The following is a 42,976-nucleotide window of genomic DNA, read 5'->3' as shown; positions in this document are numbered from 1 at the left end:
ATGGTTTTTTCTTAGCCACTTAGGCCGGATCTACATCTTAGCATTTTCAACTTGCGTTGTCAACAACTAATTTGCCTGATCCAGATTGACTAGCGCGAGGTTTCAACCCCTTACTTGTTCAATCGTTGTGCGTCTTTGTGGCGCTCAGTTATAGTACCATTTTCACTATATGATGTCAACTATTATTTCATAAGATCCTGCTTTTTATTCACCTTTTCTATTCTATTTAAAAAATTTTTAAATAAATTGATTTGATTAAGCAATATATTAATACAGATACCATATTTAGCGAGATATTAAAATAATCCATCGAAACCGTACTATATCGTAAGGCAAACAACCACTTACCCTCATCGACTTCCTCCAAAGTCGCTGCCACTTTGCTCCTATTAATTGCCCACAAAAGTATGCTCCAACTAGTATGGGAAATGTCGTCCAGTTCCATCCAAGGCCTAGCCAGATACGTAGAAAAGCAATTACAGGCACAGGAAAATGAACGGCTAGAAGCCATTGCCATGAGAACTTGTTAACATTCTCTCGCCAATATCCAAATGGAATATTCAACAAAACTACGACCATAGAAACAACAATCCAAACTAAAACCATATGCACCCAACCCTCCATCACAAAGTATTCTTGGTTAAACAATTTCTTTTCTAAATTTATGTTTACTATGCACCTTCACACAATATACATAAGTGATAAACTCTCGCGAGAGGAGCGTGCTGCAGAATGTTCCAGCGGCCGATCATTCTATTTATTCGAAAAACCTGGTTTTTAGGCCCTATCATAACATTGCTTATTTTATTAATTGGAGCCGGGTCACTTAGATTAAACTCTGTATTCTCTTCCGACCTAAAGAACAAAATTATTGTCATCGATCCTGGACACGGAGGAGCTGATCCAGGAGCACAGAATTCAGGACTCAAAGAAAAAGACATAAATTTAGATATTTCTCTGCGTTTACGTAAGGTTTTGGAATCTAAAGGCTGCAAAGTCATTCTGACCCGCGAAGTGGATAAGGATTTTTTTCTTCCGGGATTTGTCCAAGGACGTATGGCAAAACGAGCAGAATTGAACCAAAGAATTAATTTAGCTTCAGAAAATAACGCCGATTTATTTATTAGTGTGCATACTAATAGTTTTCCTCGACGAAATACCTATGGGATGGAAACCTATTACCATTTAAAATCTGCGACGGGCAAAGCATTGGCAGAACTTATTCAAGAGCAGCTCACTCGCCTTCAATCTGATAACAAACGCAAAGCTAAAGCGGGTGACTATTACCTTATCAACCAAACGAAAATGCCGGCTGTGATCGTAGAAGTTGGATTCATCTCCAATCCTCGGGAAAGAAAACTATTGTTATCGAACAGTTACCGAGACTTGATAGCTGAAGCTATTGGGACAGGAATTGATCAATACTTCAAGGACTTCCCGCTAGGAGTACGAGAAATCGTACAAACAGTATCATCACAAGAAGGCCCCCCCTCTGCTGGCAACGATACCTATAAACTCTACTTCTTAAACTCTGATCTAGAAAACCTCGTTCCAGAAGATCGCCAAATTAGTCAATCAGTATGGGCTGAACTAAACCTTACCCAAAAAGCAAACCTCATTTTGGGTGAACTCATTAAAGGCCCTCAGGCGATCACAAATACGCGCACGCTTGCCCTAAAAACAAAAATCCTTTCTTTAACTATTCAAAAGGGTATAGCTACTATTAATTTAAGTAAGGATATCCAGGACGATTTCCCTGGGGGAGCTTTAGAAGAAGATATGACTATCAAGTCTATCGTCTGGTCGATGACGCAAATTCCTGGAATTAATGGCGTGCGTATACTGATCAATGGGGAATTTGGAGATACCATCGGCGGGCACATCCTCTTAGATCATACATTTAGTACTCAACCATTAAATGAGGTTAACTGAAGACCCTTAAGTATCCCCCATTTTAAGCGTTGTTTCTGTTATATTAATTTCTTAAGTTATTATAATCTTCAGAACAAATGTTGTCTTTTGACTCAACTGTAGTATAATACTACTAAGATATTATAGAGTGTAAGAAGTAGCAGCGTCTAAATATGCAACCTACTTAATTATAGGATTTCAAGTAGCTCAGTTTCATATCCCCCAACCTACTTTCAGTGCCCATATTGTGGTATTGCGCTTAATGCTTTACCTTCTAAACGCTTCCGACTCCACTTAATCCCCCTTCATTCCCTTTGTCTACGCCAGCACACCGTGGATTTGTGCTTTGGCGTAGATTTTTTAATTAAATTACTTTATAAAAATAAAAAACGAAAGCCCAGGATTATCCCGGGCTTTCGTGTTAAAAGCAAAATATTTCAAGGGGTAATACTTAGAAATCAGAGAGCACTGATCGTTATTTTGCAGTCGATACATAATCTTGTGGTTGGATATAGAATTCTATTTCATAACGTTCACTTAACCATTTCGCCTTCCATTCATCCAATAACAAAACGGCATAATTTTCATCTTTATCCATTACTACCGTACTCATGCTGGACTCTGTAAGAAGCTTAATCGTCTTTTCGTTTTTTTCAACCCAACGCACAATTTCAAAAGGAAGCTGTTGAATATTAACCTGAACACCATATTCTTCACGCAATCGGTATTCTAGCACTTCAAACTGTAATTGTCCGACAACACCAATAATCGGAGCCTCTACTCCCACATGGAGATCACGAAAAACATGGATAGCTCCCTCTTCTTGTAGTTCTTGAATCCCTTTGATAAATTGTTTGCGCTTTAAGGCATTCGAGATATTGATACGAGCAAAGTTTTCCGGACTGAAGAAAGGCATAGCTTCAAACTGAAGTCCGTCTTTTTCAGTGAGAACATCCCCAATTCGTAATAGTCCACTATCATGAACTCCTATAATATCGCCAGCATACGCCTCATCGAGAATAGTTCGCTCTTGGGCAAACAACTGCTGAGGCTGGGCGAGCCGGAGCCGACGATGGGAACGCGTATGAATCACATTCATGCCTCGTTCATAGCGACCTGAACAAATCCGGATAAACGCAATGCGATCGCGATGCTGAGCATTCATGTTAGCTTGAATTTTAAAGATATACCCAGAAAAACTTGGGGTCGCTGGATCTAACTCGCCCATATTCGTACTGCGAGGTTGTGGGGCGGGTGCGAGCTCTAGAAAACTGTGCAAAAAGTTGGGGACACCAAAGTTATTGAGTGCACTCCCAAAAAAGACCGGCGTCACCTCTCCATGATCTACCCGTTCCTGAGAGAAAGCATTTCCAGCCAAATCTAAAAGTTCTATTTCATCATTAAGCTGGTTAAGAAGGACCTCTCCAATACCCTCCTGTACATCTGGATTACTGAGGGCCCCGGATACAGGTGGTTTAGCGCTGGCTATGGACTTTTTATTTCCTTCAATAAATCGCTCGACCTGCCCTGTCCGTCGGTCATAAATCCCTTTAAAATCTGGGCCCATACCAATTGGCCAATTCATGGCATACGATTCAATCCCAAGAACCTTTTCCACTTCATCCATTAAATCCAGAGGATCTTTTGCATTACGATCAAATTTATTAATAAATGTAAAAATCGGAATCCCTCGTTTACGGCAGACGTGAAACAATTTTTTCGTCTGAGTTTCAACCCCTTTGGCGGCGTCAATCAGCATGACTGCACTATCGGCTGCCGTCAGAGTACGGTAGGTGTCTTCACTGAAATCTTGGTGACCGGGTGTATCCAAGATATTAATGACGTACCCCTGATAATTGAATTGGAGTGCGCTAGATGTAATAGAAATACCCCGCTGCCGTTCAAGCTCCATCCAATCCGACGTAGCATAACGTTCCGCTTTTCTAGCTTTGACCGAACCAGCTTCTCGAATTGCACCTCCAAAGAGAAGTAGTTTTTCCGTTAATGTCGTCTTTCCTGCATCAGGATGAGAGATGATAGCAAATGTTTTCCGGGAATTAATTTCTAAATTTAAATCCGTCTGGTTCAATTTGTTTAACTCCTTAACTTATCTTTTGCATACATCCTATTCGCAATATACACATTAGACTTCAAATATTGTAAGAATTTATTATACCATGTCTCAATGTATCTCCTCAATCGATTTCCAATTTTTCTACAAGACTATTAAGCACTTCTTAATTGAATAGTCAAAAAGACCCGAACTATCATTTTACAAACCAATCTCAAAAATAGGAAAAGCGCTCAGATAGTTGATCTGAACGCATAACAAAATATCCCTCTTTTGTTAAGCAATTTTATGGCGTCCACTGCCAAATAGCAGAAGGAATTGACCCCCTCATGTAGAATTTGTTAACTAGCTAACGCAGATAAAGGAGGATGGGGCCATGTCTTTATTTGAGGCGCTGTTTGATATTCTAAGCCAAGACGGCTGGGAATTTGATTTTGACCAAAAGAATGAAATCATAAAACTTGAGATCTCTGGCGTTAACACTAACTTCCATGTATTTCTGCTTGTTGATGAAGAACAAGAATCATTACTATGTAACACACACATCAAAAGGAAAATCCCACATGCCAAGCGTCTTGAAGTATGTGAATTTATGAACCGTGTAAATTATGAACTAGCCAATGGTAATTTTGAAATGGATATGGATAACGGAGAAATTCGGTATCGTACATTCCTGGATCTTTCTGACGCGGAGCCTTCAAAAGATCAGATTCAAAATATTGTTTGGAACGGTATACAAGGATTTGACACATATTATCCTGGAATAATAAAGCTCGTGCACTGGGATTACAGCGCAGAGGAAGCGATGACCTGTTGTACTGAGGATGACCGTTAAGAACCTATTGCATTGGTACAATATAAATAAATATCATAATGAAGTGCAATATACTGCCCGTTGCAATAAACAGATGGAATATTTCATGAAAACCAAAGCGTTTTGGGAAAAAATCAAAAATTTTGGTTGCGTATATAACAGCACCCATTGTATAAGCTACTCCACCTACGGCCATAAGAATAATTGCGCCGATCGGTAAATGTTTAATAAGTTGTAAGAACGGTACCAACGCAATCCAGCCAAGCGAGACATAAAACGCAGCTGAAACATAGCGAGGTGCATGGATAAACCAAATTTTCAAAGCCATTCCGACAAAGGCTAAAGTCCAAACTGCAGAGAGCATCGCCCAACGCCATGCCCCTTCCAAACCGTAATAAAAAACTGGTGTATAGGAGCCAGCAATTAAAAAATAAATCGCTATATGATCTAATCTCTTCAAGAGAAGCTCTCTCTGAGGTGTTGTCTGAACCCAATGATAGACCGAGCTAGCCCCATATAGTACTATCACACTTAACCCATAAATCGTCATAATGACGAGTTTCGAAATATTGTTTTTACATATTAGTATTAGAAATACCAACCCAATAATCGCTCCCACAAATGGAATGAAATGGGTCCAAGTGTTCACCGGTTCCTTCATTTTCAAACTCACGTTCCGGCCTCCTATACTGCTCTCTCATATGTTAAATCCTAGTAATAGTTTAAACCTTATAGTAAGGAAAATCAACCTACGCATGGCTCTTGCCAATTTGGTATTAAAGAATTACACCTGAATTCTGTGAACCCTTAACCTATTATTTCGAGATTTATACCTATTTGTTTAAAGGTCTTTGCTTAACAAGCAAGACCTTTAATTGTTTCCTTCTCATCCAAATAAGGTAAGCTCTCTATTTTGTAGCAATAATTACCTGACTAATTAAATCACTCTAACACATAATAAGAATGTTCCAGTACACACACAAATTTAAAGGAGGGTACCTATCATGGCAGGAGAAAGAAACACAAATACACCCGCAGCTCAAGGAGCCTCACAACAGTTGGATCAATTCAAGTATGAAGTAGCAAATGAAATGGGCCTTCAACTCGGGGGTGACCGAACAAGCCGCGAAAACGGTTCTGTTGGCGGCCAAATGACTAAGCGGATGATTCAATTTGCCGAAGAACATCTTAAAGGTGGCAGCAAAATCTAACAATAATCCGTTTTCCAAAAGGACATACGGATTAAATAAGAGGGATATCGAAAGATATCCCTCTTATTATATTTATGGATCTTACACGGACAAGTTTAATAAGTGTCCTCATCACGCCGACGAGGTGGTGCAACCAAACGGTTCACTAAATAGGCTACGCTAATTCCTAAAGCTGTATCAATGATACGATTAAACGCATAATCTAACGGTTTACCTTTGATATTAACCGAAATGGCAATAAACACTACACAAGCAATTGTCATTGCTTTTTGCCATTTTAAATATTTTAGAATTGCCATGGTTAGGATTAGCCCTAACCCTGTCCACAAAGGGCTTCGCACAGCCACCAGTGCAAACAGATAACCTGTTAGGGCACCAACGATCGTTCCTTGCATACGGTGAACTCCCGATATTAATGAACCTTCAACCGTAGCTTGCATTGCAATCACGGCTGCAATGGCACTATAAAACGGGTGCTGGAATTTAAATAATTCAGCAATCCAAATACATAAGGCAACTGCGATTCCTGTCTTAATAATTCTCCAACCAATCATTGGTGCTCCTTACTATAAAGTATTGGGTTCTTACGGAATTGTAATTTTTACTAATGTAAAATCAAAAAAAGAATAGGAGCAATGTCGCTCCTATTTAATCGTACCATCGGTTTCTTCCAGGTGTTTTTTCTTTGAGGCCAATTGAGCTTTAACATCCTTGATTTGATGTGAGCTAAGCTCTTCAGCATTTTCAGCTAAAAACTCTTCGTTTTTATGAATGTTTCGAAGGGTCAATTCGATCTTCTTTAACTCTTCATTCTTATCTTTATTGCCATCGTGTCTGGGCATGATCATCACCTCATGCATAGTTTATCCAAAGATAATGTATTCATTCTCGCTTATAAAATGATGATTTCCAGTATAGTAGTAAAGATGCAAAGTGAAAATACAAAAAAAAGAACCGCAAGCGGCTCTTTGATTAAGACAGATTATTGTGCGGTTGTATGTTATCCTACCACGGAATATCCAGCATCTTCAACAGCTTTAACAAGACTCGCCCGTTCAGCGTCACCCGTTACAACGGCTTCCTTGGCTGCAAGATCAACTTTAACGCTTTCAACACCACTTACCCCTTGCAGAGCTTTCTCAGCTCTCATTTTGCAATGGTTACAAGTCATGCCTTCAACCTTAAGAATGATTTGGCTCATTTTTTTCACCTCCTTTATCAGAAGTCAGAATTTTATATCCTTCCTCTCAAGGAGCATGTTGCAACTTCAGAGAAAAACAAACAATGGCTGTTTCTTTGCTATCATTCACTAACCCCATTGAACAGACCCTACCAATTTAATCTATCAGTTTCTCGTCATACCTTCTCAACATCAGAGAACTGGTCACAACAGACACAGAGGAGAAGGCCATGGCTAGTCCTGCCCACTCAGGCGGTAACAGCTTCCCAGTTAAGGGATACAGGATGCCAGCGGCAATTGGAATACCGATGGTATTGTAAATTAAGGCCCAAAAAAGGTTTTGCTTAATTTTGTTGAGTGTTTTTCGCCCTAAACGAATAGCCCTCTCCACATCAAGGAGATCATTACGAACTAAAACAACATCCCCTGTGTCCTTGGCAACATCGGTCCCAGAACCGATAGCAATTCCAATATCGGATTGAGCTAAAGCCGGAGCGTCATTAATCCCATCCCCTACCATTGCCACCTTAAAGCCTTGGTCTTGATATTTCTTAATAATATTGATCTTATCTTGTGGCAAGATTTCGGCAATAACTTCATCAATCCCAACCTGATCGCCGACCAGATGAGCGATTTTTTTATTGTCTCCCGTAATCATGAACGTCTTTAAACCTAACTGGTGTAGTCGATTAATGGCTTCTTTTGTGCTCTCTTTAATCACATCTGCTAGGGCAATTAGCCCAATCACGCGGTCGCCTAAAGCAATAAAACTAGTTGTTCTGCCCGATTCAGCCAGACGCTGAAAATCTTTTTCCGCTTCTTGGACATTTACGCTGTGCAAGTTCATCAGCTTAATGTTTCCAATGAGCAATGGCTGTCCTTCAAAGGTGCAAGTTACACCATAGCCTCCCTCTTCTCTATAATTCGCCACATCTTGGATTGCCAGGTGTTCTTTTTTGGCCTTTAAGACAACCGCCTGGGCCAACGGATGAATAGAGGGATTTTCAGCTGCTGTCGCAATTTTAAGCACTTCCTGTTTCGTATAGGAGCCATAGGGTACAATCTCTGTCACTTCCGGAGTTCCTTTAGTTAATGTCCCCGTTTTGTCAAACCCAACAACTTGTAAGTGAGCAATTCCTTCAAGTACCGCTGCCGATTTAAATAAGATACCTCGGTTTAATCCTACCCCGCTGCCAACCATAATCGCCGTAGGCGTAGCCAGTCCCAACGCACAGGGACAAGCGACAACTAAAACAGCGATAGCAGCCGTGAAGGCAAAAACGAACGTACTATGCAACGCGAAATACCACACTAAGAAAGTAATGAGTGATATCGAAACAACAGTTGGGACAAAGAAATTAGAAATGGTATCTGCTAGTCTTTGAATCGGTGGTTTTACTCCTTGAGCATCTTCGACCATTCTGATGATTCCTGAAAGTACCGTATCCTTACCAGTTTTGGTTGTCTTAACTTTAATACTACCAGAACGATTGATCGTAGCCCCGATCACAGGGGCCCCTACTCCTTTGTCGATGGGAATGGATTCTCCTGTCAGCATCGCCTCGTCGATACTGGCTTGTCCCTCGATAATCTCGCCGTCTACTGGTATTCTTTCCCCGGATTTAACAATAACAATATCATCTATTTTTAGATCGGATGCGGCTACTTCCTTTTCTTCACCATTCACAAGCAAGTGTGCCTTATCAGCCTGTAACTCTAACAGACGTTTTAAGGCCTGACCGGCCCGCCCTTTCGCTTTAGCCTCGAGGTATTTTCCAAAGCGCACAAAGGCAATCAATAAGGCAGACGTATCAAAGAAATTTGGACCTTCGAAGAAAATCGTCGGGAGGAACATATGCAACGTCGTCATTAAGCTATACCCATAAGAAGCTGTGATCCCCAACGCAACCAGAACATCCATATTGGCTGAACGGTTTTTCAAGGCGTGGTAAGCTCCACGATAGAATGTCCAACCAGCCGTAAACTGGACAATAGTTGCCAAAGCAAGGATCGTATACATTACAGTTCTCGTCATGGGGAGATACATAAGAGGCATAATAGGCAAAGCTAGAACTGCACTAAAAATGAGCCAATTACGCTGTTTGATGGCAATTCGATCATCTTGGTTTTCATCCTTATTCTCCATAGGGATATATCCAGCATCTCGCACTAGTTCGAAAATCTCTTTCATATTGACGACACTTGGATCAAATTCAACAGCGACAGTTTCGCTCGCGAAATTAACAGCAACGCTTTGAATACCTTGGGTGGCTTTCAGCTTTTTCTCAATTGTCAGAGCACAATTTGCACACGTCATGCCACTCACTTTGAATTGTTGCTTTCCTCCATTTTCACTTTGAGCTGCATACCCCAGATCCTTGATCTTGGCAAGGAGGGCATCTTCCTCGACCAATTCTGGATCCATTTCGACTGTTAATCTTTCCGATGCAAAATTAACGGCAACTGTTTTAACTCCGGGCATCTTTTGGAGACCCTTTTCAATGGTTAATGCGCAATTTGCACAGGTCATGCCACTTATTTTAAACTGTTGCTTTTGCGCTTCTGCGTTAGATACGGAAGATGCCATAGGAATAATGCTAGGGGCCGCAACCTCTGATTCTGCCGGCTTCACAAAGTTTTCTGAGATACCCTCAGACTTCGCCTGTTCCACTTCAGTATCGGCCAGCTTTTCCAGCGAATAACCAGCTTCCTCAATTTCTTTACGGATGTCAGACAAATTGACCATATCAGGGTCCCAATCAAAGGTCGCCTTCGAATCGTCTAAGGATACACTGACCTGCTCCACACTCGGAAATTTTTCTAAAATTTTAGTGACATGGTTGACACAGTGCTGACAGCTCATTCCATAGACTGGAATTTCTTTTTGCTCACGGATCGCTTGTTTTGTCATTTTTATTCTCTCCTAAACGAGGCTTTTATACTAAAAGACATCCCTATCGAATCATACGAAAGATAGTTTTCAGGACCTCATCGACAACCTGTTCATCTCCGGCCTGAAGTTGTTCCTTAACGCAGGATTTCATGTGTTTCTCCAGGAGTAATCGGGCAGCTCCATCTAATGCAGATTGTGCGGAGGCGATTTGATTTAAGACATCATCACAATAAACGTGACGTTCGATCATCCCCTTAATCCCCCGTATTTGTCCTTCAATGCGATTCATACGTGTCACAAGTTCTTTAATCGTTTTATCATCATGATGACTCGTCCGTTCGCCTTGATTCTCGCCATCACTCTGACAGAGAGAACATGAGTGGACTTTTTCTTCTGATTTCATTTAATTAATCACCTCGCTAATCAATATAGTATACCCCCCTATACTATAAGTCAAGTATTAGTATATTAGTTATCCTAATATGGGCATGGAAGTTCACTACGGCAAAAAGATTCATGCCATGACATGAATCTTTAATCTATAATTTTCTTATTGTATCCATTCATTCTAGCTTTACACTATGTACCATTACTAATTTACTTTATACGTGCTATGTGACCGATAAATCTCTGATCCCCTAACTTTGACAGACTTTTTACTGTTCGCCCTCTTCGGGAACAATACAAATAAATGTAAATAGTTGATTTCCTTGGTTTGAAAACTGATGTATCTTATTCCCTGGAACGTAAGCATAAGAACCTGCTTCAAGCTGATGATCTATTCCATCCAAATGAAGTATACCTTTTCCATTTAAAATGTAATTGATATGGGGCCATGCATGGCTGTGTTTGGGCGTGTACCCGTCGACCTCTAACTCGAAGACCCGCATAACATTCCCCTCCCAACCTTCCTGGGGAGAGATAAGAACTTTTTTAATGACATTTTTCAAGGAATCCCCTTCAAGTTTTACCACTTGGACATCTCTCTCATGTGCAACAATCATTATTTATTCGACCTCCTCTTGATTGACTATTGCATACATTCTGCTTCTTTCCCAGAACTCCTCCCCGAATTAAAGCATTCAAAATATTTTTAGTGTTTATAGCACTACCCATAATTTCCCAGTCACTTGTTCAAACAGTACCGCCAGTTCTTAATTACCTTGTGATCCGTCTTTTTTCAACTTAAATTCCTGGCGCAGGCATATCTGGACCACTAATATGATGACAATGTCCAGCATCAACCGAAGTATAAAAATCCCAATCATGTACATGTTGGTTATTTGGTAACGGAATCGCGGGTCCGGAAACTGCTTTATAGTAATGAGAATGTCCATGTTCGTACATTACCCAGCTTTCTGAGTGATGAACATGGCTTCCAACCATTGTCTGAACAGCTGGCCCTGTAATGTCCAGGCATTGATGTGCATGTCCATGGTCACAGGACGTATGCGTGACACTCCCATGATTATGAGCAGGCTCTGATTTAACGTGTGAATACATTAAAATTCCTCCTTCTTACCAGTTCCATCTTTAATACTAGTTTAAGTACCATCCCAGTTTATGTTAAGAGTATTTATTTCGTGCTTAGGGCTTGCCTCGCTAAAATGTCCAACTAAGGTTCTTAAAGAACTTAAAAAATTTTTAAATTGTCTTTGATTAATCGTTAAAATTTTGAGGATATAGTGTTTTAAATAATACACTTGTATATTAATTGGGTTTAAATCCCCAATATAGTAATCATATGTAGATGTAGTTAAATAAAGGAATCGATCTACAGGAGTTTAGAATGCCGAGAGATGTGGTATTCGGAACGGGTACGTTTGAGTACCTGAAACAAGTTAAGGGTTCTAAAGCTTTTATCTCAATGGGCAAAGGTTCGATGAAAACTAACGGGGTATTAGACCAAGTGCTAGCTTATCTAAAAGAAGCGGGAATTGAGTCCATATTTCTAGGCCAATTGTGAATAGAACATCAGACCAATACGAACCCATGCAGACATGGGTTCGTATTGGTCTGATGGTTAGTTTTATCGGAAGGTGGCTATCTTTTGTTTAGTAGGGTAATCTAGAAGATATAAATGCTTATTGCTATAGGAGGATCACCGTGTTCAAACGTTTACTCTGGGTTATAACGTCAAGTTTGCTCATCTTGAACTTAGGCTGCAACAAAATATGGTCATCCTTACCTTTACCCAAGGACATCGCTCCCCCTCAATCTCAATCTCAACCTAAGTCTCAAACCTCATCTGATCCAAGCACGGTCCCACAAGGGCTCATTGGTCTTCCTCTGCCGCTTTCCCCATTTTCCAAAGCTACACCCGCAGATATTACTCAGCTTGAGCAAGTCGTTGTTGACCTTATCAATGAAGACCGCCTCAAAGCAGGTCTTTCCATTGTCACCTGGGATGTGACGGCCGCCAAATCAGCCCGCCAACATGTCCTTGAAGAAGCAAATAACGGTTATATTAGCCACTGGGGAATGGATGGAGAGAAACCACAGCACCGGTACACTTTAGCAGGTGGACTCGATGCAGTTGATGAGAACGAAAGTGTTACGCTTTGGCTTGAAGGTGGCTTTCGCGGCGTTTCCAAAGAGCAACTCAAAACAATCGTCTCTGAACATCAATCCGCCATGATCAACGAACAACCTCCCAATAACGGACATCGCCAAAACATCTTGGATCCTCATCATACTGGAGTAGGGGTAGCCCTTGCGGTCGGAAAATACGGTGTGGCGATGGCCCAGGAATTCACAAATAATTATTCTGTCATAACACAGCCTCCCCTGACAGCCACTCCTGGTTCTACCATTACCCTCAAAGGAAAGATCAACCAAGGTTATAAAATTCAAGGCATTTATGGGGTTTGGGAATCTCTCCCTAAGCCCATGACCCGAGAACAACTCATGCAAACCCATTCCTATTCTGATCCTTCTTGGGATAACCTGCATTTTTTTGCCAAACCTCAGGGCAAGGGCTATTATATATCCACCCCGTCCGGGAACGTCTCTGCCCATAATATTAGTGTTGATAATCAAGGGAATTTCTCTGTCCAAGTCCCCTTAGTTAAATCCCACGCGCTGGATTATCTAACCATTGAAATCGCCCCAAATAATAAGCCGAAGGACACTTTCTATGCTGCCCAGTTCGTGATCAAGCTCTGAATATTTATCGATAACGTAGTATTCCTGTGAACTAATACAAAAGCCGCCCTTCTGGACGGCTTCAACTTTGGATTTCAATTCTTTAAATCAACGGGTTATCGATTAAGGTTGCAAATTGGAACTCATGAAAATGACCGTCATCCATTGTGGAGTTTCCCTCAACAAAGTGTACGTGTTTACCGTTGCCAACTGGTATGGGGGGCCCTGTAATGACTCCTATTTCATGGTGATGGTTTTGGAAAAAATCAGTATTTGTCAATATTGCATGTCTATGACCACCCGCGTGAGGTATCTTTTGACTGGTAACTCCAGCAAAACGATGATTATGGCGATCTTCGCCTTCTTCTGCCAGTTTAGTACTTCCTTCGAATTCGTGTACATGAGTCTGTGAACCTTCTGGACTTTCTAGAATTATTGATTCATTTTGTTGATTCATTGTTATTGTTAGTCCCCTTCTGCTCAAATTTGTTAGAAATGATAGAATTGCTTTATACCGCGACTCGCTGATCCCAATCTTCGGAACTTTCATCTTAATCCTCTTCTATACACCATACCTATTTCCTTCAGATATTAATTAATGTGCTGTTTAATAAAGTATATGTATTTGTCCTAATAATGTTCCAAGCATTCTATGAGAACTTTTTCGTAGCCTTAAAAATTACCTCATACACATCCATGGTGAAATGGCCGCTGGAGAAAACATGAAATAGTTTCCTCCAGCGGCCATCATTATACGTTTAGCGTATCTCCACCAGGGTTGCAAGCAAGCTTATGACCCTGGTCGGCTGGACGAGATAAATGCAGGACTAGAATACCGTTGGACACGGGTTGCGTTGAGAACAGCCAGTAGCGCCACACCGACATCAGCAAAAACCGCTTCCCACATATTCGCTATTCCCAAGATCCCCAACAAAATGAACCCTAATTTAATTCCTAAGGCAAAAAAGATATTTTGCCAAATGATCTTCTTTGTAAACCGAGCAATGTCAATCGCTGTTAAAAGTTTAGTTGGCTGATCTTGCATAAGAACCACATCGGCAGCTTCGATCGCTGCATCTGACCCTAAACCGCCCATCGCGATGCCAACATCCGCCCTTGTCAAGACAGGGGCATCATTAATCCCATCCCCAACAAAGATAACCTTCCCTTTGCCGTGCCTTTCAGCTATGAACTTTTCCAACCAAGTCAGCTTATCCTGCGGAAGTAAATCTGCGTAATATTCATTAACCCCTAAGTCACTAGCCACACTTTGAGCAACCCCTTGATGGTCTCCCGTCAGCATGACAGTTTTTAAGCCTGCCTTACCTAACGCTTCGATAGTATCCTTCGCACCGGACTTTATACGGTCAGCAATCAGGATATACCCAACATATTGACCAGACGCCGCAACATGAACAAATGTTCCTGACTTCTCTTGATCACTAACTTCTGAAACCGAAATCCCGGCTCGCTGTAAAAAAGCAGCCTTTCCGACCAGAACCTCTTGGCCCTTAATCTTAGCTTGAATACCTGCCCCGCTTATCTCCTTATAATCTTCAAGTGTCCCAACTTCCAGGGGAGATGGGTAGTTTTCACGAATTGATTTGGCAATGGGATGATTGGAGTGGACTTCCGCCGTTGCCGCGATTTCCATTAGATATTCTGGGCTGAATCCCGCAGAGGGTTGGAGCTTAATAACCTCAAAGACCCCTTGAGTTAACGTTCCAGTCTTATCAAAAACAACCGTCCTCACTTGAGTTAAAGCTTCAAGAAAATTGGCCCCTTTGACAAGAATACCATGCCGGGAGGCCCCACCGATCCCACCAAAATACCCTAAGGGAACTGAGATTACTAAGGCACATGGGCAGGAAATTACAAGAATCGTTAACGCACGATAGAGCCAATGACTGAATGACCCCGCCCCAAGCAGAGGCGGTAAAATTGCGATTCCTAAAGCGGTTAACACTACTCCAGGTGTGTAATAACGCGAAAATGTCGTAATAAAATTTTCAGTCCGTGCTTTACGCGTACTTGCATTTTCCACAAGGTCAAGGATTTTTTGCATAGAAGACTCAGCATAGGGACGAGTCACTTGAACCGTTAGCACACCACTAGTATTCATCATTCCAGACAATACGACGTCACCTGCTTCGACTTGTCGAGGAACCGACTCTCCGGTCAAAGCAGACGTATCCACGAACGAGGACCCTCTCAGTACTTCTCCGTCCAGTGGAACCCGCTCCCCAGGTCGCACCAGGATCTGTTGTCCGACTTGGACATCTTCTGGTTCAACTTTCAGTACATCTAACTGGTGGATCAGGTTCGCATAATCAGGTCGAATGTTCGTTAAAGCCTGAATCGAGTGCCGTGAACGATTAACCGCCAAGTCTTGAATATATTCACCAATGGTATAAAAGAGCATAACCCCAACAGCTTCAGGTAATTGGTGGATTCCAATTGCCCCAAGCGTTGCTAACGACATTAGGAAATTTTCGTCAAACAGCGCCCCGCGTGCCATATTTCGCATAGCTCTATATAACACTTCATAGCCGACTAAACCATAGGCGGTTAAATAAAGCGTATAGTCTAAAACCCAGGAAGAGTTTGGGTAGAGCGTTGTTAATACTAAACCAAATAAGAATAATGCACTAGCAACGATCATCCGCAACCTTTTCCATTGAGTATGCTGGGAGTTTTCTTGCCGATCTAGATTCTTACTTTCTCGCTGATTGACAGGTCTTAATTTTACGCCCGGCTCAATTCTATCGACGATTCGTTGTGCCAGATCGAGAGCAGCTGGAGGTAAAAAAACAGTTTGGGTAGCAAAGTTCAAAGTCGTTTGTCCAATCGTTTCTTCAGCACAAAAGGCCTTCTCTATTTTAATGGCACAATTTGCACAACACAAACCATGCAAGCGATACTTAAGCCTCTTCTCACGATCTTCTTTTAGGTCATTTTTCTGGCTGCTTATTTTTTCCTGGACAGTCTGCTTCGAGTTTTTTAGTAGAATCGTTTGTTGCAGCTTTGTTGTTGTGCTCATGCTTTTCTCCTCCAACTATATTTATGAACGACCTTCTAAAATGTGCTCGATACCCTCACGATAAAGTGCCAAGACATGATCATCATCTAAAGAGTAAAACACCATCTTCCCTTCCCGACGGTATTTCACAAGATGGTTGCTCCGCAGAACACGTAATTGATGGGACGTGGCTGACTGGCTTAATTCCAAAAGTTCAGCCAGATCACAGACACAAAATTCACCTTTCGCTAAGGCATCCATGATACGAATCCGAGTAGGATCTCCAAGAGTTTTAAATAACTCGGCTAATTTATTTACTTGCTCTCCCGGAATGAGCGTTTTTTCAACCTCTTTGATCAACTCCTTATGGATACACAAGACCTCACAGACAGGACTATCCGATGTTTCCTCAAGAGCTGCCATTGTGTTATTTTCAAGGTCTACTATCCTATCAACCATCGCAATCTCCCTCCTACATATGATTATATGTTCATACATTATTATATCAATTGACTTCCTTTAAATCAATTGCCTAGTATATAAAATTAAAAAAAGTGCGGCCCTCCTTTATAGAGAGTCACACTAGTTACCAATATATCAATTCAGTTATATAGCAAGATCTTGTTTCCGACGGTTAAACTCCTCGGTGTCAATTTCCCCCTGAGCATATCGTTCACGTAGAATCAATAAAGCAGGATCATTTTGCTTATGAATGGCCCGAACCTTTTTACCGTGCCGTTTCAAGATAATAACGGCAAGAATAATAATGACAAGCATAAAGATCAAGTGACAAGCTATAGGGATCAATACAAACCACCCGTGAGATCCGTTTGCCAGGAAACCAGTACCATATCCATGCATTATGTTTCCCCCACCGCGTATTACATTATTACCAGCATACATCATCTCTTTAAATCCCCCTTATTTTAAGGCCTTTTGGCGTTCGTTAAATTCTTCGGAGCTAATCTCTCCTCGAGCATAACGTATTCGAACTATATCGAGTGCATCTTGGTGAGAATTTACCAATTTATGAAAATGACAGCCCTTCTGGTTACAATGAAAATAGGCACCAATGCAAAGCAAAACTAGTAGAAACCCGAACATATAAAACATCCTTTCTCTCAGGTCTATTTTTCTTTTCATCCTGACCTAACTTTAGTATACAGATCATTTGCGAGCAATAGGTGAATATATTGTGAGTTTTACGTTAAGATTCATTTATTTGTCCTGATATTGACAATTCTCACACCTCACGTATGATTTAAATAGATGAAAGGTAATAGATCAAAAAGTTACCTAGCTGAAAGGACGAGGCACGTGATGAAAGTTAAGATTTTCAGTTCCCCAGATTCTCGAATCTTAGAAAAGGAAGTCAATCAGTGGTTAGAGGACAACAGCTGGCTTAAGGTGACCAACATCGCTCAGAGCACAGGAACCTCGACCGTTATTTCCATTTGGTATACTGAACCCAACGTCCCGATTCTCGGGTAACTATGCTAAATCTAAAGTAAGAAAAATAGAAGCTATTGGCTCTTCTACAGAGCCGATAGCTTCTATTTTTCTTACTTACCCGTGAGAGGATCTCCTGCTCGATCCGCATCAAAACCTACTTTATCTGGTAATACTATTCTTACTAAACCAAGAAAATTGTTACAATTTCACGAAGGGACGGTAGTTTATGAAAGTTTCCCTCTTTGCCACCTGCCTCACGAATGCCTTCTATCCTGAAGTGGACCTGACAATGGCCAAAATACTAAAATACCTTGGGCACACTGTAGACGTTCCCGAGGGACAAGCTTGTTGTGGGCAAATAGCCTTTAATTCCGGTTATATTTCTGACGCTCGAGAGGTTGCCCGTACGCTCATTGATTCCTTTGAACACAGTGAAATCGTAGTCGGCCCCAGCGGTTCATGTATTGGGATGATCCATCACTATTACCCCTTTCTGTTTGAAAGCGACCCCGTTTATCTCGCCAAAGCTAAAGATCTTATTGGCAAAAGCTATGAATTTACCCAATTTCTTGTTGATATCTTGAAGCAACCCGATCTGGGCGCTAAGTATTCTGCGAAAGCTACCTATCATCCGTCTTGTCACGCAACACGATTCCTAGAAATTGTGGAACCTCCCTTGAAGCTCCTAGAACATGTTAAAGGATTGGAACTTCTTCCTTTACCGGAAGCTCAACTCTGTTGTGGTTTTGGTGGCACTTTCTCTGTGAAAATACCCAAAATCTCCGAGGCTATGGTCGCAGAAAAGGCTGAGCACGTCTTAGCATCCGGTGCAGATTTACTCCTTGGCCTGGATATGGGCTGCCTCATGAATATTTCTGGCTATCTCGAGAAAATCAACAAACCCATTAAAACAATGCATATTATCCAGTTACTCGGGGAGGGAATGCAGGGATGACCATGTACAAGGAAATTGTGGAAAAACGAGTCGATAAAGCTCTGACCGATGATTTTTTACGTAAAGCTACTCGTCGAGCGACAGACCGTTTGCGTCTTGGGAAATTCAAAGCTGCCCAAGATCTAGGAGCTTGGGAAGACTGGCGCCTAGCCGGGGAAGCCATACGAACTCAAGTCGTCGCCAATCTTGACTTTTATCTTAAACAACTGATTGAGCAAGTTGAAAAAAACGGTGGACAGGTCCACCTTGCTAAAACACCGGTGGAAGCCGTAGACATTGTACGTAAAATAGTGCACGAACATGACGCTAAAAACGTCATCAAATCCAAATCCATGGTTTCTGAGGAAATCCATCTTAACTCCGCTCTAGAAAGTGAAGGAGTTAGTGTGATCGAAACCGACCTCGGTGAGTACATCATCCAAGTGGCCGGCGAACCTCCATCTCACATCATCGTACCAGCAATGCATAAAACTCGACAGCAAGTTGCCGACTTATTTGAACCCATTGCTGGTCACACATTGAGTTCCGATACCCCTACATTAACCAAATTCGTGCGCCAAGAAATGCGAGAAAAGTTTCTTCACGGAGACATTGGGATTACTGGCTGCAATTTTGCCGTTGCGAATACCGGAAGCATTGTAATGGTCACTAACGAAGGCAACGGACGGATGGTTAGTACCCTCCCTCACGTTCAAATCACCCTCATGGGCATGGAGCGCATAGTCCCTTCATTTCGAGAACTCGACGTTTTGCTTAATTTACTAGGTCGAAGTGCAACAGGGCAACGGCTCTCTAGCTATACAACGATCCTCACTCCCCCAAAGCAAGCCTCGGATTCAGATGGCCCTAAGGAATTCCACCTCGTGGTCCTGGACCATAACCGTTCGGAAATTCTGGGGGATACAACGTTTCGCAGGGCCTTAAACTGTATTCGCTGCGGAGCATGCTTCAACGTATGCCCCGTCTATCGTCAAATTGGTGGCCATGCCTATGGCTCCGTTTATGCTGGCCCGATTGGATCAGTGATCACGCCGCTATTAGAAAAAGATTGGGACAAATGGGGACACCTCCCATACTTCTCCACACTTTGCGGTGCTTGCACCGAGGGCTGCCCGGTTCGCATTCCTCTCCATGACCTCTTAGTAAAACTCAGAGCGCGCAAAACGCTCAGTGGGCATACTCCACAAATTGAGAAGCGAATCTTTCAAGGATACCGCTACATGTTTACCCACGAGAAAAGATTACGTCAAGCGCTTCGGATGGGTGCTCATTTACAGCGGCCTTTCGTTAAGCACGAACGAATCGTCGGCGGTCCACCCCCTCTCTCCAACTGGACTAAAAGCCGTACGCTTCCTATGGTTGCCTCCAAGTCCTTCATGCAAATGTGGTCAGAACTGAAGCTCAGCGAAAAATCCTCCAATTCAGACCCAATTCAATAAGATGAGGTGAGAGCATGACAACTCCAAGCGATTTCATTAGTCAACTGGCGACAAAATTAGGGCGTACTACCCCCTCTCAAACGCCCGACCCAGTGCCTATCCATGTTCCCGAATACCGATTGTCGGGTCCCGAGGAACGAGCGACGGTTTTTTTACACAATTGGCAAGCCTTGGGGGGCAAAGGAGCTATTGTTAAGTCAACAGACGAAACGGTCCAGTGCCTTAAAGAATGGTTTGGAGAGCTCTCGTTAGATCGCCCAACCGAGCAAGCCATCGTAGCTTGGGACATGCTCCCTACTATCGCCGAATCTGCCTTTACAACCTTAAACTGGCCTCTTGTCCGTTATCCTCAGTCTGCGTTGGATACTCGTGAGCGTTATGCAATCGCTGCTCAAGCAGAACTGGGAGTGACCGGTGCTGATTGGGGAATCGCTCTCTCCGGAACAGTTGTGATGAACAGCAATCCCCAAAGAGGACGGGCAGTAAGCCTGCTTCCTCCTCGCCATCTCACCTTTATCGAGACTTCTAAACTAAAGGACAACCTTTCTGAGGTTCTAGAGGCAATTTCAGCCTCAGGAAGTCCTCCCGCTGCAATCGAGCTGATTACTGGTCCCAGCCGAACATCAGACATTGAAATGGACCTCTCCATAGGTGTCCATGGGCCTGTAGACGTTTATGTTCTCTTAATTGAAGACGAAAATTAAAGGATTGAGCTTGTAATTATCCAATTACTAGTCTATAAAACTAACCTCACAACATGTTCTAAGTCGTCATCTATTAAGTTAATATAGAGTTCCGAAAGTTCTAACGCCCCTCCATCGAGTTCTAACCTACTTCCTCCGGTGTTCTTATGCAAAGGATTTTGAACCTGGATCTGATAAGTAGTCTGCTTAAAACGATAGGCCACTGAATACTCTCCCCAAGCCTTAGGAATACATGGTTTCAAATATAGACGTTCCCCCCGACGCTGCAATCCTAAAATCCATTCTACCCCCGCTTGATACATCCAGCCCGCTGCTCCTGTGTACCACGTCCAGCCTCCCCTGCCAATATTAGGGTCAATCGAATAAACATCAGCAGCGATGACATAAGGTTCCACTTTATAACGCAAGACTTCACTGGGCGTCAGGGCATGATTAATGGGATTTAGCATCTGAAAGAGTTCCCACGCCTTATCCCCTTCTCCTAATTTAGCCCAAGCAATAATACTCCAGATGACACCATGGGTATATTGTCCACCATTTTCTCGCACACCTGGAGGATAACCTTGGATATAGCCCGGACTAGGATCCGTCTTCTCAAAAGGAGGGGTCAAGAGACGTACCAAGGAATACTCACGGTTTACCAGTTCTCGATCCACCGCCAGCATGGCCAGTTTTGCTTTTTCATTGGGCGCCGCCTCAGAAATCACGGACCAAGCTTGGGCAATAGCATCGATCTGGCATTCCTGATTTTCCGTTGAACCCAGCGGTTGTCCGTTATCAAAATAAGCCCTGCGATACCATTGTCCGTCCCAAGCCTTTTCATTGAGATTGCTAGCTAACTCTTCAGCAACTTGACGATATCTCAAAGCGGTCTCGCCGACCTCCCTGCGTTCACACAGTTCAGCAAACCCGTCTAGGATCGTATATAAGAACCAACCAAGCCAGACACTTTCCCCTTTCCCTTCACGCCCGACTCTATTCATCCCATCGTTCCAGTCGCCCGTCCCCATTAACGGCAGACCATGGGAACCAAAATGCAAAGAACGTTCGATTGCTCGAAGGCAATGTTCAAAGACAGAGGCTCGTTCCGTCGATATCTTAGTTTCCGAATAACGCTCATCTTCATTTGGTCCCAAGGGGAGGTCTTCTAGAAAAGACACTTCCTGAACTAAAATTTCCTCGTCCTGAGTATGTTCCAGATAACGCAGCACGCCATAAGGTAACCATAATAAATCATCGGAGAACTTCGTGCGAATCCCACGTTTTGTCTCTTCATGCCACCAGTGTTGGACATCCCCTTCTTGAAATTGATGAGCAGCATGGCGCAAAATTTGTTCTTTGGTTAGTTCTGGGAGAACATGCAATAGTGCTAAACTATCTTGCAGTTGGTCTCTGAACCCATAAGCTCCTCCCGCTTGATAAAAAGCGGACCTGGCCCACATCCGACAACTTAAGGTTTGATATAACAACCAACCATTGAGCATCAGATCCATACTTTTATCCGGAGTAGCCACCTCTACGCCCTTGGCTAGGTGTGCCCAGAAATCCTGGACCTCTTGAAGTTTCTTACCAACCGTCAACGGTTCTGCATAGCTGGACGTGAGACTTGTCACTTCTTCAGATGAGTGGGCTTGCCCAAGAAGCACCAGGACCTGTTTTTCTTCCCCAGGGTCTAACGTTAACGTTACTTGAATTGCCCCACAGGAATTGTACATCATCCCACTCGAATTCGACAACGCAACTCTAGAAAGGGCTGCAGGGTTTTTCAAGGATCCATGGCGTCCTAAAAATTCTATGCGATCCCCAGTCCAGGTTCGGTTAGGTTTTTCCCCCACCGTTTGAACCCAAAGGAAGGCCTTCCTGTCCGGGAACACTTCCTGGTAGGTGTTGCGAGCTAACAAAGCTTCCGAGGCCTCATCAATCTCCGTTATGATATACGGCGCATTGACTTCTCTTTGCACACCCAAAACCCACTCAACATAGTACGTCAGCGAAATTTGACGAACCTCTTGCCCAAGATTTCTCAAAGTGACCTGACAAACCTTGAGTGAATCATTCAAGGGAACAAACACTAACCCCCCTTGAAAAATCCCGTGACTAGTGTGCTCGAAGCGGCTATACCCCCAGCCATGATAGACAGTATAGGGGTCCTCCTCATGGATTGGAAAACAAGTCAGCGACCAAAACTCACCACTCTCTTCGTCACGAAGGTAACATACTTCACCAGGGAGATCCATAACGGGATCATTGTTCCAAGGAGTCAGTTTATTCTCCCGACTGTTTTCTGCCCACGTATACCCTAGGCCTGACTCCGAAATCTGAGTCCCAAACGACGAATTGGCTAAGATATTTGACCAAGGAAATGGAGTTAACTTATTGTCATTAAGATAGATAGCGTACTCATGTCCCCCGGCTACAAATCCCCCTAACCCATTAAAGAACGCCATATCCTTGGCATAGTTGGGCGGATTAATCCTCTCTGGAGTCCAAGAACCCATTTTGGGAACGAAGACTGCTGGTAGATTACCCTCTACTTTAGGGGCTGTCAATTGTTTGGCTAAGTTTCCACCATCCGCCTTCAAGGAAATGCGCGCTACCGTCGAAAACAGGATTTTATCCTCTTCTGGCATGATATTGGAAGAGCGAATAAAGACCCCCCCTGGACGATCCAGAAAATCGCGATCTGAACTAGCAAATACTAGGTGACGCAGGGCCTCCGTTAGTGGCTGTTCGTAACTTCCTTCAAAATCGTTGAGAATCAGCAAGTCAACTTTAACCCCTCGCAGACGCCAATATTCATGGGCCAAAAGAACAGAACTTACAAAATCAAGATTTTCCACTTCTGAGACGTGGATAAGTACCAGTGGTATGTCCCCTGAGATACCATAGTTCCATAAAGCTGATTGTCCTTTCCTGTTTTGCATGATACTTTGAGCCCGTAATGTCCTCAAGGGATTGAAATAGAAAATCTGGGAGAGCATCCACTGATAGATGTCCGCTTGCCGAGTGGTCAAGTTGAGATACCTCAGTTCAATTCTACTCCTGGTCCAAGCTAATTCTAACGTATGCTCTACTTGATGAGGGGAGGAAAGATGTTGAACCATCGTTAGCACCTTTTCTCTAGTCTCGGCAACTCCTGTTATAAAGGTTAGCCGAACTTTTTTACCTGGTGGAACTTCTACCCGCCTTCTCAGCGCAAGAATTGGGTCAAGTACAGAACCAAGCGTTCCCGAGAGCCGTTGGTTCTCCACCACTGCCTTCGGACGATCATAGAATTGCCCCCGCCCTAGAAAGCGTGCCCGATCTGTCTCATACTCTAAAACTCCCACAGTCTTCCCTTCAACACTCACCGAGTGAGCCAACCAGGGAAAGTGTTCTTCAGGAGTTCGTCCCCTCCGATGGGCCAACAGGGCTTCTGATTGTTTGGAATACTCTGTGTGTACAAAAAGTTTATTAAACGCAGGGTGAGCATCATCCGCAGCCTGCGGCGTCAAAACGACTTCAGAATAACTCGTTACCTCCAAAACATGAGCTTCCGTCCCTTGATTTGTAAAGGTAATACGTCGAATTTCAGCATCCCATTCTGGCGAAACTGAAATTTCTGTGAGGGTATGAATATTACCGTTCGTTCTAGTATACGTCACCTTCTCTAACGAGAAGCTCATCTCATCACTGGCTGACCGATCATGGCAAGGTTGGTAGGTTGCCGACCAAATCTTACGTTCTGTAAGATCATTAATATAGAAGAAACTTCCCCACGGATCCTTAGCCGGATTCTCTCGCCAACGAGATACGGCTAGGTCTCCAAAGCGACTAAACCCGCTTCCGCTACTTGTCAACATAACAACATAGCGACCATTTGAGAGAATTCTAGCTTCAGGCATTGGCGTATCCGCGCTATAAAAGCATCGTTCAAACTCAAGCTCATCCTTAGCCTGAGAGGATCTTGGTATTGTCCACTTCCAACGTTTTAGAACCACGGGTTTTTGCGAGATCCGTTCCTGCAAGAGCAGTTCTATGGCCTGAATTCTTGGGTCTGCATGAAACCGGCTACTCAATGGGCGATCCAACAGCAAATGACTCAAAGCCACTAAACTCATACCCTGATGATGAGCCATGAAGCTTTTAATTGAGACGCTTTTCTCAATTTCAGGTAAGCGCTCCTTGGTGAAATCTAGGGCTTCATAAAAACCATACTCTCCTCTAGCCCCTAACTTTTCGAGGACGTTCAAATTTTTAAAGGCTGCTTTGAAATCGATCAAAGAGGCTAAGACTGTGGCATACGGAGCGATAACCCGATCAAACCCTAACCCACGTTTGAGTGCTAAAAACGGCACCCCAAAAGCCTGATATTGATAATTCATCTGAAAATCAAACGCATAAAAACCAGATTCAGAAATTCCCCAAGGCAATCCTAGGTTTGTCGCATAGGAAATTTGTTTATTGACGATCGCTTTGTATGTTTCATCCCAAAGAGTATCCTTATAGCAATTCATTAAGAGTAAGGGCATAACATACTCAAACATCGTCCCAGTCCAGGATAGCAAGGCGGTATCCCCTCCTACCCTAGTTAAGGTACGTCCTAAAGCAAACCAGTGTTCTGTCGGAAGCTGACCCAGTGCGATCCCAATAAAGCTTGCCTGCCTAGCTTCAGAAGCCATCAAATCATAGTATGAATTGTCCCGCTGTTGACTGGAAACATTATATCCGATGGCCATTAACCGGATCTTTTCATTATACAGTGGTCGGAAATCTGGTTCTTTGGCCATTATTTCTAGGCGAGTTTGTAGAGTTTCAAACCTTGTTAAACATTTAGCAAGATTCAAAAGGCCTTTTTCAAGAGCTTCCCTCCACTGCAAGGCAACCTCCCCAGTCATTTCCTCACTAATCTTCAAGCTTTCTCTACTAATCTCAATGATCTCCGGTATAGTTTGCACGTTCTCCCAAAGCGACCCTAATCTTGTCAATCGCTCCTGGGCACTGAAATCCTGCTTACCCATCTGTTCCAAAAGCTCTAAGCTCGGGATTAATTCCTTCAGTTCCTTGAGTGCCAGGTTCACTCTTTGCTGTATTAGGAGCGGAAACTGCTCAACGTTCGCCTCTAAAAGTAGCCGATACCACCTCACCAAGCTTATCGTCTTTTCCTGCCCAGCAGCTTCAAGTTGTAGTTTCCAGGCCCTTAATTCCGCACCTTCTGTGTTACTGTTCATACAAGAGGTCAACGGAATACCGTCTGTGTCAGGCATTAAATCCACACATACCTTGTTGCTATCCTGTTGTTCCTCCTTGGTAATTCGATCTAACATTCCTAGAATCGTAGCTTGATCGACAAGCGGGTTATTTCCCCATTCCTTAACTCCTTGTTTTACTGTGAGCAGATAAGCCATCATATTGCCACTATCTACTGTAGATACATAGAGAGGCAAAAGTGGTTCTCGTGTGCAGGTATCATACCAGTTATAAAAGTGTCCCTGCCAACGCTGCATCGTTTCGAGGGAATCGAGGGTATGTTCTAGTCGATCCATTAGTTCGGTCGTCGTTAAATAGCCCAAATCGCGAGCCACCAATGTCGATCCCAAGAGCAACCCTATATTAGTAGGAGAGGTCCGATGAGCGATACCCCGTGGTGGATCGACCTGCAGATTGTCCGGAGGAAGCCAATTGTCCGCTTCCTGCACAACAAGTTCAAAGAAGCGCCAGGTATCATAAGCCAAGGCACGTACGTAGCTCCGCTCGTCCGCAATCATTTCCGTCTTGTTATCTAGTTGCGGTTTACTTAGCCAATACGCTAGAAAGGGGCCAAACATCCATAATAGACCGATTACGAGAGCTAATTCAGCCATATCTCGATCGGAAACTAATGTTCCAAGTAATAAGAGTACAACAAAAAAATACCCTTTACTTAAGCGACAAATGAAAACGACGACTGTTTTTGGGCTTTGTCGTTCGACATCGGCTGCCGTAACCCACTCTAACAAATGCTTTTTGGAGAACAGCAAGCGATAGAGTGTCCGAAGAATGGCATCCAGCAAAATTGCGCTCTTGAACGGTAGCATTACAACTTTGACCGCAATTTGTCCCAGAATACCTAGAAGGTTTCGCCATCTCCACCGCCACATTAACCTGTGTTTAAAACTATTCAGGGAATAAATGAAAAACGGAATTGAAATAGTTGAAATGACAATACCTAACCAGCCCATCTTCCAGCCCGGCAATCCTAAACTACTAAAGATCGTTAAACCTAATAAGACTGGATCCAGTAAGCTACGTCGTAAATTGTCTATCATTTGCCAGCGGGTGATGATCGGGAGATCAACCCAAAGCCGCGTCCCTCTTCGGTTCCTTACCAGCGGAGAAAACCAACGCAAGAGTTGCCAATCGCCACGTACCCAGCGATGCATGCGCTGAAGAAAGGAATAATAATTAGAAGGAAAATCATCCATTAGCTCGATATCTGTGACTAGACCTGCTCGTAAAAACCCGCCCTCTAACAAATCATGGCTCAAAACGGTATTGTCTGGAAAACGATGGCTGAGAATTTTGTCAAAAACCGTTAAGTCATAAATACCTTTCCCCGTAAAAATTCCATGCCCGAATAAATCCTGATATGGGTCGGAAATTGCAAACGCATATGGGTCTATCCCCGTCGCTCCTGCAAACCAATTCGCTAGTCGCGAACGATACAGGCTCTCATGCTTGACCAAAATTCTGGGTTGCAACAAGCCATATCCACGAACAACTCGGGTTTGCTCCTCATTAAGCAAAGGGATATTCAGAGGGTGGGCCATTGTTCCGATCAAACGTTTGGCAGCATCCTTAGGTAACTCTGTATCTGAATCCAGCGTGATGACATACCTTATTTTCGAAAAAATATCGGTATCTCCCAGTATATCTGTAAAACTAGTTGTTTGATCCCCCAACAACAGCGCATTGAATTCAGTCAACTTACCTCGTTTACGCTCCCACCCCATCCAGACCCCTTCTTTAGGATTCCAACGGCGTTTGCGCACCAAGAGATAAAAGGTTGAACCCTCCTTGCAGGGATATTTATGATTTAGGTCTTCTAACTCCTGGCGCGCAATCTGTAGTATTTGACCATCTTGGGGTAATGTTTCCTCACTAGCGTCACAGAAATCCCCTAAAATCGCGAAATGGACGTGCGGATCCTGATTGGCTAAATGATGAACCTCAATATGGTGTAACAACTTTTGAACGTCATTTTCACTCGACAAGAAGGTAGGGATGACCACCATAGTTGCCGAATCAGGAGTTACTCCCTCTTTGAACTCTAGCTTCAGCAAAGTTTTAGGTGGAAAGCAACGTTGAATGAGAGAATTAACGATACTTAAGCTCCACTCACTCGCAGGGACTAATAAGACCAAACTTAAAGCCACACCCACCCAGATATTTAGATCCCAGAACCCTCCGACGACTTTCCAGAAGATGACTAAGGTGAGCATTGCCAAGCTCATAACAGAACTTAGGAACGTAAAGGTCGGATGTCGCTTTAACCGCAGCAACGGATGATACCAAACTTTACGATCCGCACGTAATGCTGCACAGAGTGCATCCTTTCCTTGATCGACAAGATAATAACCCACATGTTTTTGAGGAACTTTCTCACTAGGGAACATTGTTGAAAATTCATCTGCTAAAGAAACAGCCGTTTGGGCGACTAAACATTCTTGCACCTTCAGAGTCTTAGCTATATGTTCAACTGCATGTCTCAACTGATCCCGACTAGCAAAATCCATTAAGAGATAAATCCTGCTAGGATCATTCTCTAAAATTCGTTCAACCGCACTTAAATGTTCAAATTGTTCCTCCCAGTTCCAACGGGATACATTGCGCAAGCTGCTGATGAGATTTCCTGCAGTAACCCGGTAATTTGCTTGAAGCTGGTGTTCGTGACCCATTAATTTCTCGATACCTTCTGTTTGCAAACCGATTTTGCGTTCGATCCATTGTCGAATAGGAATACCCTCTGCACCATAATCTCGGAGCCTTCCTATCATATAAACGACAAAAACTGTGGGGAGAACGCTCAGGTCACTGGTTGTTCGATCTATCTCAGAGCTGAGTTTCTCCGGATCAGCGAGATGAGGCACCCACTTTTGGAACAACTCTTCTGCCTGCTTGCGGGTCTTATGACGTTCATAAACCACTTCAAAAAGATCGCCAAGTTCTTCAATCAAACTTATTCGTAAAAATAACGGAATCGACCAAAGTTCGCCCATCGTTAGGGTAGAAATATCTTGAAAAGCTTTTATGTATTGAGAAAGCATAGGCAAGCTTGCTTTACCACCCATATTTTGTAAAAATATTTGTAAAATGACTGAAATACGAGTTTGCGAAGATTTGGCATCCCATTTGGGTAATCGTCGATAGTAAGATGGTGAAAGATTTTTCTCAACATTAAAGTTCTGTTCTTTAAACAAGTCGACGTGATCCATTAGCCATCCCATCGCGGGGAATATAGGATATCCCATGCTTTCGTCAACTTCAAATTCATGACTATAGGCTTCGAGTTGCTCAACGATCTTTCGTAATTTACGAAACGGAGTAGCTCCTCGCCTGTGATAAACTGTGATATTTTCAAGAGCAAGGGTATGGGCCCGTTGTTTGAGTTCATCGGAATTTAGCACATTTTGTTCTAGCACATCATCATCACCTCGTTTTGAATTCTTCCACTAGCGTCCAGGTTATATCTCACAATATGGAATCTTTTTTATCCGAGTCTAATAACTTGACTTAATTTTCACATTAATCTAGACATTCTATATATTATTTTTTTTACCTCCTTGCGACAATCGAAAATTTTAATGTTAAAAGATACACCCTCCTTTTATCGTCTACTTTAACTTGTTGTCCTAAAGACAAAAGAGGAGTACCTCCCAAAACCTCAAAAAAGTGTCCGTGTAATCAGACCAAGAGGTAAAAAGGAGTACTCCTAATAAAAATCTCTGCGAATTAAACGTAGAGAATCACATTTTTCAGGGTGCAAACTGGGAAATATCAAGAGAATCATTGAAGACTAAACAAAATACTCTACGCGTGCTAAGGGAAAATAACACTTGGCTTGCTCAGAGAAAAACTCCTTCATTTCCTTCATTTCTTCCGGTTGGTAGATATATTTTCCATAGCCAAACTGCCCGTATTTGAACTTTCGCCCTTCCTCTTCCATAGATAAAGAGGAGTTCGGAAAAACCCCTAATATATTCGCTTTAGCCTTCGAAGTAAAGCGATGGGAGATAAATTCGAGTGTTAATTGCTCTGAAGACCATCCGTATGGAGCCCTTTTTGCCAATTCTTCCGCTGAGCGCTCCATTAGCCGTCGATACGCTTCTTGCCACCCTTCAAACCGGAAAATGGGAGCAATAATAAAGCCTAAGGGATACTCAGCACTTAACACTTTACCTGAGGCGATAATCCGTTCCTCCGGGGAAGGAGTCCCATGTTCAAATTTGTTCACTACCTCTTCACAATTCAAACTGAAGCGAAAACGCGTATGCCCTTCATGTTTAGCCTCAAGCAAACTATCAACGTCCGTATACTTCGTAACAAAACGGAAACGACCATTGGACTCACATCCGAAAAATTCAATGGCCTGTTTCAAGACCCCGGTATACCGCTCCACCGGAACTGGATCTGAGGTTGCGGCTCCTTCAAACTGAGTAATCTCGGGAAGTCGTTCCTGAATAAGGTTTGAAGCTATGCCCAAGATCTCTTCTAAATTGACATAAACACGCACATAAGGTTTTTTCCCCAAGGTAGTAGCCAAATAACAATATTCACACATCCCCGGACAACTCGTGACTAGGGGTAACTGATAATGAGCAGATGGTTTACATGATTGAAACGTCTCACTGCGCCGTACCCCGATTACCAATGTTCGCTTAGCTTCCCGATACGCTGCGGCCGGAGTATTTCCTGGAATTCCTGTAATCCGATTATGAGAGGCAGTGGGAGTCACCGTCACCCCCATACGCTGGAAACGTTCCACTAAAGTTTTCCCCAAGGGATAATCAAGAACGCCTGACTCGTAAAATACACGAGTGGGGATGAATTCAAACGACATTTTGTTCACCTCAGGATTAGCTTACCCCAAGGGTGATGAACTAAAACTTCCCGGATTTAAAAATAGAGATCAACAACCAAAGCAGCATGAGAGTAGCCACTGTAAAACCGACTTCAATGACCGGGATGTGCCAAAGTAAGATAGGTTGGTGGCCTAAAGCCGAAGCAATTATGATCCCCGCCATAACGATACTAAACGAAAGCAAGACGATACTGAAGGAAAGTTGATTCGTGATTCGATCCAATTTTCTCAGAAAAATATCAAGTTCCGGAACACTGACCTCTAAATGAATTCGCCCCCGCAATAAGTCACGCATTAAATCCTTCATTTGTTTGGGAAGATCCACTAAAAGATCCCCATAATCTGAGATGTTATGCCAAACCCTGTCTGCAATCGTACTTGGACGGTAGCGTTCCTTGAGGAGTCGGCGACCAAATGGTTCGGCCATATCCATAATACTAAGCTTCGGATCAAGTTTTTCTACGATCCCCTCAAGAATCAGTAAGGACTTTGCTACCATGGTAAAGTCTGCAGGAATGCGTATTTGATGTTTAAAGGCAACCACAAAAAGGTCACTAACTGCCACGCCAAGGCTAATACGACTCATGGGAACATCCATATACTTTTCCCTTAATTCGTCAACATCGTTGGTTAAGAGCGGTAGATTAACCTCATCGGGAACTATCCCTATTCGTAGGATTGCTTTAATCATACTTTCCGTACTTTGACGCATCATGGCGATAACCAATGAAGAAAAATTATTTTTCATATCCGCGGTAAGCCTTCCGACCATGCCAAAGTCGATAAAAGAAATCACCCCGCCGCTTAAAAGAAAGATATTTCCCGGATGAGGGTCAGCATGAAAAAAGCCTTCAATTAACATCTGATGAAAGAGCGCCTGAACAAGCTGTTCCGCAATGGCTTTTCGGTCATAACCCATTTTTTCAATTTCCTCAAACTGATTAAGTTTCTGACCATCAACAAACTCCATTGTGAGAACGATACGGGTAGAGAAATCCCAATAAATTGATGGTATGTTAATCTTTGGATCATTCTTAAACTGCTTAGCAATTTTCTCAGCATTTCTAGCTTCAATAGAATAATCTAACTCATTACGCAGTGACTTGGCAAACTCCTCAACAACCTCTCGTAATTGCAGACGTTCCATCCGTTCCATTCGGTGTTCTGCCAACGTGGCTAAGTCCAGAAGAATTTCTAAATCAGTTTCAATCATAGCCTTAATTTGAGGGCGCTGCACTTTCACCGCAACTATCTCTCCCGTCCGTAGTTGTGCACGATGAACTTGACCAATGGAAGCTGCCGCTATAACCTTCTCCTCAAACACAGAAAAAATATCCCCTATAGGAGAGCCCAGTTCCTCTTCAATGATTCTGGCGACTTCCTCGAAAGAAAAAGGGGGAACATTGTCTTGTAATTTTTCCAATTCGTGGAGGATATCTTCCGGAATGATGTCGGCACGAGTACTAGCAATCTGCCCGATTTTGACATAAGTCGGACCTAACTCCTCGATCACCTGGCGAATCCGTTCTCCGACTGACATAGGATCGCTCTCTTCCATATCCGTGAAGAGTCGCTTAGGCAGAGAAAGCATATGTAAAAGCCCCATTTCCTCCACAAAGAAACCGAACCCATGGCGTGCCAGAACTTTAGCCACATCCCGATAGCGTTTAATATGGCGTATCCTTTTCCCAATCATAGAAATGTCCCCTTCATACATCGATGTTCGAGTATCGCCCATCATCAAGGTTTACTGATAGAGGGCCTGAACTATGTTCAGGCCCTTTGATCTATTGTTTATTTTCCAATTCTTGAATCCGTTTTTCCAGACGCTCTAGGTCAGCTTTAGTCGGGATATTCAAGTCCTTCAAAAACTTTTCTAATTGTTCGTGAATACGTGCATTCATTTCTTTCTTCTCCGCTTCCCCTTTTTCAAACAACTCTCGCATCAAGTCTTTCGATTCTGCAGAGGAAACTTCGCCTTTCTTAACCATTTCGTCAACAAATTTCTCAATCTGTTCTTTACTAACGACTGCAAGTCCTAAACCGAAGGCCAATCCTTTATTTATTAGGTCTTTCATGCCATCTCCCCCTTTGTCTTTTTATTATACACCTGTAAATGGAAAATCGCCTAAATAAAAATGATATAACTTGTCGAACTATTCTTAGCTTCATTAATAATTGTTTACCAAAACGCCTGAAGTTATTTAATAGATATTTTGCAGGCCTTGACGATTTGAGCTGGGGACTTGTTTCGTTTTCCATATTCAGAATAACTTACCAAAGACAAGCCTTCAAATATCCTCTATACTAAAGACAACTTCGCTATCGTAATGCCGTTGTCATTTTAGAGGCCTATTCAAACCCCTTTCTCCTTCAAAAAGTATTGAAAGGATGAAGAATATGAAAAACTCGAAATGGTTTCTTCTCTATTTTCCCGTCATTTCTATATTCTTATTTGTGATGATTATCACAGCAGCACCTGAGAAAGTATCGGGTGATTTATATCCAAAAACAATAAAAAACGCAATGGGGGATTTATACCCTCAACCAATACCCACACCAACACCAAAATCTGCTCCCCCAGAAGTAGCAAAAAGTATTCCAACACCTAAAACTATAGTTACTACTAAAACAAGTACGCCTTCCCCTACTAAGTCAACTCCAGCTAAAACAAATACTCCTTCAACTACAACAAAACAGGCGAAAACACAACCTGCAAAGTCATCAAGTTCGCTAACCGCACCTTCTTTATCTACCAAAACAACTACTGAGACTTCTAAAGCAAGTGCAGTTATCGCTACTTCTAAGCAATATATTGGGGTTAAATATGTGTATGGTGGAACGACACCCTCAGGATTTGATTGTTCAGGTTTTGTTCAGTATGTTTTTGCTAAACATGGGATAAATCTTCCCAGAGTTTCGCGTGATCAATATAATATTGGTACTTCCGTCTCCTTTAGCAATTTAAAGGCAGGAGATCTAGTCTTCTTTTCTCTAGCAAAAAACGGGGTCGTTGATCACGTGGGAATCTTTGTCGGTAATGGACAATTTATTAACGCTTCTAGCTCTAAAGGCGTAACCATTTATACGTTGGGATCTTATTGGCAGTCCGTCTTCCTTGGCGCCAAACGAATATTATAGCCTGAATGTATAGAAAACTTGGCTGGTGCCCGCACGAAGACACTGTCTTCGCACGTATTAACCCTTCTTGCAGACACTGTCTTCGCACGTATTAGCCTTCTTGTTAGCCTTGGCGAAGGCGGCCGCCTAATTGCGCTTATGCGCTTGCCGTGATCGCGAGAAGGGCCTTCCTGAAAGTAGAAATATAAAGTTATACTTTCTCTGACTTGATACTAAAAGGGAAGCTAATTCACGATTATATGAATTAGCTTCCCTTTTTACACGTCGAACCTTTAGATTTGACTCCAGAAGGCGTCCACTATTCTACAGCTTAACCCTACTTCTCCGTTTTTTCAATTATTATGGCTCGGGCGGTATTACCATTGTCTCCCTGGATCGTCTGCCATCCTGTTAACAGTCCCTTGTGGATAAAGAACATTATAATGATCAATCACTGGGTCAGGATTATCCGTTGTCGGTTGAGGGAAGACCATTTCAACTTTGAACTCAGTCCCTGCCGTATATCCAATGATTTCTTGACCGTTATTCTTCACATCATATGCTGGAGTCCCTAAAATTTTTTTTGTTGCGACAAGGGTTATGCCCTTTAATCGACTATCATAAGAACGAATTTCAAATATTTGCTCTCCCTTATTTAGGCCAAACACAAGATTATGGCTCGTATAGGTAGCATAGCAACCATTAGCGGTTGCAACATAATCTGTTTTATCAGCTTTTCCCCATTGCTTTTCGACCTCTTCAATTGTAGTTGTTTTCGCTGAAAAATCGCTGTAAATTACTTTACCTTGTTCACCTAAGACCATCATATTAAATAACAACGATTCCGTAGCATCAGGATGTAGTTGCGTTATTTGAGTAGTCTGAAGAGGATTACTTCCTAAAATCGTTTCTACTTCTTTATACCCTGGCAAGTAGGCAAAGTTGTAACGTGCAGGCAGTGCAAAAACGTAACTATTATTACCACCCAGTTCACTTGGTCCTATAGGGGCTGCCCCTATATGGAATACTCCCTGCTGAAGTGAGTTCCATTGGTTAAGAGTAAATATCAGGATGGGGATATCCTGTCGCGGGGTTTCGGGAGTCCATTGAGGGTGCCTGATAGAAATCATCGGACCTGTTTCCAGCATTGTTTCTCCAGTCTGTTTACCCTCTTGGGTTAAGCCCTCCCATTTGGTACTCATGATCGAATAGCCTTTCCAACTCTTTGGCAGAGTAAAGTTAAAACCGTATTGGGCATTTTTGTATATGATTGAGTTTAAGTCAGTTGATGATGAAGAAGGAGCGGTAGATAGGTTATCATTAGTCGTTTGCTGACTGTTAGTTGTAGGGTCCTTTTGATTCTGACTAGAGCATCCTACAACAAGTATCAAGGCTAGAACTGCAATAGTCCATTTCAGAGTCGTTTTATTAAATCTCGAGATCATAATAACTCTCCTTGTATTCGTGTAAGCTGCATAAGATCTGCTATCTTATATATTCAGTAACTAAATCAGTAAAAAGAATACCTTCTAAATGGTCTATTTCATGACAATAACACTTTGCCAAATCTCCTTGGCCAGTCAAAATAATTTGCTCGCCATTTTCATTTAAAGCTTGAACCATTACCTTTTGAGGTCTTTTTAATTTTCCTAATATATTAGGAATGCTTAAACATCCCTCTACAACTTCTTGTGTTCCTTCCTGCTGAATTATCGTTGGATTAACTAATTTAATAAGCCCTTGTCCCATATCTACAACAACCAATCTCTTCAATATACCTATTTGCGGGGCTGCTAAACCTCCGCCGTGTTCTTTATACATTGTATCTGCCATATCATTTAATATTTGTCTTATTTTATCATCAATTAAGTCAACAAACTTGCACTTCTTTCTTAATATATCATCATCAAAAAATCTTATTTGTCTCAGTGCCATTTATCCTACTCCTTTGCTTTGCTGTGCCCTCGATTTTCTTTCACTTTCTTCAAAAAGAAAAACCTCCTCTATGGAGCTATTAAATATTTTGCAAATATCATAAGCAAGCCATATAGACGGTTCGAATTTTTCCGTTTCAATAGCGTTAATCGCCTGTCTCGATACCCCAACAAGTTCACCTAAACGTTCTTGAGTTAACCCAAACGATTCACGAAGTTCCTTTAATCTATTTTTCATTATTTATCACCTTACTCCTGTAATGTTGACCTTACAGAATATTTATATCATTATTTTAATATCCATGTCAAGTTAGCCTTACATGATCCATGCTGAAAAGTTCAAAACGGGTTTACCTACTAGTCCTGCACTTGTTTAAATATGAGTTCACTCTAACGTTTACATTTTTGGATTATCGAACTATTAGATTATCTAACTAATAAAATGAACCTTTCTTGCCGGATTTCTAATGTTTTGATCATTAAATCAAAGGACTTTTATCTCCTTTGTAATAAATAACCAGTCGATGGAGTGCTCGAGTACAGGCAATGTACAGTAGTTGTCTATCAAAATCACTCGCATAGTTTTCCTTATTAACATCGTATATGATCACAACATCAAATTCTAATCCCTTTGCCATATAAGTCGGAATGACTAAGGCACCTTTTATAACTTCTCCTCCTTGAGGTTTAATAAGTGTTAGTTGCACCGATTTTTTCAAGCGACTAAACACCTTTTCTGCATCCTCTTGAGTTTTACATAGGACGGCAACGGATTCATACCCTTGCTCTGTATAATTCGCTATATCTTCTGTGATTGACTGATCGATCGCCTCTATTGTTTCTTGATAGATAACCCGGGGTTCCTCACCATACCGTTCAATAGAACAATAATCGTCTTGAGTACCTTCACCTAGTAGATTCTGTGCGAAGGTGTTGATTTCACATGTTGACCTATACCCTTTATTTAAAAACAGCTTTATCGTCTTACCTTTATTGAGTATCTCAGAAATATCGTTATATAGTGAACAGTCTATTGGTTTTTCAATCGTCTGATGAATGTCTCCTAGGACAGTATAAGTTGCATTTTTGTACAAAATCTTAAAAACCTCGTATTGCAGAGGACTATAATCCTGGGCTTCATCAATGACCACATGTTTGATCCCAGAAACCACATCATTCCCTTCGACTTTTAACTTCAGATAAAGAAGGGGAGCGTAGTCTTCATAGTGCACTTTCCCCTCTCGCAGATTTTGAAGAGTTGTCGAAATAATTTCTTGAATAGTCTCTGGAAGTGCGAGACCTTGCGACAACTTGAGCAAAAGCCCACGGTTCTTGAAAAGCAGTGTGTATAAGTGTCCATAATCAACGTTCGTGAAATTTTGAATTCGCTCCCGAAAAGCTACGGCTTGTTTAATGGCTAATAATCGGCTGAATGACTTAATTTCAAACTCATGCCCTTCACTTTTCTCCACAATCTTTTCCAAACGCTTAAGTCTCTTTTTCTGTAATGGGTGAACCTTTTTCATAAGGATTCTTTCGATCATTTTAAGTTGTTTTGCAATCGGAGTACCAATTTCATTGTGTAGAAAACGGTTCTTTAGCTGTTGCCTCGTCGCTAGAATTGTTCCGTTATAATAGACATCCTCAAAGAAAATAAGCCGATGCGCGTAATACCATAATAGTCTATCAAGAATTTGCTTAAATACCCTCGAACCTTTAAAATCGATACTTTGCTGCCTTCGGTCATCACCAGTCTTCGCTCGGGAATGTATCAATGATTCAAGCTGCATATCCCGTGTTTCTTCCCCAAATCGACCTTGAAAAGCCTCTAAGACTAGATCGTCAAAGATGCTTTGCCTTACGTTTTCTTCCCCCAGCTCAGGGAGGACACTCGAAATATAATGACTAAAAACAGAGTTAGGAGATATTATGATGACATCCTTGGACCGTAGATTGGAATTAAGACCTTCATAAAGGAGGTAGGCAATTCTATGCAGAGCAATCGATGTTTTGCCACTACCCGCTACACCTTGGACGATTAACAGATCATGATCCCTATCCCTAATAATTACGTCTTGTTCCTTTTGTATCGTTTCGATAATATTTTTCATTTTGGCAGAGGTATTATGACTTAGTACTTCCTGCAGTATTTCATCGGTAATCCTGACACTGCAATCGAAAAAGTATTTCAGCTTTGAATTTCGAATTTTATATTGCCTTTTCAAGGAAACATCCCCCCGACTAATCCCTGCCGGAGTGTCAAACATTACTTCACCTAGTTCGTACCTATAAAATATACTTGAAATTGGTGCGCGCCAGTCATAAACGTAGACTTGACCAGTATTCCTATCCATTAAATTGTAAAGGCCAATGTATATCTTTTCTTTTTCACTAAAACCCTTTTCTATAAAGTCAAACCGACCAAAGTAAGGTGAGTTTATCAATTTCTTAAGGTTCTTAATACGCTGGGGATTGTAACTTGAGATATGATTATTAACTTGCATAAGATGCAGGTTTATATCGATAAGACTCTCAAAGTCACTCGAAACATGAACGGTATTTTCATACATATCCTTTCTTGCGGCAATTAAATCACTCTTTTTCTCTTCTAACTTCTTCGCTTCCTTTTCCACTTCTTCGTTGATAAAAGCCAATGTCTTCCTAAGATACTCGATCTCCTCTTGATGATTTTCTTGGTAACTGTCCATTGGATCACCCTCCTAAACTAAAGAATCTTGAAAAAATAATTTGACATTCCTATAGCCTTTATGATATAATGTTATTGAGAACATGGTTAATATTGGATTATTGTGTCCATTTCTTATTATATACTAAATACGTCTCTAAGTATAGTGAATGTCAAAAATGCGTTGGTGTGAGAATTCCAATCTTCTCAACCAACGCATTAAATATTTCTTCGTCAAACTCTTCAAGTAGCGAATTCCTGCTGTTTATTGTCTCTAGGATTTCATCAAACCTTTGTTTCACAAATTTTCGGTCTGTAGCATACGGGTCCTGAACTGGTGTTGTTCTCCCCACCCTCATCCCGCTCTTTAACTCAAACAATAAAATGTGTTAGTGTGACAATTACTGTGGACAAAACTACTTTGCAAGAGTTCACGGATGCTGGGCACTTTGGGCATGACATTTATGGCACGAATCTGCTCCTTGCTCATCGAGGGTTTGCTCACATTTACTACCATAAACTAAGGGCACATTAAATATTTTCCCTGTAATACGACTACTTTGAATCCAATTATCCCCTTTATGTCGCAAGAAAGGCAATTCTTCGCCTTTAACAGTCCTTAAGATTTCATCCCCAATCTGCAATGCTGGAAATTGAGAATTCGTTATTTGCTCTTCAAAGGCCAGATCATTCAGATTCTCAATTTTCTTAGTTAAGGGAAGTCTTTCTTTTGTACCGTGACAATCAAGACATTGCAGATGAACAGCATCATATTGAGATGTATACAGCTTGTCATCTCCCATGACATCCTGTCTTGTATGACAATCAATGCAGTCAAGACTTACTTCACATCTTGCGAAAATCTCACCCGGCAAATAGTAATCGCTCAAGCGATCCGCCCAAGTCGTATCTCCTGCTTTCCAGTCTCTCACAACCTTAGCCATATCAGAGCGAACGGAAAAGCTCATTTTGAGGGCATCATGGTTCCCTTGGTTATGACATTGATTACACTGAGTGTATGGAATTTGTGTCGTTAAACGATGGACCATTCCGTGTCCAATATCATTTGTTTTAATGGTCGTATCATCCCCGATATATGTATGAGTAGGGTTGGTCAAGACGTGACATGCTTCACACCCATTACCTTGTACTTTGTCATTATCTCCGTTCTGCCCGTTGCTCTTGGCTTGAGCAATTCCTTGTTGAGCATTAGATGAAGTTAGACCTTGGTGTTGTACAGGCAGATCTCCCTCGCTTTGATGACATTGACTTAGACAGTCCTCTTTAAACCCTCTTTCGCTGGGTTGCCCCTGGAGAGGATGAGGATAAAGTGAGGCCACTTGGCCCTTCGCGAGTCCGGGAACATCTTTAGTTTTGTCTAGGCCAAACATCATACGGACGACACTTAGCTCTCCTGCTTTAGTAGACATAATTGAAGTTTTAACTAAATCAACTTCATTTTTTGCTTGTTCTTGGTTATTAGCATGACAAGATATTCCATTTCCCCCTGTCCCTCCACAACTTAAAGAAGCTGCATTTAATGAGCCCGGATGACTGCCGCCATACATTTGAGCGTGAGCAGTCGTTTCGTCAAGCGACAGAGGATTTCCACCATGGCAAACCGCACACCCAAACGTATTGCTCGGATGGGAGTTTGATATTTCTTCAATACCAATATGGCAAGTTTTACAGCGTTCAACCTTACCATTTGGCAGAATAAGATCAATAATCTCCGGCTTGCGATTTTGATAACTTGCTATTTGTAGCTCAACCTGCTTTTTCTTGTTTTCATCATCAATAGCTCCAAGTTGAACTTGCAGCTCCGAAATTTGCTCGTTAAAATATTCTTTTTGATAATCGCTCCATTCGGGAGTCCTCCCCTGCTTCAGGGTTAGAATAACCATCAGGATCAGAAAAAGGCTGGCCAGCAGGAATGTTTTCTTCATTTTATATCCACCAAAATTCTTTCATCATAAACCAGATCAGCAGGAGAATAACCGTGCCGCCGAGGATCATAAAAATCCTCTGACCTGACTTCACACCCCAATAATCAGCAATCCAGGGTAGTCCAGCGAGTCCTGCGATGACGATCAAAGGGAACAGAAGAGCGCCTAACCACGGTGGGAGATAGAGCAATAGGATTTGGAACGGACCAAAGATCCACGGAGCAACAGCATGCTCAACAGAAGGCGCCTGATTGCTTGTTCCGATTCCTGCCGCAAACTTTAAAGCCAGGGCCTGACAAAAAACAAGAAAAAATATCGAAGCTATGCCCTCTTTGGCGATGAGATGTTTAATTGGCGAACGGGCCATTATGGTCTCCCCCTTAGAGCGGACGTACTCCCCCGTCACGACGGATACGCCAGAAATGATAAAGTTGTAAGAACAGAGCAAATATAGGTAGGCCGACACAATGCCATACATACACCACTAGGGTACTTCCGCTTAAGGCAGAAGGTTCTCCAAACATAATCTGCGCAAGTCCCATCCCCATACCAGGGATTAATCCCAATATATTAACGGCAACGGTCGCTGCAGCACCACTTTCTTGTGACCCAATGAGTAAGTAACCAGTAAAATCCAGAACCAAGACTAGAATCAATAAGGCTACACCTATAAGCCAATTCAGTTGCTTGGGCGATTTATAGGAATGAGTCCAAACGACACGCAGCATATGGAGATTAACTGTGACAACCATGAGCTGACCCGCCCAATAATGCAAATTTCTAATCACTCTACCATAGGGAATTACAGAGGCTATCGTTAGAATGCTGCCGAACCCAGTACCATCTCCTGGCTGATAATGAAACATCAGAAGGAAACCAGTAACCCCTAGTATCACAAAAGCTAGGAAAGATAATCCTCCCAGGCAGAACGTATAAAGTATTGTGAGGACTCCATCAGGAATGAATCGTGGCCTAATATGGTTAACAAAGTTATGATCTTTCATGCCCGATAATCCATCCCTACTTGTTGAGCGGTATTGATCATTAACGATCCATCCGGTTTGATTTCCACGGCCGCTCTCTGCAAAGCTTTAGGGGCAGGCCCTGAAAGGGGCCTGCCCTCGACATCATAAATACTCCCGTGACAGGGGCAAAGCCATTCTTTTCTATCCGGATGATAAGTAACCTCGCAGCCGAGATGCGTACAGGATGCTACCAAAGCCATCGCTCCTCGAGAATCTCGCTTGACCCACACCCGAGCAGTGGCTGTACTTTGCCAGTCACTGTTTTTATCAAGCGGTTTGTTATAAACCACTAAAGGAGACTGCAGTTGGTCTTCTTTACTCGTCAGATATTTAACTAGAGGATTAATTGACAAGGCACACAGTGATAATTCCGAGCCATCCTAAGCGTAATACCGCTCGTCTCGTCCATTCTATTTGTTTTGGCATCAGACTTCCTTGCCTCCTCTAGTTAAACCAACCACTCCATTGTCCCGCATAGGTAATAATGAAACGCACAAAAAATCCTCCAAATAAGACCAAAAAACTACTGCTAATGGTAACCGGCAATGCCCACTTAACAGGAATTTTGTCCTTAAGTTCCATCAACTCCAACGCTAACGGAATAATCAGACCTAGCCCTACAATGAGTAACCAGAAAATCCAGGCAAAAGGTCCAAACAACAAATCGCCAAAGGCAGACGATACACTGAGTGAGTTCGTTCTCCCCATGACTATCATTGTTAGTATAATCAAACACTCCAGGATTATCAATATAGCATCTGCCTTAGTTAAAAGGTGTAATTCCCTATGCCTAGCCCGTTGCCAAGGGCTGAGAGCAGCAATCAAGATCACAGACGCCACACCTGTCGATAAAGCAGAAACCAAAAACAGCACTGGAAGCAAAGGGGCCGTCCAGAGCGGGCGAACTGCAGCATTAAGCAGGACACCCGTGTAAGAGGCAACGCCCACGGACAAGACGGGCATGAACTTTGCCAATCTTTTTTTCCACGTTTGAGGATTTCTCAATCCAAGGACTTGGTAGTTTTCCGGAAGCCAAAGGTAAAGGTAGATGACACTTAAAAAGGTAAAGAAAAGAATTGCCCAACTCCCGTAGGACATCGGAGACCTTACTTGCAGAGTAAGAAATAGCCGATAAAAGTTAAACGGACTACCTAGATCAAGTAGAAGGACGCCTAACCCCAAAGAAATCGGGAAGGGCGAAATATAGGCACCAAAGCGACTAACGCGCTCAAATTCTTGGCCACCATAGAGAAAAGCAAAATTGGACGTCACCATTGCCCCTGCACTCAGTCCTGCAGTGAAGAGGTAAATAACTATCATTAGTCCCCAAGTTAATTCCAAGCAGCATACCTCCTAAACATTTATCCACTTCC

Annotated in this window: 38 protein-coding genes; 10 read left to right on the top strand and 28 right to left on the bottom strand. The window is 42.4% G+C overall.

Annotation, left to right across the window (positions count from 1 at the left end):
- Positions 1-285 precede the first annotated feature (285 nt).
- Positions 286-606 (bottom strand): hypothetical protein, encoded by a 321-nt coding sequence (locus tag DSBG_RS14160; protein ID WP_068964959.1) that lies wholly within the window; start codon positions 604-606, stop codon positions 286-288.
- A gap of 189 nt (positions 607-795) precedes the next feature.
- Between DSBG_RS14160 and DSBG_RS14155 the strand changes: the two genes are divergently transcribed.
- Positions 796-1,932 carry an N-acetylmuramoyl-L-alanine amidase gene (locus tag DSBG_RS14155; RefSeq protein WP_242877639.1) on the top strand — a complete coding sequence of 379 codons (1,137 nt, stop codon included), beginning with the start codon at positions 796-798 and terminating at the stop codon, positions 1,930-1,932.
- 454 nt (positions 1,933-2,386) lie between these two features.
- Here DSBG_RS14155 and DSBG_RS14150 read toward each other — a convergent pair whose 3' ends face one another.
- Entirely contained in the window at positions 2,387-4,000 is a 1,614-nt protein-coding gene (locus tag DSBG_RS14150) for a peptide chain release factor 3 (RefSeq protein WP_068964957.1), read from the bottom strand.
- Between the two features lie 358 nt (positions 4,001-4,358).
- Here DSBG_RS14150 and DSBG_RS14145 point away from each other — a divergent pair, with 358 nt between their 5' ends.
- Positions 4,359-4,817 carry a YbjN domain-containing protein gene (locus DSBG_RS14145; RefSeq protein WP_068964956.1) on the top strand — a complete coding sequence of 153 codons (459 nt, stop codon included), beginning with the start codon at positions 4,359-4,361 and terminating at the stop codon, positions 4,815-4,817.
- A 4-nt stretch (positions 4,818-4,821) separates the two neighbouring features.
- Here the strand turns inward: DSBG_RS14145 and trhA are convergent, their stop codons facing one another.
- Positions 4,822-5,469: a PAQR family membrane homeostasis protein TrhA gene (gene trhA / locus DSBG_RS14140; protein WP_176716278.1), complete on the bottom strand. Its 648-nt coding sequence runs from the start codon at positions 5,467-5,469 to the stop codon at positions 4,822-4,824.
- 331 nt (positions 5,470-5,800) lie between these two features.
- On the opposite strand from trhA, the gene DSBG_RS14135 reads away from it, so the two are divergent.
- Positions 5,801-6,007, top strand: a complete 207-nt coding sequence (locus tag DSBG_RS14135; protein ID WP_009622708.1) for an alpha/beta-type small acid-soluble spore protein — start codon at positions 5,801-5,803, stop codon at positions 6,005-6,007.
- Positions 6,008-6,102: 95 nt separating this feature from the next.
- Here DSBG_RS14135 and DSBG_RS14130 read toward each other — a convergent pair whose 3' ends face one another.
- The 7 genes from DSBG_RS14130 to DSBG_RS14100 all read right to left on the bottom strand — a co-directional run bounded on the left by DSBG_RS14130 (position 6,103) and on the right by DSBG_RS14100 (position 11,583).
- Positions 6,103-6,561, bottom strand: a complete 459-nt coding sequence (locus DSBG_RS14130; protein WP_068964955.1) for an FUSC family protein — start codon at positions 6,559-6,561, stop codon at positions 6,103-6,105.
- 90 nt (positions 6,562-6,651) lie between these two features.
- Positions 6,652-6,849 (bottom strand): hypothetical protein, encoded by a 198-nt coding sequence (locus DSBG_RS14125; protein ID WP_009622710.1) that lies wholly within the window; start codon positions 6,847-6,849, stop codon positions 6,652-6,654.
- Between the two features lie 158 nt (positions 6,850-7,007).
- The gene (locus tag DSBG_RS14120; protein ID WP_009622711.1) at positions 7,008-7,208 is read right to left on the bottom strand and encodes a CopZ family metallochaperone; all 201 of its coding nucleotides are present in this window, start codon (positions 7,206-7,208) and stop codon (positions 7,008-7,010) included.
- Between the two features lie 136 nt (positions 7,209-7,344).
- Complete coding sequence (locus DSBG_RS14115; RefSeq protein ID WP_068964954.1) at positions 7,345-10,098, bottom strand: heavy metal translocating P-type ATPase; 2,754 nt, start codon at positions 10,096-10,098, stop codon at positions 7,345-7,347.
- Between the two features lie 43 nt (positions 10,099-10,141).
- The gene (locus DSBG_RS14110; RefSeq protein ID WP_068964953.1) at positions 10,142-10,483 is read right to left on the bottom strand and encodes a metal-sensitive transcriptional regulator; all 342 of its coding nucleotides are present in this window, start codon (positions 10,481-10,483) and stop codon (positions 10,142-10,144) included.
- 253 nt (positions 10,484-10,736) lie between these two features.
- Entirely contained in the window at positions 10,737-11,084 is a 348-nt protein-coding gene (locus DSBG_RS14105; RefSeq protein ID WP_068964952.1) for a cupin domain-containing protein, read from the bottom strand.
- A gap of 181 nt (positions 11,085-11,265) precedes the next feature.
- A complete protein-coding gene (locus tag DSBG_RS14100) occupies positions 11,266-11,583 on the bottom strand; it encodes a YmaF family protein (protein ID WP_068964951.1) in 318 nt (105 codons plus the stop codon).
- A gap of 286 nt (positions 11,584-11,869) precedes the next feature.
- Between DSBG_RS14100 and DSBG_RS21905 the strand changes: the two genes are divergently transcribed.
- Together DSBG_RS21905 and DSBG_RS14095 are read left to right on the top strand one after the other, a co-directional pair.
- Positions 11,870-12,046 (top strand): iron-containing alcohol dehydrogenase, encoded by a 177-nt coding sequence (locus tag DSBG_RS21905; RefSeq protein ID WP_242877636.1) that lies wholly within the window; start codon positions 11,870-11,872, stop codon positions 12,044-12,046.
- 140 nt (positions 12,047-12,186) lie between these two features.
- On the top strand, positions 12,187-13,245 hold the full coding sequence (locus tag DSBG_RS14095; RefSeq protein WP_068964950.1) for a CAP domain-containing protein: 1,059 nt from the start codon (positions 12,187-12,189) through the stop codon (positions 13,243-13,245).
- Between the two features lie 82 nt (positions 13,246-13,327).
- Here DSBG_RS14095 and DSBG_RS14090 read toward each other — a convergent pair whose 3' ends face one another.
- The 4 genes from DSBG_RS14090 to DSBG_RS14075 all read right to left on the bottom strand — a co-directional run bounded on the left by DSBG_RS14090 (position 13,328) and on the right by DSBG_RS14075 (position 17,149).
- Positions 13,328-13,681, bottom strand: coding sequence for a YmaF family protein (locus DSBG_RS14090; protein ID WP_068964962.1), 354 nt, complete (start codon positions 13,679-13,681; stop codon positions 13,328-13,330).
- Between the two features lie 333 nt (positions 13,682-14,014).
- On the bottom strand, positions 14,015-16,264 hold the full coding sequence (locus tag DSBG_RS14085) for a heavy metal translocating P-type ATPase (protein ID WP_083236879.1): 2,250 nt from the start codon (positions 16,262-16,264) through the stop codon (positions 14,015-14,017).
- 21 nt (positions 16,265-16,285) lie between these two features.
- Complete coding sequence (locus DSBG_RS14080) at positions 16,286-16,702, bottom strand: ArsR/SmtB family transcription factor (RefSeq protein WP_083236878.1); 417 nt, start codon at positions 16,700-16,702, stop codon at positions 16,286-16,288.
- 147 nt (positions 16,703-16,849) lie between these two features.
- Positions 16,850-17,149: an SHOCT domain-containing protein gene (locus tag DSBG_RS14075; protein WP_083236877.1), complete on the bottom strand. Its 300-nt coding sequence runs from the start codon at positions 17,147-17,149 to the stop codon at positions 16,850-16,852.
- 414 nt (positions 17,150-17,563) lie between these two features.
- Here DSBG_RS14075 and DSBG_RS23145 point away from each other — a divergent pair, with 414 nt between their 5' ends.
- The 4 genes from DSBG_RS23145 (at position 17,564) to DSBG_RS14055 (ending at position 20,793) form a co-directional block, all read left to right on the top strand.
- Positions 17,564-17,734 carry a hypothetical protein gene (locus tag DSBG_RS23145; protein WP_009622725.1) on the top strand — a complete coding sequence of 57 codons (171 nt, stop codon included), beginning with the start codon at positions 17,564-17,566 and terminating at the stop codon, positions 17,732-17,734.
- 187 nt (positions 17,735-17,921) lie between these two features.
- The gene (locus DSBG_RS14065; RefSeq protein WP_068964948.1) at positions 17,922-18,650 is read left to right on the top strand and encodes a (Fe-S)-binding protein; all 729 of its coding nucleotides are present in this window, start codon (positions 17,922-17,924) and stop codon (positions 18,648-18,650) included.
- A complete protein-coding gene (locus tag DSBG_RS14060; protein WP_068964947.1) occupies positions 18,647-20,089 on the top strand; it encodes a LutB/LldF family L-lactate oxidation iron-sulfur protein in 1,443 nt (480 codons plus the stop codon). The genes DSBG_RS14065 and DSBG_RS14060 overlap by 4 nt, the downstream gene beginning before the upstream one ends.
- Positions 20,090-20,103: 14 nt before the next feature.
- Positions 20,104-20,793 carry a LutC/YkgG family protein gene (locus tag DSBG_RS14055; protein WP_068964946.1) on the top strand — a complete coding sequence of 230 codons (690 nt, stop codon included), beginning with the start codon at positions 20,104-20,106 and terminating at the stop codon, positions 20,791-20,793.
- Between the two features lie 32 nt (positions 20,794-20,825).
- On the opposite strand, the gene DSBG_RS14050 is transcribed toward DSBG_RS14055, so the two are convergent.
- From DSBG_RS14050 to DSBG_RS14035, 4 genes are all read right to left on the bottom strand, one after another.
- Complete coding sequence (locus DSBG_RS14050) at positions 20,826-29,453, bottom strand: GH36-type glycosyl hydrolase domain-containing protein (RefSeq protein WP_068964945.1); 8,628 nt, start codon at positions 29,451-29,453, stop codon at positions 20,826-20,828.
- Positions 29,454-29,827: 374 nt separating this feature from the next.
- Entirely contained in the window at positions 29,828-30,871 is a 1,044-nt protein-coding gene (gene splB / locus DSBG_RS14045) for a spore photoproduct lyase (protein WP_068964944.1), read from the bottom strand.
- Between the two features lie 40 nt (positions 30,872-30,911).
- Complete coding sequence (locus DSBG_RS14040; protein ID WP_068964943.1) at positions 30,912-32,588, bottom strand: ABC1 kinase family protein; 1,677 nt, start codon at positions 32,586-32,588, stop codon at positions 30,912-30,914.
- Between the two features lie 91 nt (positions 32,589-32,679).
- A complete protein-coding gene (locus DSBG_RS14035) occupies positions 32,680-32,970 on the bottom strand; it encodes a phasin family protein (RefSeq protein ID WP_068964942.1) in 291 nt (96 codons plus the stop codon).
- Positions 32,971-33,283: 313 nt separating this feature from the next.
- On the opposite strand from DSBG_RS14035, the gene DSBG_RS14030 reads away from it, so the two are divergent.
- Complete coding sequence (locus tag DSBG_RS14030; protein WP_068964941.1) at positions 33,284-34,033, top strand: C40 family peptidase; 750 nt, start codon at positions 33,284-33,286, stop codon at positions 34,031-34,033.
- A gap of 356 nt (positions 34,034-34,389) precedes the next feature.
- Here the strand turns inward: DSBG_RS14030 and DSBG_RS21900 are convergent, their stop codons facing one another.
- The 10 genes from DSBG_RS21900 to nrfD form a co-directional block, all read right to left on the bottom strand.
- Positions 34,390-35,457 (bottom strand): DUF4309 domain-containing protein, encoded by a 1,068-nt coding sequence (locus DSBG_RS21900; protein WP_083236876.1) that lies wholly within the window; start codon positions 35,455-35,457, stop codon positions 34,390-34,392.
- A 40-nt stretch (positions 35,458-35,497) separates the two neighbouring features.
- A complete protein-coding gene (gene def, locus DSBG_RS14020) occupies positions 35,498-35,947 on the bottom strand; it encodes a peptide deformylase (RefSeq protein WP_068964940.1) in 450 nt (149 codons plus the stop codon).
- Positions 35,948-36,184, bottom strand: a complete 237-nt coding sequence (locus DSBG_RS14015) for a helix-turn-helix transcriptional regulator (protein WP_068964939.1) — start codon at positions 36,182-36,184, stop codon at positions 35,948-35,950.
- 241 nt (positions 36,185-36,425) lie between these two features.
- On the bottom strand, positions 36,426-38,654 hold the full coding sequence (locus DSBG_RS14010; RefSeq protein WP_068964938.1) for a HelD family protein: 2,229 nt from the start codon (positions 38,652-38,654) through the stop codon (positions 36,426-36,428).
- A gap of 151 nt (positions 38,655-38,805) precedes the next feature.
- On the bottom strand, positions 38,806-38,985 hold the full coding sequence (locus DSBG_RS14005) for a hypothetical protein (protein WP_068964937.1): 180 nt from the start codon (positions 38,983-38,985) through the stop codon (positions 38,806-38,808).
- 78 nt (positions 38,986-39,063) lie between these two features.
- Positions 39,064-40,578 carry a hypothetical protein gene (locus tag DSBG_RS14000; protein ID WP_068964936.1) on the bottom strand — a complete coding sequence of 505 codons (1,515 nt, stop codon included), beginning with the start codon at positions 40,576-40,578 and terminating at the stop codon, positions 39,064-39,066.
- A gap of 1 nt (position 40,579) precedes the next feature.
- On the bottom strand, positions 40,580-40,945 hold the full coding sequence (locus tag DSBG_RS13995; protein WP_068964935.1) for a hypothetical protein: 366 nt from the start codon (positions 40,943-40,945) through the stop codon (positions 40,580-40,582).
- 13 nt (positions 40,946-40,958) lie between these two features.
- Complete coding sequence (locus DSBG_RS13990; RefSeq protein ID WP_068964934.1) at positions 40,959-41,582, bottom strand: cytochrome b N-terminal domain-containing protein; 624 nt, start codon at positions 41,580-41,582, stop codon at positions 40,959-40,961.
- Positions 41,579-41,956 carry a QcrA and Rieske domain-containing protein gene (locus DSBG_RS13985; RefSeq protein ID WP_242877633.1) on the bottom strand — a complete coding sequence of 126 codons (378 nt, stop codon included), beginning with the start codon at positions 41,954-41,956 and terminating at the stop codon, positions 41,579-41,581. The genes DSBG_RS13990 and DSBG_RS13985 overlap by 4 nt, the downstream gene beginning before the upstream one ends.
- Before the next feature lie 91 nt (positions 41,957-42,047).
- Positions 42,048-42,944, bottom strand: a complete 897-nt coding sequence (nrfD, locus tag DSBG_RS13980; RefSeq protein WP_068964933.1) for an NrfD/PsrC family molybdoenzyme membrane anchor subunit — start codon at positions 42,942-42,944, stop codon at positions 42,048-42,050.
- Between the last annotated feature and the right edge of the window lie 32 nt (positions 42,945-42,976).

It is taken from the genome of Desulfosporosinus cupriresistens, assembly GCF_001707885.1.
Lineage (GTDB): Bacteria > Bacillota > Desulfitobacteriia > Desulfitobacteriales > Desulfitobacteriaceae > Desulfosporosinus.
The sequence above is the reverse complement of the archived record's forward strand: the minus strand, read 5'-3'. Positions and strand labels throughout refer to the sequence as shown.

Bases quoted from the DNA above. Each gene is read 5' to 3' on its own strand.
- DSBG_RS14090 (WP_068964962.1), bottom strand. From the start codon at position 13,681: ATGAATCAACAAAATGAATCAATAATTCTAGAAAGTCCAGAAGGTTCA.
- DSBG_RS14055 (WP_068964946.1), top strand. From the start codon at position 20,104: ATGACAACTCCAAGCGATTTCATTAGTCAACTGGCGACAAAATTAGGG.
- DSBG_RS14030 (WP_068964941.1), top strand. From the start codon at position 33,284: ATGAAGAATATGAAAAACTCGAAATGGTTTCTTCTCTATTTTCCCGTC.
- DSBG_RS14000 (WP_068964936.1), bottom strand. From the start codon at position 40,578: ATGAAGAAAACATTCCTGCTGGCCAGCCTTTTTCTGATCCTGATGGTT.
- DSBG_RS14035 (WP_068964942.1), bottom strand. From the start codon at position 32,970: ATGAAAGACCTAATAAATAAAGGATTGGCCTTCGGTTTAGGACTTGCA.
- DSBG_RS23145 (WP_009622725.1), top strand. From the start codon at position 17,564: ATGAAAGTTAAGATTTTCAGTTCCCCAGATTCTCGAATCTTAGAAAAG.
- def (WP_068964940.1), bottom strand. From the start codon at position 35,947: ATGGCACTGAGACAAATAAGATTTTTTGATGATGATATATTAAGAAAG.
- DSBG_RS14125 (WP_009622710.1), bottom strand. From the start codon at position 6,849: ATGCCCAGACACGATGGCAATAAAGATAAGAATGAAGAGTTAAAGAAG.
- DSBG_RS14120 (WP_009622711.1), bottom strand. From the start codon at position 7,208: ATGAGCCAAATCATTCTTAAGGTTGAAGGCATGACTTGTAACCATTGC.
- DSBG_RS14085 (WP_083236879.1), bottom strand. From the start codon at position 16,264: ATGAGCACAACAACAAAGCTGCAACAAACGATTCTACTAAAAAACTCG.
- DSBG_RS14105 (WP_068964952.1), bottom strand. From the start codon at position 11,084: ATGATTGTTGCACATGAGAGAGATGTCCAAGTGGTAAAACTTGAAGGG.
- DSBG_RS14080 (WP_083236878.1), bottom strand. From the start codon at position 16,702: ATGGTTGATAGGATAGTAGACCTTGAAAATAACACAATGGCAGCTCTT.
- DSBG_RS14135 (WP_009622708.1), top strand. From the start codon at position 5,801: ATGGCAGGAGAAAGAAACACAAATACACCCGCAGCTCAAGGAGCCTCA.
- DSBG_RS14065 (WP_068964948.1), top strand. From the start codon at position 17,922: ATGAAAGTTTCCCTCTTTGCCACCTGCCTCACGAATGCCTTCTATCCT.
- DSBG_RS21905 (WP_242877636.1), top strand. From the start codon at position 11,870: ATGCCGAGAGATGTGGTATTCGGAACGGGTACGTTTGAGTACCTGAAA.
- DSBG_RS14115 (WP_068964954.1), bottom strand. From the start codon at position 10,098: ATGACAAAACAAGCGATCCGTGAGCAAAAAGAAATTCCAGTCTATGGA.
- DSBG_RS14075 (WP_083236877.1), bottom strand. From the start codon at position 17,149: ATGATGTATGCTGGTAATAATGTAATACGCGGTGGGGGAAACATAATG.
- DSBG_RS13990 (WP_068964934.1), bottom strand. From the start codon at position 41,582: ATGAAAGATCATAACTTTGTTAACCATATTAGGCCACGATTCATTCCT.
- DSBG_RS14040 (WP_068964943.1), bottom strand. From the start codon at position 32,588: ATGATTGGGAAAAGGATACGCCATATTAAACGCTATCGGGATGTGGCT.
- DSBG_RS14145 (WP_068964956.1), top strand. From the start codon at position 4,359: ATGTCTTTATTTGAGGCGCTGTTTGATATTCTAAGCCAAGACGGCTGG.
- DSBG_RS14160 (WP_068964959.1), bottom strand. From the start codon at position 606: ATGGTTTTAGTTTGGATTGTTGTTTCTATGGTCGTAGTTTTGTTGAAT.
- DSBG_RS14015 (WP_068964939.1), bottom strand. From the start codon at position 36,184: ATGAAAAATAGATTAAAGGAACTTCGTGAATCGTTTGGGTTAACTCAA.
- DSBG_RS14010 (WP_068964938.1), bottom strand. From the start codon at position 38,654: ATGGACAGTTACCAAGAAAATCATCAAGAGGAGATCGAGTATCTTAGG.
- DSBG_RS14110 (WP_068964953.1), bottom strand. From the start codon at position 10,483: ATGAAATCAGAAGAAAAAGTCCACTCATGTTCTCTCTGTCAGAGTGAT.
- DSBG_RS14100 (WP_068964951.1), bottom strand. From the start codon at position 11,583: ATGTATTCACACGTTAAATCAGAGCCTGCTCATAATCATGGGAGTGTC.
- DSBG_RS14060 (WP_068964947.1), top strand. From the start codon at position 18,647: ATGACCATGTACAAGGAAATTGTGGAAAAACGAGTCGATAAAGCTCTG.
- splB (WP_068964944.1), bottom strand. From the start codon at position 30,871: ATGTCGTTTGAATTCATCCCCACTCGTGTATTTTACGAGTCAGGCGTT.
- DSBG_RS13995 (WP_068964935.1), bottom strand. From the start codon at position 40,945: ATGGCCCGTTCGCCAATTAAACATCTCATCGCCAAAGAGGGCATAGCT.
- DSBG_RS14130 (WP_068964955.1), bottom strand. From the start codon at position 6,561: ATGATTGGTTGGAGAATTATTAAGACAGGAATCGCAGTTGCCTTATGT.
- DSBG_RS21900 (WP_083236876.1), bottom strand. From the start codon at position 35,457: ATGATCTCGAGATTTAATAAAACGACTCTGAAATGGACTATTGCAGTT.